This is a genomic window from Prauserella endophytica (assembly GCF_005146945.1).
GTDB lineage: Bacteria > Actinomycetota > Actinomycetes > Mycobacteriales > Pseudonocardiaceae > Prauserella_A > Prauserella_A endophytica.
Window position 1 is genome coordinate 56,463 of the sequence record NZ_SWMS01000015.1, and the last position, 55,722, is coordinate 112,184.

The following is a 55,722-nucleotide window of genomic DNA, read 5'->3' on the forward strand; positions in this document are numbered from 1 at the left end:
GAAGTCGTGCTACACGGGCGGCCCACCCGCGTCGGCGGCTTCGAACAGCCGGTGTTCGCCTGGCGCTGACGCCGGGGGGACGTCACCGGGCCAGGCCAAAGCACTGCCGCCCTGGCGGCGCATCTGCGAGGCTGGGGCCATGACCGATCGGAACGTGCTCGGCGGGAACCTGGAGCCCTGCGGCACCGACCCGCTCACCGGTTTCTACCGCGATGGGTGTTGCAACACCGGGCCCGACGACCTGGGCAACCACACCGTCTGCGCGGTCGTCTCGGCGGAGTTCCTCGCGCACCAGAAGGCGACGGGCAACGACCTCGTCACTCCCCGCCCCGAATACGGCTTCCGGGGGCTCACCCCAGGCGACCGCTGGTGTGTGTGCGCCGCGCGGTGGCTCGAGTCCTACCACGAGGGGCACGCGCCGCCCGTCGTGCTGGCCTCCACACATGAGCGGGCGATCGAGGTGATCCCCCTCGACGCGCTGCAGGAGCACGCCGTCGACGTACCGGCCGACCCCAGCGGGCTGTTGTGACGGAGCCGGCGCCCGGGGTCGCCGTATCTGCCGCGCCCGCGGCCTCGTCGTGCTCACGGGAATGGCCGCGCGCCCGCACCGCGACGCCACGCAGGCCCTCTCCAGGGCGAAGTCAGGCGGACACGATCATGATGAGGTTGCCGCACGTGTCGTCGAAGACGGCGCTGTTCACCTCGCCCGTCAGCGTCGGCTCGCCCTGGAACCGCACCCCGAGTGCGGACAGGCGCTCGTACTCCTCGTGCACGTCGTCGACCGTGAACGTGGTCCACGGGATGCCCGCGTCGTAGAGGGCCTGCTTGTACACCTGCGCGGCGGGCCTGCCATCGATCACCACGGCGGGGTTGGCGTCCGGTTCGAGGAGCAGTTCGACGTCGTCGGGGCCGTCGGGCGAGATCACGGTGAGCCACTTCGCCCCGCCGGCGGGGAACTCGTTCTTCTTCACGAAGCCCAGCACGCCGGTGTAGAAGGCCAGGGCCTTGTCCTGGTCGTCGACGAGCACGCTGGTGAGGCTGATCTTCACGACGGCTCCTTCCCAGGGGCCTTGTCCGGGTTCGGGTACGGATGCACGGCGACCACGATGCGGTGGTCGCGCCCGCCGGGCGCGGCCTCGTCGTGGTACTTCGACACGAGGCCCGCGACGGCGGTGGCGAGCTCGTCGGCGAACGCGGCCCGCTCGGCGGCGGAGGCGAAGCGCACCTTGCCGTCGACGGCGAAGGTGGCCAAGCGCTTGCGCGCCTGCCTGGCGCCGGTGATCAACTCGCCCATCTCGCGCACCATGCGCGACGCGAGCGCCAGCAGCCAGCGGGCCGAAAGGCGGTCCGGCGAGTCGTCGGGGTCCGGCTGCACGTCACCGAGGACGTTCGGCGAGATCACGTACGACGACGCCGTCGCCCGCAGCACCCGCTCGTTGACGTTGCCCTTGCGGCGTTCCTCGACCAGCTCCACGAGCCCGTGCCGCTCCAGCGCGCGCAGGTGGTAGTTCACCTTCTGCCGGGGCAGGCCGATCCGCTGCGCCAGTGAGCTTGCGGAGCCGGGCTCGGCCAGCTCGGCGAGCAGCCGGGCCCGCACCGGGTCGAGGGAGACCTCGGCCGCCCCCGGATCGTCGATCACCGCGACTTCGTGCATGCGCCCACCGTGTCACCGACAATAAGTCTTGTCAAGACACGCTCAGTTGTCGGCTCCCTCGTTTGACCGCCAGCGCGTGAAGCACCAGGGCCGCCTGTCGCGTGTGCACGGTGCCTGCTCCCGCGGCATGGAGACTCTCGGCCAGTTCCTCGGCGCCCAGCAGCACGAGGCCTGCGGGCGAGTCGGTGATGAGCTTGCCGATACGCGTGGTCAGCCTGCCGCGCGGACTCGGCACCATGATCGCGAGCCTGCCGCCCGGCGTGAGCACCCTGACCAGCTCGGCCACCACGTCGAGCGGGCGAGGGATCAGCTGCAGCACGGCCAGGCACGTGACCGCGGCGAACGTGCCGTCGTGGAACGGCAGCCGCGTCGCATCGGCGCGCAGGAACCCGACGTTCGGCGCACCGTGGTCACGCACCGCGCGCTCCAGCATGGACTCCGAGATGTCCACACCGAGGGCCAATCCACGCGGCCCCACAGCACGGCCCAGTTCCGCCGTGATGTCACCAGGGCCGGAGCCGACGTCGAGGGTGAGCCCGCCGTCGGGCACCCGCAGCACCGACATGGGTGGGCGCAGCGAGAGGAAGACCTTGCGGGTGAGCCGTTGCGCGGTGTCGTAGACCGCGGCGCCCGCGGTTGACTCCCACGCCGCCTGGATCGGGCCCGGCGGCTCGCGGTCCACCGGACCGAGCAGGTCGAGGTACCCGCGAGTGGTGTCGGGCACGGCCGGCGCCTCCTTCAGGAGCGGCAGCGTGCGGCTGATGGCTTCCGGCGGTACGTGCTCCAGGCGATCCATGCCAGCAGACAGTAACGTCGGGGGCATGGCCGAGCACAGCGAGGAGAGGCGAGCATGATCGAACGAGAGGCCAAGTTCGAACTGGACCTGGACCTGCCGGTGCCGCGCCTCGACGGTGTGGGCCCGGTGGCCAGGCAGGGCGATCCCGTGAAGTCGGTGCTCGAGGCGACCTACTACGACGCGCGGGACTACCGCCTGCTCGGCTCCGGCGTCACCCTGCGCAGGCGCACCGGCGGAAGCGACGCGGGCTGGCACCTCAAGCTTCCGCGCCCGGACGGGCACCGCGAGGAGGTGGCCGAGCCGCTCGGCGGCCCGGCGGGCGCGGTGCCGCCGTCGCTGGCCGAGCGCGTGCGCGACCGGCTCGGCGACGAGACGCTCGTGCCGGTCGCGCGCATCACCACCACGCGGTACTCCTACTCGCTCCTCGACGCCGACGACCGTCCACTCGCGACCCTCGTGGACGACCACGTGACGGCGGAGGCCGCGGGCACGGGCACGGGCCTGGACAGCTGGCGGGAGCTGGAGGTCGAGCTGGCCGACTCCGCCGAGGAGAGCCTGCTCGGGCTGGTCACCGAGGCGCTGACGAAGGTGGGCGTGCGCCCGTCGCGGTGGCCGTCGAAGCTGCGCCGCGTGCTGGGCGACCGGCTACCGCCCGGCTGACAGGAACTCCGTCAGGGCACCGGTGAGCCGCGCGGGCGCGTCCTCCTGCGCGAGGTGCCCCGCGCCGTCGAGCAGGGTGAGCCGCGCGCCGGGGATCCGGGAGGCCAGATCCTTGCCGCGTTCGAGGGGCAGCCACGAGTCGGCCGTGCCCCAGCACACGAGCACGGGCAGGTCCAGCTCGCCAAGACGCGGTTCGATCTCGTCGGTGTAGCGCTGGTCGGCCTGCGCGATCTGCCGGTAGAACGCCGCTTGCCCTTCCTCGCCGAGCCACGGCTCGACCAGCGCGTCCAGCGTCGCGGGGTGCAGGCCGGGGCCGCTGGCCGTGCCCACGTACTCGCGCACGAGCGCCCGGTGCAGGTTGGGCGGCAACCGCTCGAAGACCGGCGCGTTCCCGGCGACGAGCCGGAAGAATGGCGAGCCCCACGGGGCCAGCGCCACCACGTCGACGAGCGCGAGCCGGGCGTAGGCGGCGCCGTGCAGCAGCCGCGCCCGCAGTGACACGGCACCGCCGAAGTCGTGCGCGACCACGGACGGCTCGCCGAGGTCCCAGTGTTCCAGCAGGGCGGCGAAGATCTCCGCCTGCGCGCGCAGCGAGACGTCCTGACCCGCGCGCATGTCGGAGCGCCCGTAGCCCAGCATGTCCCACACGTAGACCTCGTGGTGCGCGGCGAGAGCGCGGCCGACGTCGCGCCAGACGCAGGACGAGAACGGCGTGCCGTGCAGCAGCACCACCGGCGGCCCCTCGCCGAACCGCGCCCAGCGCACCGTGCCGCCCGGTGTCTCGTACCGCTCCGGCAGTTCCCATCCGGCCATGGCTCCCCCTTGGGTCCGTTACCGCCTTAGCGGTTATGACGGTAACATCACCGGCATGGTCCACGCACGCTCCGGTGCGCCGGGGGAGCTGGGCGCGCTCGAGAACCTCTGCAACTCGGCGCGCCTGCTCCGCACGGAGGACGCACTGATCACCCCCGCCAGCACCGCGGCCTGGCTGCGTGAGCACGGGCTGGAACTCGGGGAGCCGAACCGCGAGGAGCACGAGCTGCTCCTCGCGTTCAGGGAGACCGTGCGCGACCACCTCGCCGGCGCAGATCCGGCCGCGAGCGCCGCGCCGCTGAACCGCTTCGCCGAGTCCACTGTGGCCGGTGTCCGGTGGTCGGACTCCGGTGAACCCGAGGTGCCGCCGAAGAAACCGGGCGGCGTCGAGGGCTATGTCGCATCGCTGCTGGGAATTCTGTTCACGGCGGGGCTGCTGGGCGAGCTGGAGCGGCTGAAGGTGTGCCGCAACCCGGACTGCCGCTACGTGTTCTACGACCGCTCCCCCGGCCGCAACAGCGTGTGGTGCAGCATGGACATCTGCGGTGCCCGGCACAAGATGCGGACCTACCGCTCACGGCACGCGCGCCCCTGAGCCACCCAGCCGCAGTGAAGGCCACCTTCACTGCGTTGGTCAAACACAGCGGCGCGTCAGCGTCTCCGATTGGGCGGTGGTGGGCGACGAGTGGGCGCAGGCATGGTGGCCTTCACTGCGGGCCGGCAGCGGGTCACACGTGGCTGGGTTCCCGTGGCTTCGCCGGGGACGACCTCGCCAGGAATACGCCGATCAGCACCAGCACGGCACCGCCGAGGGTGTTCCAGCCGATACCCTCGCCGAGCAGGGCCACGCCGATCGCCGTCGACCACAACGGGGTCACGTAGGTGACGGTCGAGGCGACCGTGGGCCCCGCCGTGCGGATCACCCTGAGATTGAGCACGTAGGCGACGCCGGTCGCCCCCGCGCCGAGCACCACGAGCGCGAGCGCGGGACCCGCACCCGGCCACACCGGCGCGCCCTCGGCGAGGGGCGTGACGAGCAGCAGCTGCGCCGTGGCGGCACCGATCTGGGTCGCCGACAGCACCGTCGCCGACTCGTGCCGCTGCGAGAAGAACCTTCTGGTGTAGGCGAAACCGGCGCCGTAGCACGTTGTGGCCGCCACGCACGCGAGGCTGCCCGCGAGCACCCCGCCGCTCGCGCCCTGCCACACGCCCAGCAGCACGAGCACCCCGGCGAACCCGGTGAGCAGGCCGGCGACCCGCGCGGGCGTGGGCCGCTCCGATGACACCAGGGCGAGCGCGAACAGCAGCGTCGTCAGCGGAGTCGTCGCGTTGATCACCCCGGCGAGCACCGAGCTGACGTGCGTCTGACCGTACGCGACGAGCGTGAACGGCACCGCGTTGAGCAGCGCTGCGACCACGGCGGCGTGGCCCCAGGTCCGGGGGTCCCTCGGCAGCGGCGTGCGCAGCACGGCGCACAGCACGAGCAGGGTGAGGGCGCCGAACAGGCACCGCCAGAACGCCACCCAGAGCGGCGCGACGCCCGCGTCCACCGCGATCTTGATCAGCGAGAAGCTCGCGCCCCACATGGCCGAGACCAGCACGAAGCCCGGCAGCCAACGGATCATGTCCCCACCTTCCCCCTCTCACCGGCCACGGGTCCGGCGATTTCCGGTCACGACCTTGCCCGCGGGGCGATAATGAGTCCAACAAGTTGTTCCGCCATGACTATGAGAGTTGCTCATGAGCCTGAACCTGGCGCAGCTACGCGCGTTCGTCGCGGTGGCCGATGAGGGTGGCTTCGGTGCGGCGGCGGGCGCGCTGGGGGTCAGCCAGTCCGCGGTCTCGCACGCGGTGGCGGCGCTCGAGAAGGCCGTCGGCCTCCCGGTGCTGTCCCGTGACCGCAGGCCGAGGCCGACGGCGTTCGGAGAGGACATCCTCGTGCACGCGAGGGCGGCGCTCTCGGCGGCGACCGCGATCACCACGCTCGCCGCCGAGCACACGGGGTCGGCGAAGGGCACTGTTCGCCTCGCCGCGCCGCCGAGTGTGTGCCAGGGGCTGCTGCCCGCGTTGCTGGAGCACTGGGCCGCCGAGCTCCCGCACATCTCGGTGCAGCTGTTCGAGGGCGAGGACGACGAGGTGGCCGAATGGCTGGGCAACGGCACGGCCGACGCCGCCGTGCTGGTGGACCCGGAGCGCGACACCGGAACCGTGGTCGGCGAGGACGTCTTCCACGCTGTGGTGCGCCGGGATCACCCGCTCGCCGGCGAGGCCGCGATCTCGGTGGCCGACCTCGCCGACGACCCGCTGCTGCTCTCGGCGGGCGGCTGCGAGCCGCACGTCCGGCGGCTCTTCCGCGCGGCGGGCACTCCGCTCAGGGCGACCCACCACGTGCGCGAGCTGGGGACGCTGCTGGCGATGGTGACGCACGGCGTTGGCGTGTCGGTGGCGCCGGGGCTGGTCTCCGCGTTGCTCGGCCGTGAGCTCGTGCTCGTGCCGCTGCGGGAGACGGTCGGCCGCCGCCTGGTGCTGACCGGACCGCAGCACCAGCCCTGGCAGCCCGCGACCACCGCGCTGGTCGCGTCGGCCCGCCGCCGAACTCGGTGACTAGATCGATTCAGTGGACGCGGGCGCCCGCCGCGATGCCCGCCTCGCTGACGGCGGCGATCGCCTCGCCCAGATCGGGGTAGACCGGCAGCGAGCGGTCGAGCCCCGTCACGGACAGCGGGCGCAGCACCGGCTGGCGTCCCGTCAACGCCCACGGGAGCGCGCGCCGCCCCGCCGCGGTCGACAGCCGCACCAGCAGCGACAACCCCGCCGCGCCGAAGAAACTGGTCTCGGTCAGGTCGAGCACCAGGGAGCGCGCCACCCACAACTGCTCGTCGACACAGTCGCGCAACGCGGGCACGGCGATGATGTCGACCTCGCCCGCGACGTGCGTCACCACGAGCCCGGCCCGGCCGGGCTCGACTCTGATGTCGATGGTCCTGACGTCATCCACTTGGTCGCCGCCTTCCGGTTGCTCGCGGTCTCGCGGAGAGCCGGCTGGGACACGGGTTGCTACAGCTCAACCACCTGCTGCGACCGTACGCGCACCGCGCGTCGGCACGCAAGACCGGTCACCGTTCGTGAATCGTCCATTATGGACTGTTTTGCGCTCGCCGCGGTCCGGGTAACCGGCGGTCGCCACGAAGCGAGTGAAGGAGCTGACGATGTCCGAACCGCGTGCGGAGGGGCCCGCCCTGGTGTGGGCGGGCGAGAGCGGCGCACCCGTCGTGCTCGTCCTGGACCCGTTGGGAGAGGCCAAACACGAGGAGATCCCGCCCACGTGGAACGAGATCGCGGGTGACCGGCACGTCTGCTGGTGCCGGCTGCCCGTTGCGGGAGGGCTCACCGAAGCCGAGGAGCTGATGGCGGATCCCGACGCGCTCGGCTCGCCGGTCGACATCGTGGTGAGCGGGCCGAACGCCTTCGATGGCCTCGACATGGCCGCGCGGCACACCGGCACGGTGCGATCCGTACTCCTCGTCGACCCGGAATCCCACAGCCTCCACGACGGCGAAGACCGAATGTCCACACGGAGGAGTGAACTCGAGGGCGCCGGGATCACGGTCACCGTCGTCGCGCGCACCTTCGAGGGCGACCGCGACCGGATCGGACCGCCGCTGCCGCTGGGACATCCCGACGTCGTGCAGGAAGTTCACAGCACGCTGACCGCATTGGACGCCACAAGCCGTGGCGGTGTGTGACCCGCAGCGGAGCGGGGTAGCCGTTCCCGTGACGTCCGAGCAGCAGCCTCAGCCGGAGGTGCCGGAGCAAGGACGCGGTTACGAGGACGTGGCGCCCCTTCTGACGGAGCTCGCCGCGCTCCCGAGGGAGGATCCTCGGCACACTGCCTTGCGCGAGGAGGTCATCACCCGGTGCCTCCCGCTGGCCGAGCACATCGCTCGCCGGTTCTCCGGCCGCGGCGAGTCCCGCGACGACCTCCTACAGGTGGCCAGGCTCGGGCTGCTCAACGCGATCGACCGGTTCGACACGAGCCGGGGCACGGAGTTCGTCGCGTTCGCCGTGCCGACGATCATGGGCGAGGTGCGCAGGCACTTCCGCGACGCGAGCTGGGCCGTGCGCGTGCCACGCAGGCTGAAGGAACTGCACCTCGCGCTCAGCCAGACCAGCGGCAGGCTCGCCCAGCGGCTCGGCAGGGCGCCGACGCCGAGCGAGCTCGCCGCCGAGCTGGATCTCGACCCCGAGGACGTCTGGGAGGGACTGCTCGCGGGCAACGCCTACCAGTCGGTGTCGATGGACGCGGCACACAACGAGGACGGCACCCTGCCACTGGCGGAGACGGTCGGCGAGGACGACGCCGAGCTGGAGCACGTGGAGTACCACGAGTCCCTGCAACCGCTGCTGGCGCAGCTGCCCGAGCGCGAGCGGCGCGTTCTGATCCTGCGCTTCTACGGCAACATGACCCAGACCCAGATCGCCGAGCGCGTCGGGATCTCGCAGATGCACGTCTCCCGGCTCCTGGCGCGCACGCTCGCGTTTCTGCGGGCCAGGCTCACGGAATAGCCCGTTTGGCCGTCCGGCACGGAGGGTACTAGCGAGAGCATGGTGAGCATCGGCTACGCCTCGGCCTGCGACGAGTTCCGGCCGCACGAGCTCGTGGACCGGGCGAGGCAGGCCGAACAGGCGGGGCTCGAGCGCCGGTGGATCTCCGAGAGCCACCGGCCGTTCGTCCGGTCGGTGATCGGAGCCCACTCTCAGCCGACCTCCCTGCCCGTCACCACAGCCGCGGCCTGTTCGCCGATCCGCGCCCACCCCGCCGTGATCGCGCAGGCCACGGCGACGGCCGCCGTGCAGTGCCACGGTGGGTTCACCCCGGACCCCGACACCGCCGGAGCGCGCCGACCCCCACGCGACCGGCAGTCGGTGGTCAGCGAGTCGGTGGATCTCATCAGGGCGCTGCACGACGGCGAGGAAGTGCTCGTGTCGATCAGCATGAGCGCGCTGAACCCCAAGGGGGCCAGGCCCGCCGGGACGAAGGCCCGCGGCCTGTGCACCGTCGTGCCCGGCATCGACACGGGCCACGACGAGAACGTGCCCCCGAACGTGCCCCTGGACTGACATGGCCGACACCGAGTCCGAGATCACCCTCCTCGTCGACGGCGTGCGCCGCTCGCTGGCGGTCGACAACCGCGTGACGCTGCTCGACGCGCTGCGCGATCGGCTCGGCGTCACCTCGCCCAAGAAGGGCTGTGACCACGGTCAGTGCGGCGCGTGCACGGTGCTGCTCGATGGGCGGCGGGTGACCACGTGCCTCACGTTCGCGGTCGCCTGCGACGGCGCGGAGGTCACCACGAGCGCGGGCCTCGCCACCGACGGGCGGCTGCATCCGCTGCACCAGGCGTTCCTCGACCACGACGGCTTCCAGTGCGGCTACTGCACTCCCGGCCAGATCTGCTCGGCCGCGGGCCTGCTCGACGAGGCCGGGGCCGGCTGGCCGAGCGCGGTCACCGCCGACGTGCGCACCGCACCCGCGCTCGACGAGGAGGAGATCCGCGAGCGGATGAGCGGCAACCTGTGCCGGTGCGGCGCCTACGTCAACATCGTCGCCGCGATCTCCGAGGTGGCCGCGAAGGCGGAGCCCGCGCCGTGATCCCCTTCGACTATCGCCGGGCCGACGACGTGGACAGCGCCGTCGCCACGGTGACGGGCAACCCCCGGGCCGCGTTCCTCGGCGGCGGCACCAACCTCGTCGACCACATGAAGCTCGGAATCGCCGAGCCGGAGCTGCTGGTCGACGTCACCGGGCTGCCGCTGGACCGCGTCGAGGAGCTGCCGGACGGCGGCCTGCGGATCGGGACGAACGTGCGCAACAGCGACCTCGCCGCCCACCCGCTCGTGCGCGAGCGGTACCCGGTGCTGGCGCAGGCCGTGCTCGCGGGCGCGTCCGGGCAGCTGCGCAACCTCGCGACCACCGGCGGGAACCTGTTGCAGCGCACGCGATGCGTGTACTTCCAGGACGTCACCACGCCGTGCAACAAGCGCACCCCCGGTGAGGGCTGCGCCGCACTGCACGGCTACACGCGTTACCACGCCGTGCTCGGCGCCTCACCGCACTGCGTGGCCGTGCACCCCTCCGACCTGGCCGTGGCGCTGACCGCCCTCGACGCGGTGGTGCGGGTGCGCAGGGCCGACGGCGAGCGCACCGTGCGCGCGTCCGCGCTGCACCGCCTTCCCGGCGCCCACGCCGAACGGGACACCGTGCTCGAGCACGGGGAGCTGATCACCGCCGTCGACCTGCCCCCGCTGCGGTTCGCGGCGAACTCGCGGTACCGCAAGGCCAGGGACCGCGCGTCGTACGCCTTCGCGCTCGTGTCGGTGGCCGCGGCACTCGACGTCGCCGACGGCAGGGTCCGCGACGTGCGGCTCGCGCTCGGCGGTGTAGCCCACAAGCCGTGGCACGCCACGCTCGCCGAGCACGCGATGCGAGGTGGACCGGCCACTGTGGACGCCTTCCAGGCCGCGGCCGATGCCGAGCTCGCGGAGGCGGAACCGTTGCCGGACAACGGGTTCAAGCTCAAGCTCGCCCGCAACATGATCGTGTCGGCACTTCGCGGGCTGGCCGGGGAGGACGCGCCGTGACGGGACTGCTGCGACCACGGTCGATCGGCGCCAACCGGCAGCGGGTGGACGGACCCGCGAAGGTCACCGGCACCGCCCCGTACGCCTACGAGCATCCCGTGCCGAACCCCGCGTACCTCCACCCCGTCCAGGCGACCATCGCGCGCGGCGACATCACGGACATGCGCACCGACGAGGCCGTCGGGCTCGATGGCGTGCTGGCCGTGCTCACCCCCTTCGACGCGCCGAGGCTGGAGACCGGGCAGGACGCCGAGCTGGAGATCCTCCAGTCCCCCGAGGTGCACTTCCGGGGCCAGCTGATCGGTGCCGTGGTGGCCGAGACACCCGAGATCGCCAGGCAGGCGGCCGGCCTGGTGCGGGTGAGCTACGCGCGGCGGGACCACGACGTGTCGCTGTCGGCCGACCGTTCCGATCTCTACCGTCCCGACGAGGTCAACGCGGGCGGCGAGACGGACACCCGGCAGGGCGATCCGGACGGCGCGTTCGCCGGTGCGGCCAGGGCCGTCGACGCGACCTACACCACGCCGATGTACCACAACAACCCCATGGAGCCGCACACGACGGTCGCGTCGTGGGACTCGACGGGGCTCACGATCTACGACTCGACGCAGGGCGTGCACACGATGCGGCAGGTGGTCGCCTCGACGTTCGGCATCGAGGAGAGCGACATCCGGGTGGTCGCGCCGTACGTGGGCGGCGGGTTCGGCTCGAAGGGCACGCCGCACGCCAACATCGTGCTCACCGTGCTCGCGGCCAAGCGCATGGCCGGCAGACCGGTGAAGTACGCGCTCACGCGGCAGCAGATGTTCTCGTTCGTCGGCTACCGGACGCCGACCATCCAGCGGGTCCGGCTCGGCGCCGACGAACACGGCAGGCTCGTCTCGCTCAGCAACCACGTCGTCGAGCAGACCTCGCGGATCAAGGAGTACGCCGAGCAGAGCTGCGAGCCGGCCAGGAAAATGTACGCCGCGCCGAACCGCGGGACCAGCCACCGCCTCGCGCCGCTCGACGTGCCGGTGCCGTCGTGGATGCGCGCGCCCGGGGAGTGCCCCGGCATGTTCGCGCCCGAGGTCGCGATGGACGAGCTGGCACAGGCCTGCGACCTGGACCCGATCGAGCTGCGCGTGCGCAACGAACCCGAGACCGACCCCGCCTCGGGGCTGCCGTTCTCCAGCCGCAACCTCGTCGCCTGCCTGCGCGAGGGCGCGCGCCGCTTCGGCTGGGCCGGGCGGCCCGCCCTGGCGCGCTCGACGCTGGAGGGCGGCTGGTGGGTCGGCACGGGCGTGGCGAGCTCGGCCTACCCGGTGCACCAGTCGCCAGGGTCTTCGACGGCCACCGTCCGGTTCACCGCGGACCGGCGCTACGAGGTGCGCATCGGTGCGGTCGACATCGGCACCGGCGCGTGGACGGCCCTGACCCAGATCGCGGCCGACGCGCTCGACGTGCCGTTCGAGGACGTCGACCTGCGCATCGGCGACACCGGCCTGCCGGCCGCGGCCGTGGCGGGCGGGTCGTCGGGGATCACGAACTGGGGCTGGGCGATCGTCGAGGCCGCGAGAGCGTTCCGCGAGAAGTTCGGCGCCGGCCCGAGTCCTGGCGACGAACGGACGGCGACGCAGCCGGAGAACCCGCACACCGAGCGGTTCGCCATGAGCGCCTACGGCGCGCAGTTCGCCGAGGTCCGGGTCGACACCGACACCGGCGAGGTCAGGGTCCCGCGGCTGCTCGGCGTGTTCGCGGCCGGGCGGATCGTCAACCCCCGCACCGCGCGCTCGCAGTTCGTCGGCGGGATGACGATGGGACTGTCGATGGCGCTGCACGAGGAGAGCGTGACCGACGAGCGGTTCGGCTTCGTCGTGAACCACGACCTCGCCGAGTACCACATCGCCGCGTGCGCGGACGTGCGGTCGGTCGAGGCGCACTGGCTCGACGAGCACGATCCGTACGTCAATCCCATGGGCACCAAGGGGATCGGGGAGATCGGCATCGTCGGCACGGCGGCCGCCATCGCCAACGCCGCCTACCACGCGACGGGTGTGCGGGTGCGGGACCTGCCGATCACTGCCGACAAGTTCCTGTGAGCACAGTGAGTCGAGGAGGGGTTCGTTCGTGAGCCAGCCAGCACAGAGCCAGCAGCCGCCGGGCGAGACGGGGCCGATGGAGCCCCGTCCGCGCGACGAGATGACCGACTACGTCGGCCGCGATCTGCTCAAGGGAAGGCGGGCACTGATCACCGGCGGTGACTCCGGGATCGGGCGCGCCGTGGCCGTGGCCTTCGCGAAGGAGGGCGCGGACGTGGCGATCGCCTACCTGAGCGAGGACGCCGACGCCGAGCACACGAAGAAGCTCGTCGAGGAGCAGGGCAGGCGGTGTGTGCTGCTGCGCGGAGATCTCGCCGAGGCCCGGCAGTGCACCCGCGTGGTCGAGGAGACCGTGCGGGAGCTGGGCGGGCTCGACCTGCTCGTCAACAACGTCGCGACGCAGCGGGAGCTGGAGTCGGTCGACGAGCTGACCGACGAACAGTGGACGCACACGTTCGACGTCAACATGCACAGCTACTTCCGGGTCACCGCGGCGGCGCTGAAGCACCTGCCGGAGGGCAGCGCGATCGTCAACACGGGCTCGGTGAACGGCTTGCGCGGCAACAAGAAGCTCATCGACTACTCGGCGACGAAGGGCGCCATCCACGCGTGGACGATGGCGATGGCGCAGGCGCTCGCCCCACGCGGGATCCGGATCAACTGCGTCGCACCGGGTCCGGTGTGGACACCGCTCATCCCGTCGACGATGTCGGAGGAGCACGTCGAGAAGTTCGGAGGGAACGTCCCGCTCGGGCGCCCGGCCGACCCGGACGAGCTGGCGCCGTCGTTCGTCTTCCTGGCGGCCGAGCGGCTGTCGTCGTACTACACCGGCGAGGTCATCGCCGCGCTCGGTGGCGAGACCACGCCGGGCTGACGGAAGGAGGAACCCATGGCGGATCAGCGGACGGACGAGCTGTGGACCGAGTTCCACCGGGTCGTCAACATGACGTCGCGGGAGCTGGCGGAATGGCTGCGCACGGAGGCGGCGTCGCCGGTGGACGAGGAACTGCCGGACCATGCGGGCCCGCACCTGGGCCAGCGGGTGCTGGAGATACTGGGCAAGCGCAAGACGGACCTGGACACCGACGACCGCAAGGTGATGCAGAAGGTGGTCGACAAGGTCCACGCCCAGCGCCGCGACGACCTGGAACCGACGGCGGGCCAGGCCCACTGGAGGCACAGGCTGATGTCACTGGGCCACGACCCGCTCAAGCCGGTCTAGCCGCACCAAGGGTCGCCTCCGGGCGGGGACGGCGATTAGCCTCGCGGCATGGCGACTCTCGTTACCTTTCACGCCCACCCCGACGACGAGTGCATCGGTTGCGGCGGCATCATGCGCAAGGCCCACGAGGAGGGGCACCGGGTCGTGCTCGTCGTGGCCACCCGGGGTGAGCACGGCGAGGTGCCCGACGGGTTCCTCACCGACGGTGAGCCGCTGTGGGAACGCCGTGTCGCCGAGACCCACGCCTCCGCCGGCATCCTCGGCGCCCAGCGCGTCGAGTTCCTCGGCTACGTCGACTCCGGGATGATGGGCACGCCCACCAACGACGCGCCCGGCTCGTTCTGGACGACCCCCGTCGAGGACGCCGCCCAGAAGCTCGCCGCCATTCTGCGCGAGGAGTCCGCCGACGTGCTCACCTGCTACGACGACAACGGCGGCTACGGCCATCCCGACCACATCATGGTCCACCGCGTCGGCATGCGCGCCGCCGAGCTGGCCGGCACCCCGCGCGTCTACCAGGGCACCATCAATCGCGACCACATGCTGCGCGGCAGGCAGGCGCTGGCGAACGTTCCCGAGCTCGCCGGGACCGACATGCAAGAGCCGGACGAGAACTTCGGCAAACCGGAGTCGGTCATCACCGCCGCCGTGGACGTCACCCCCTACCTCGAGCACAAGCGGCACGCCATGCGCGCGCACGCGAGCCAGATCAGCGAGCAGTCGTTCTTCCTCGCCATGCCCGACGAGGCGTTCGCCTACGCCTTCGGCACCGAGTGGTTCATCCGCGAAGGACAGGGCCCCGGCATCACCGAGACCGACCTCCTCGCGGGGCTGTGACCACCGACGATCCCATGCTGCACGCCGCCGCCATGTCCGCCGAGCGCGCGATCCCGCTGTTCGTGCTCGACCGCACCATGACCGGCGGACGGTTCAACAACCGACTCACGGCGCCGGGGCGCCGACCGGGTTCGGGAAGGGCACGACCTCGGTGGCGAGCGTGCGCGCCGCGGGCCGCAGGAACGCCGCAAGCGCCGTCAGTTCCGTCCCCGGCACCACCCCGTACGGCGGCGCGGCGAGCGCGTCGGTGCGCCGCTCGATGTGCTCACGCAGCGCACCACCGCTCTCGCTCAGCGACCCCGCCCCGGTGAGCAGTCCGCGCTCGCGCAGCCGCTCGGCGGCCTCGGCCCATTCCTGCTCCGTCCAGCCGCGGGCGGGCTCGGTGACAGCCCTGCTGCCGTCGGCGGCGTCACGCAGCACGTGGGCCTCCACGCCGTCGATGCCCTCCGAGACGAGCACGGCGACGTGGCCGTCGCCCCGGTGTTCCCGCAGGGTCGTCGCGGCCTGCCAGAGCGCGGCGAGGGGCTCGTCGGGCCAGTCGAGCGCGGCGTTGGCGGCGGCCAGCGGCCGGCCGGACCACGAGACGGCGCCGACGATCCGGTGCAGCACCTCCACGGCCACGGCGAGCCGGGAGTCCTGGCGCAGCGACGGGACGTACGCGTCGAGCGCGGCGACGGCGCCCTCGCTACGCGCGGCAAGCGCCTGCGCCGGGGTGGCCATCTCCCACACGGCGGGGATGGAGCGGGCGAGGAAGGACGGCGCGAAGTTGTGGAAGGCAGCCGTCACCGTGCCGAGGCCCGGCACACCCAGCGGGGCGGCCCGCATCGCGACGTAGCCACGCCAGAACCCGCGCAGGCCCACGGCCTCGTGCGCGGCCCGCGCCTGAGGAGCGAAGTACGTGACGTCGTGCACCGGCTCCAGCAGGATCCACAGCGAACGGGCGGCTTCGGGGCTCACCGGCTCAGTATGCCGGAGCCACGAGCGCCGGCCGTGGGATCATGGCCACGTGCCGAGCACCTCCGAACGCCGCCTGATCGACCCGCCGAGGGTGGAGGCCGCCTTGGCCGGGCTCGGCGACCGCGAGACCGTGCAGGAGTGGGCCGGCCGGTTCTCCGTGCTGGCCGATCCCTCACGGCTGACGCTGCTCGTGTGCATCCACTACGCGCGGGAGATCTGCGTGTCCGATCTCGCCGTGGCCGCCGGCATGAGCGACACGGCGGTCTCCCAGGCGCTGCGGCTGCTGCGCGCGCACGGTCTGGTGACCGCGCACCGCAGCGGGAGGGTCGTCTACTACCGCCTTGCCGACGAGACGCTGCACGAGCTGATCCACCACGTGCGGCCGCACACGACGACGGAATAGCCTCACGCATTGTGTGGCCTCGGCCACAGTTCTACCGTTGAGGCATGAGGCCACGAGTTCTCCTCGCCGGCGTCGGCAACGTGCTGCTCGGCGACGACGGTTTCGGCGTCGAAGTGGTCCAACGGCTCGAGGGCACGGTGCTGCCGAGCTGGGTGCAGATCGCGGACTATGGCATCGGCTGCGGGCGGCTCGACCGCCTGCTCGGCGGGTACGACACCACGATCCTCATCGACGCGACACCGCGCGGGGGCCGCCCCGGCGAGGTGTACGTGATGGAGGCGGAGCTCGACGAGCACCCGTCGTGCATCCCGGCGCTGCTCGACCCGCACGGCATCCGGCCGGAGGGCGCGCTGCGGCTGCTGCAGGTGCTCGGCGGAGACGCGGGCCGGGTGCTCGTGGTGGGCTGCGAGCCGATCAAGCGGACAGGCATCGGGCTCAGCTCCCCCGTGACGGCCGCGGTGGCCGAGGCCGTGCGGGTGGTCACCGACCTCGTGTGGGGCACGGACCCGCGCCGCCCGGTGACCTCAGTCGAGCCGGAAACCCCACGGCAGCTCGAGGCGATGGGCGGCGAGTAGGTCCCGGTCGGCGAGCAGGTCGCGCGTGGGCCGGTCGGCCACCACCACGCCGCGGTCGATCAGCACACTGCGCGGGCACAGCTGCAACGCGTACGGCAGGTCGTGGCTGACCATCAGCATCGTGCGGCCCAGCCCGAGCAGCAGCTCGGCGAGTTCCCTGCGCGCCAAGGGCTCGAGGTTCGACGACGGCTCGTCGAGCACGAGGATGTCGGGGTCGCACGCGAGCACGGTGGCGAGCGCGACGCGACGCCGTTGGCCGCCGGAGAGGTGCATCGGCGAGCGGTCGGCGTGCGCTTCCATGCCCACAGCGGAGAGCGCCTCGCGCACGCGCGCGGGGACGTCCGCCTCGGGCACCCCGAAGTTGCGCGGCCCGAACGCGACGTCCTCGGCGACGGTGGGCATGAACAGCTGGTCGTCGGGGTCCTGGAAGACCACGCCGACGCGGCGCCGGATCTCCTTGAGCGTGCGCTTGCGCACGGGCACGCCCGCCACCTCCACCTGCCCGCGCGTGCCGGTCAGCACGCCGTTGAGGTGCAGCACGAGCGTCGTCTTGCCCGCGCCGTTGGGGCCGAGCACGGCGACGCGCTCCCCCGGCTCGACGCGCAGGTCGACGCCGGCGAGCGCGCGATGCCCGTCGGGGTAGCTGAACTCGAGGTCCTTGACTAGAAGCGCGGCGGTCACGTCGTCCACAGTGCCGTCCCGCACACGAGCGCGGTCACCAGGGCCGGGGTGACGCCGGCGAGCCAGCGCCACGGGCCCGCTCCCGGCGAGGGCGGCACCGGCATGGCACCCGTCCAGCCGCGGGCGAGCATCGCGAGGTGCACGCGCTCGCCGCGTTCGTAGCTGCGCAGGAACAGCACGCCGATGCCGCGGGCCGTGGCGGCGGCCTGCCACAGGAAACGGGGGTCGTGTCCCCGGCAGACGCGGGCGGTGCGCATGCGCCGCGCCTCGGCGGCGATCACCTCGGCGTAACGCAGCATCAGGCTCGCGATGGTGGTGAGCAGCCGGGGCGCGCGCAGCCGTTGCAGGCCGACGACGAGGTCGCGCGGATGGGTCGTGGCCGCCAGGGTCAGCGACACGAGCACGCCGAGGGTGCCCTTGGCGAGGATGTTCCACCCGGCGAGCGCGCCGTCGACCGACACGGACACCCCGAGCACGTCGGTGCGCGGCGCGCCGCCCGTGAACGGCAGCACGAACGCCAGCAGCACGAACGGCACCTCGATGAGCGCCCTGCGCGCGTACCAGCCGAGGGGCACGCGCACCACGGCCCACACGGCGAGCAGCACCACCAGGTGGAGGCCGAAGGCCCAGAACGCCTCGCGCGGCGTCGCGACGACGCACAGCACGGCCGCGAACGCGCCCACCACCTTCACCTCGGGTGGCAGCCGGTGCACCGGCGAGTCGCCGGGCCGGTGCAGCACCGTGGCGCTCACGGCCCTCGCGACGTGTCCCGGCCGGAGCGGGATCGCGTGCGCAGCGACCAGAACAGCCCGCCGGACACCACCAACGTCGCCAGCACCCCCAGTACGCCGGCGAGGCCGGTGAGCCCGTCGTCGCCGCCGACCGTGTAGTCGGCGAGCGGCGAGTCCGCGAGCGCGTGGTCCTCCGCGTGCGCGGCAGGACACGCGCCCTGAAGCCGCCCCTCGATCTCCGTGCAGCCCCGCGTGGTCACATGGTCGAGACCGTCGGGGTCGCCGTCGGCGAAGTACGACACCACCCCGGCCAGCACCAGCGCCACCACGGCGAACGCCGCGAAGAACCACGCTCCGCGCTTCGCCGCGCTCACCGGGCCAGCTCCCTCGCCACCGGCGCCCCGCGCAGCAGATGCACCAGGTCCGGCCGCGCCGAGGCGACGGCACCCACCGTGAGGGCCGTGATGACGCCCTCCCCGATGCCGATCAGCACGTGCACGCCGAGCAGCGCGGCCGCGAACCCGCCGAGCGACACCGCGCCCTGCCCGCCGATGGCGTACTCCACGACGAATCCGCCCGCCGCGACCACGGTGTTCACGAGCGCCGCCGTGAACGCGACCGCGAGCAGCCCCGCCCTCGACCGCGTCGCGAACCGGCGCAGCGCCACCGCGACGAGATACCCGGCGGCGGTGCCGAGCAGCGCCATGTTCGTGATGTTCGCCCCGAGCGCGGTGAGCCCGCCGTCGGCGAACAGCAGCGCCTGCACCACGAGCACCACGCTCACGCACAGCGCGCCGGTCCACGGCCCGACCAGGATCGCGGCGAGTGCCCCGCCGAGCAGGTGACCGCTGACCCCGGGCAGCACGGGGAAGTTGAGCATCTGGACGGCGAAAACGAACGCCGCCACGAGCCCGGCGAGCGGCGCTGTGCGGTCGTCGAGCTCCCGCCGCGCCCTCACCGTCGCGACGGCGAGGCCGGAAACGGCGACAGCCCCGAACAACAGCGACGTCGGCGCGTCGAGCAGTCCGTCGCTGGCGTGCATCGCGAGCGTGCTCATCGACGCCTCCGGGGGTGCTCGCCTCATCATCTTTTCAGCCGCTCAGATGTTAGACGTGGCGGCTGTCGAAAACCACCACTAGCGTGAACCGCATGATCGGGTTACCCAGCACGATCACGGCGTGCCTCTTCGACCTGGACGGCGTGCTGACCAGCACCGCCGTCCTGCATCGGCAGGCATGGAAGCAGACCTTCGACGACTTCCTGAAACGGCGGAACGCGACCGACTTCACACCGTTCACCGAACGTGACTACGCGTCCTACGTGGACGGCAGGCCCCGGCTCGACGGCGTCCGGACCTTCCTCGCGTCCCGGGGGATCGTGCTGCCGGAAGGCGGCCCCGGGGATCCGCCGGACGCCGAGACCGTGCACGCCGTGGGGAACCGGAAGAACGAGCTGGTCCTGCGCGTCATCGAAGAGCAGGGCGTGCGGCCCTACCCCGGCTCGGTCCGCTACCTCGAGGCCGCCGAGCGGGCGGGGCTCGCGATCGGGGTGGTCACGTCGTCGGCCAACGCCGTGAGCGTGCTCGCCGCCGCCGGGCTCGACCGCTTCGTGCGCAGCCGCATCGACGGTGTCGTGATCACCAGGGACCGGCTGCGCGGCAAGCCGGCGCCCGACTCGTTCCTCGCCGGAGCCAGGGAGCTCGGCACCGAGCCGGAGCGGGCCGCCGTGTTCGAGGACGCGCTCGCCGGGGTGGAGGCAGGCAGGGCGGGCGGCTTCGGCTACGTCGTGGGGGTGAACAGGGCCGATCAGGCCGACGCGCTGCGGGAGCGCGGCGCCGACGTCGTGGTGGACGATCTATCCGAACTGCTGGGGGTTTCCGCGTGACCGACGCCGAACGTGGGTACGAATGCTCGCCGTGGGAGCTGCGGTGGCGGGGGCTCGCCGTGGACCAGCTGCAGCGCACGGAGTCCACTTTCGCCCTGTCCAATGGGCACATCGGCATGCGCGGCACGCTCGAGGAGGCGGAGCCGCGCGCCCTGCCCGGCACCTATCTCAACGGGTTCTACGAGGAGCACGGCCTGCCGTACGCCGAGGGCGGCTACGGCTATCCCGAGGCGGGCCAGACCGTCGTGAACGTCACCGACGGCAAGATCATCCGCCTGCTGGTGGAGGACGAGCCGCTCGACATGCGCTACGGCCACGCGACCGCCCACCACCGCGTGCTCGACTTCCGGTCGGGAACCCTGCGCAGGGAGACGGACTGGACGTCGCCCACCGGGCGGCGGGTGCGGGTGCGCACCGAACGGCTCGTGTCGTTCACCCAGCGCGCGGTGGCCGCCATCCGGTACGAGGTCGAGCCGCTCGACGACGAGGTGCAGCTCGTGGCCCAGTCCGACCTGATCGCCAACGAGCCGATCGAGCCGGACACCGGCGATCCGAGGGTCGCGGCCGCGCTGGAGGCGCCGCTGCAGGTGGAGTACATGAAGGCCGAGGACTACCGCGCCGTGCTCGTGCACCGGACGAAACGCTCGGGCCTGCGCATGGCCGCGGCCATGGACCACCAGCTGGAGACCAACGACGGGCTGCGCACCGACATCAACGTCGAGGACGACCTCGCCCGGCTGACGATCGCGGTCGACGTCCCATTGGGACAGAAGCTGTGCCTGACGAAGTTCCTCGCCTACGGCTGGTCGGCACAACGCTCGATCCCCGCGCTGCGCGCGCAGGTCGACGCCGCGCTGGCGGGAGCGCTGCAGACCGGCTGGGAGGGACTGCTCGCCGAGCAGCGCGAGTTCCTGGACCAGTTCTGGACCACCGCCGACGTCGAGCTCGACGGCGACGCCGAGCTGCAGCAGGCGATCCGCTTCGCACTCTTCCACGTGCTGCAGGCCGGGGCCCGCGGTGAGAGCCGCGCGATTCCCGGCAAAGGCCTCACCGGTCCCGGCTACGACGGGCACGCCTTCTGGGACACGGAGAGCTTCGTGCTGCCCGTGCTCACCTACACGCTGCCCGACGCGGCCCGCGACGCGCTGCGCTGGCGACACTCCACACTGGACAAAGCGAAGGACAGGGCAGCGCAGCTCGGGCTGCGGGGCGCCGCGTTCCCCTGGCGCTCCATCAACGGCGCCGAATGCTCCGCGTACTGGCCCGCGGGCACGGCGGCCTTCCACGTCAACGCCGACATCGCCGACGCCGTCGCCCGCTACCTCGCGGCGACCGGCGACACCGAGTTCGAACGGCAGCACGGCACCGAGCTGCTGCTGGAGACCGCGCGGCTGTGGATGTCGCTCGGGCACCACGATCCGCACGGCGGTTTCCGCATCGACGGCGTCACCGGGCCAGACGAGTACTCCGCCGTGGCCGACAACAACGTCTACACGAACCTGATGGCGCAGCGGAACATGCGCGAGGCGGCCGACTCGTGCGAGCGCCATCCGGACATCGCCGAGTACTTCGGCGTCGACGAGGCCGAGATCGCGCGCTGGCGCGACGCGGCGAAGAAGATGCTCGTGCCATACGACGAGCTGCTGTCGGTGCACCCGCAGTCGGAGCGGTTCACCGAGCACGCGCGCTGGGACTTCGCGGCCACGCCCGCCGACAACTACCCGCTGCTGCTCAACTATCCGTACTTCGACCTGTACCGCAAGCAGGTGGTGAAACAGGCCGACCTCGTGCTCGCCATGCACCTGCGTGGCGACGCGTTCTCCGCCGAGCAGAAGCGGCGCAACTTCGCCTACTACGAGGGACTGACGGTGCGCGACTCGTCGCTGTCGGCGGGCACGCAGGCGGTGCTGGCCGCGGAGTGCGGGCACCTCGACCTCGCCTACGACTACCTCGCGGAGGCGGCGCTCACCGATCTGCACGACCTGCACAACAACGTCCGCAACGGGTTGCACATGGCGTCGCTCGCCGGGGCCTGGCTCGCGACCGTCGCCGGGTTCGGCGGGATGCGCGACCACGGCGGGCAGCTGAGCTTCCGGCCGCGCCTACCGTCCGCTGTGGACCGGATCGCGTTCCGGATGAACTTCCGCGGCTCGCAGTTCGCCGTGGAGATCGAGCAGGACAAGACGCGCTACCGCCTGGTGCACGGCGAGCCGCTGACGATCATGCACTACGACACGCCCGTCACGGTCACCGAGCAGACGACGCCGCTGCCGGTGCCCGCGCTGGAGCCCGCCGAGCGGCCGAGCCAGCCGGAGGGCAGGGCCCCCGCGCGCCGGGGCGACGGCCTTCCCCGCGCGGGCGACACCATCCAGCCCTGGTACGCGCGCGCTCTCCGCTGAATCCCTCGCCCAGTCCCGTGGTTCCAACTGCAGTGAAGGCCACCATCACTGCGTTCAGCGCAGTGATGGTGGCCTTCACTGCAGGAGCGCGTGCCGGGCTCAGTCCGGGGGTTCTGTGGTGCCCGCGTCAGGGGTGACGTCGTCGTCGGGGCGGACCTCGTCCTTGTTGGGCGGTTCCGGCACGTCCTCGGTGCCGTGGTCGAAGTCGTGATGGGGCGGAGCCGGGACGTCCGGCGACAGCGGCCGCTCCGGTTCCCTGGGGTTCACCTGGTCGTTCCGCATACCTCGATCTCTACTCTCCTCCGCGCCGCTTGTCATTCCGGCTGGCACCTGGGGCACCACACCGTGCCCCTGCCGTCGACGCGGCCGTGGCGCAGCGTCGTGCCGCAGCGCGGGCAGCTGCCGGACGGCTCGTCCCTGCGCCCCGTGAGCCACGACGGCCTCGGCGGCACGCGGCCCGCCTTGACCGACTGCCGCAGCACGGTGCCCATGCGCGCGTGCAGGCGCGCGACGTCGGCACTCGACAGGTCCGTCGTCGAGCGTCGCGGGTGCAGCCGGGCGCGCCACAGGATCTCGTCGGCGAGCAGGTTGCCAAGGCCTGCGAGCACGGACTGGTCGGTGAGCGCGGGCTTGAGGCGGCGGCGCAGGCCGCCGAGCAGCTCGCCCAGCTCGGCCTTGGAGACGCTCAGCGCGTCGGGGCCGAGCCCGGCCAGCATCGCCTCGCGGTCGGACTCGTCGCGGGCAAGCCGCAGGCCGGTGAGCTTGCGCATGTCGCGGTAGCGCAGCTCGCCCGAGGAGAACGTGAAGACCACCCGGTCGTGCCGGTGCCTCGGCTCGCCGTCGCCCGCCCATTCGAGCGAGCCCGTCATGCCGAAGTGCAGCAGCACGGCCTGCCCGGTTCCGCTCACCTCGGTGACGAGCCACTTGCCGTGGCGCACCGGGTCGCCGAGCCGGTGTCCCCGCACGGCGTCGCGGAACGTCGCCGCCCCGACGCCTTTCAGCGCACCGGTGTCGAGCACCGCGACGTCGCGGACGGGCCTGCCCGCGGCATGCCCGGCGAACACGCGCCTGAAGCCTTCCACGTCGGGCAGTTCCGGCATCGCCTCACGCCACCGATCGGCACGGCCCCCGCCGCTCCGGCCGGTCGAGCAGGGTCAGCAGCAGCCCCTGCGTCGTCGACCAGGGGCAGACGACGAGCGACCCGCCCAGCACGGTCAGCAGCGCCTCCGCGACCACGGCCCCGCCCAGCGCCTGGTGGGCGCGCGAGCGCGAGATGCCGGGGAGGTCGGCCCTGCGGGACGCCGGCATCACGGCGAGCCGGGGAATCCACGTGCGCAGGTCGTCGACGTGCAGTTCCGGCGAGGAGGAGTCCCGGCCGGGCCGCGCGCCCGCGAGGCGGGCCAGCTGCCGCAGCACCTTCGAGCAGCCGACCGTGCGATAGCCACGTAGCGTCGGCTCGGCTTCGGCCAGCACGTCGCGGGCCCGTTCGAGCGCGAAGCCGCGCAGTGCGGCGATGCGTTCCTTCGGCGGCACGTCGGTCTTCAGCCAGTTCCGCGTGGTCTCACGGGCGCCGAGCCGCAGTGACCGGGCGAACGACGCGTGCTCGCCCTCCCCCGCGGCGAGCTCCACCGTGCCACCGCCGATGTCGAGCACGGCCAGCGGTCCCGCCGCCGCGCCGAACCAGCGGCGCGCCGCGAGGTAGGAGAGCTCGGCCTCGCGCTGGCCGGAGAGGAACCGCAGCTCGGTGCCGGTCTCCCGGCGAACCCGCTCCACCACCTCGGCCGCGTTGGCCGCGTCCCGGATCGACGACGTGGCCAGCGGGAACACGGAGTCGACACCACGGCGGGCCGCTAGCTCACGGGCCTTGCCGACAGCGGCGACGATCGAGGCGACGCCCTCGGGGCCGATGCGTCCCTCGCGGTCGAGCGCGCGGTCGAGGCGCAACCGCGTCTTGTGGCTGAACACGGGGTCGAGCAGCGACCCACCCCGCTCGACCACCAGGAGCCTCGCACTGAAGCACCCGACGTCGAGCACACCCACCGCTGTCGCCGTTCTCACCCTCGACCTCCATGTCCGCCACCGAATCGGACATTCCCACTAACTGAGGCGGATAACGACTGTATAACCCGAATGAGTGACATTTAACCGTGTGACGGTCTTGTCCGTAACGACACATACCGGTAACCGCGATCAGCAGGCATCGACGCACTGACGGGGGAACACCGTGCGTGCAGGGTGGGAAACTCCTGGTAGAGGGGGCGGCCATGGGCCGAACGCGGGCCGTGGGCCGAGGGGGCGGCGGATTCCGGTGGATGTGACCGTCAACACTCGGGGGGACGGCGCCGGCAGACTCGGCGCGGTTGCCGCCGCCGTGGTCGTGACACTGGCCGCCGTGCTGACCACGGTGACGCTGGTGCGCGCTCAGCCCGGCGACGCGCTCGACCACACCACCCCACTCGGTCCCGGCGCACTGACCGACGCGGGCAGGGTGCTGACCGGTCCGGTGCCCGACGCACACGACCCGCTGCCCGCCTCGGCGCCCGAGTCTCTGCACGTGCCCGCGATCGGCCTCCGCACCGAGTCGCTCGCGGAGCTCGGCCGCACCCCGACCGGCGTGGTCGAGGTGCCCGGCAACGCCGCGACCGTGGGCTGGCTGGCCGAGACCGGCAGCCCTGGTGAACGCGGCGCCGCCGTGCTCACCGGCTACGTCGACTTCGCCTACGAGCGCGGCGCGTTCTTCCCGCTGGACGACGTTCGGCCCGGAGCCGAGGTGACCGTCGGCAGGGCCGACGGCAGCACCGCCGTCTTCACTGTCTACCGCGTGCAAACGCTGCCGAGGGGCGCGGCGCTCGCCCAGGCCACCGCCCACAGCGAGCACCCCGACCTGCGGCTGCTCAGCGTCTCGGGTGAGTTCGACTCGGCCGGAGCCGAGCCCAATGCCGTCGTGGTGTTCGCCAGGCTCACCGGAGCCGGGCGCTAGTCCAGTCGGCTACGACGTCCGCGAGCACCGACATCGGCAGCGCGCCGCTGCCCAGCACGAGGTCGTGGAACGCCTTGACGTCGAAGCGGTCGCCGAGCACCCGCTCCGCCTCGCCGCGCAGCCGCTGGATCTCCAGCCTGCCCACCATGTACGACAGCGCCTGCCCCGGGTACGCGATGTAGCGGTCGACCTCGGCGACGATCTCCGTCTCGGTCATGGGGGTGTGCTCCAGCAGGAAGTCGATCGCCTGCTGCCTCGTCCAGCCCTTCGCGTGCAGACCGGTGTCGACCACGAGCCTGCCCGCGCGCGTGGAGTCGAGGCTGAGCATCCCGAGCAGCGACACGTCGTCGGAGTACAGCCCCATCTGCTGGGCGAGCCGCTCCGAGTACAGCCCCCACCCCTCGGCGTAGGCGTTGAAGTCGCCGAGCCTGCGCAGCAGCGGCAGGTCGGTGAGCCCGAGCGCGATGCTGAGCTGGAAGTGGTGGCCGGGCACGGCCTCGTGGAAGGCGGTCACCTCGGCGGTGTGCCTCAGTCGCTCGGTGACCTGGTAGGTGTTGGCGAAGTAGGTGCCCTGGCGGGACCCGTCCGCCGAAGGCATCAGGTAGTAGGCGGCGACCGTGCCGGGCGCCTCCGCGGGCGGCACGGGCTCGACGGCGCACGACTGCTCCGGGATCCGGCCGAACCACTGCGGCGCGACCGCCTCGGCACGGGTGATGGCGGCGCGGGCGGTGTCGAGCAGCTCGTCGGCGTCCTTCCAGCGCAGCGCGGGATCGGTGCGCAGCCGCCGGAAGATCTCCGGCACGTCGCTGGTGCCGAACACCCGGCCGCCGATTTCGGCGTACTCGCGCGCGAGCCGCTCGATGAGGCCGAGCCCGGTGGCGTGCAGGTCGTCGGGGCCGCGGTCGGTCGTGGTGTGGACGCGGGCCAGTGCGGCGTACAGCACGTCGCCGTCCGGCAGATGGCACACGCCGGGGCGCTCGTCGGGCCGCCCATGGCGAAGGATCTCGCGTTCGAGCACGTCGCGGTACGCGGCGAACGCCGGGCGCACCGTTTCCCGCAGCAACGCGGCCCTGCGCTCGGCGAAGTTCTCGTCCGGCGGCTCCTGTCGCAGCAGCGGGTCGGCGCCGGGCTCGGCGAGGTAGCGGTCGACGTGCTCGATGGAGGCCCGCACGAGCCGCGCCACGGGCACACGCCCGCTCGCGACTCCGGCACGGTGCCGCTGCGCCACCTGTTCCAGGTAGGCCGGGATCGCGGCGAGGCGGTCGAGGTGTGCCGCGCCCTGCGCGCTGTCGGCGACCGGCACCATCGGCAGGATCGTCAGCAGCATCGACGCCGGCGCCACGAACATCGGGCTGATGGTGAACTCCACGAGCCGGGCGTCGATCTGTTCGACCCGCGCCCTCGCCGAGGCGAGCAGCACGTCGCGCGTGATCCGGTCCTGGGGCTCCAGGTCCGCGGTGTCGATCGCCTCGGCGCGCCCGATGACCTCCAGCAGTGCCCGCCGGTGCCGCTGCTCCGCCTCTTCGCTGAGCTCTTCCAGCCCCGCCCTCGGCGGCTCGAAGCCGAGCATCGCGGGCCACAGGGGGTCCGCGTCGAAGAGCAGGTCCACGTACTCGTCCGCGAGGGAGGCGACAGCGGTCATGGCCGCAGCATACTGACGCCGGGACCGCCGACTACGCTTCTCGGCGTGGCTGTGACCGACCCTCTCGACGCCCGCCTGCTCGCCGCGCTCGCCGAGCTGGGCAAGGCGGCGGTGCACGAGGTCGCGGCCAAGGTCGGCATGGATCCGCGCGACGTCGCCTACCGGCTCGTGAACCTCTCCGCGAGCGGCCTGCCCCTGCTCGTCGGTGTCGAGAGCGACCCGAACGGGCTGCGGGCCGCGCTCGCGGGCGCGTGGGGCGGGCCTCAGCAGCCGCCCCAGCCGCCCCCGCCGCCACAGCCGCCTCAGCCGCAGGGCGGGCCCGGCGGCCCGCAGGGCGCCCAGGGCGTGCCGAGCGGGGCCTATCCGGTGCAGGGCGTCCCGAGCGGCGCGTACCCCGTCCACGGCGCTCCCAGCGGCGCCTACCCCGTGCGGGGCGCGCCGAGCGGCGCGTATCCCGTGCAGGGCACCCCGTCCGGCCGGTACCAGCCCCCGCCGCCGCCCCAGCAGCAGCGGCCGCCCCAGCCACCGCCACCACCGGACCCGGTGATGAGCACGTGGGGACCGCCGCAGAGCGCCCTGTGGGCACGCGGCGACCAGCCCCCTTCGGCCGCGCAGCCTCCCGCTACGCCGAAGACGGGGCGCGCCGGCGACGTGCTGGAGACGCAGGGCCTTGAGGGCGAGCAGCTCGCGGTGCAGCTGCTGGAGGTGCAGGACCCGGCCGACTATCTCTTCGGCGCCGCGGGCTACCGGCTCGACGAGGGCGAGCGCGCCGTGGTGGTGCACACCGAGATCACCAACCGGGGCCGCGTCCCGTTCGCGTCGCTGCCCGACAACTACCTGGAGCTGATCACCAGCGACGGCGCCGCCATCGCCAAGGCCCCCGTGTCGCTGACCTCCCGGCCGCCGCACAAGATCGGCGTGCAGCCCGGGGAGACCACGGGCGGGCACACGGTGTACGTGCTGCCGGAAGCCACGCGGATCGCGTCGGTGCGCTGGAGCCCGAGGCCGGAGCCCGACGAGCGCTCGCTGCTCTGGTCGATCGAAGACTGAGCGGAGCTACGACTCGGCGCGCAGCACGTCGAGCGCCGACGCGAGGTCCGAGGGGTACTCGCTGGTGAACTCCACGTGGCGGCCGTCGGCGGGGTGGGCGAACCCGAGCGTGCGGGCGTGCAGCCACTGCCGGGAGAGGCTCAGCTTGCGCGCGAGCACCGGGTCGGCCCCGTAGGTCAGGTCGCCGACGCAGGGGTGCCGCAGCGCCGAGAAGTGCACGCGGATCTGGTGGGTCCGGCCGGTCTCCAGCTTCACGTCCACGAGCGACGCGGCGCGGAAGGCCTCGATCACCTCGTAATGCGTCACCGAGGGCCGCCCGCCCGCGACGACGGCGAACTTGTAGTCGTGGCGGGGATGCCGGTCGATCGGGGCGTCGATCGTGCCGCGCGTCGGGTCGGGATGGCCCTGCACGAGCGCGTGGTAGCCCTTGTCCACGGTGCGCTCCTTGAACGCACGCTTGAGCACCGTGTAGGCGTGCTCACTCTTCGCGACCACCATCACGCCGGTGGTGCCCGCGTCGAGCCGGTGCACCACGCCCTGCCGCTCGGCGGCGCCGGAGGTGGAAATCCGCAGGCCCATCGCGGCGAGCCCAGCGACCACTGTGGGCCCGGTCCAGCCGGGACTGGGGTGCACGGCCACGCCGACGGGCTTGTCGACCACCACGATGTCGTCGTCGTCGTGGAGCACCTTCAGCCCCTCGACCGGCTCGGCGATCACCTCCAGCGGCGCATCCGGCTCGGGCAGGGTCACCTCGAGCAGGCCGCCCGCGGTGAGGCGGTCGGACTTGCCCGCGGGCTTGCCGTCGAGCAGCACCTCGCCGGACGCGGCCAGCTCGGCGACCACGGTGCGCGACAGGCCCAGCAGCTTCGCGAGACCGGCGTCGACCCGCATGCCGTCGAGCCCTTCGGGCACCGGCAGCATCCGCGCGCTCACGCCTTGTCCTCCCCGGCTTTCCCGGCCTCTTCGGCCCTCTCTGTCCTCTTGGTCTTGGTGCTGGTGCCGTCGTAGTCCTTGCCGAGCAGCGAGAGCAACACGATCAGCACGGCGCCGATGCTGATGGCGGAGTCGGCGGCGTTGAAGACGGGGAAGAAGTCGCCGTTGGGCTGGAACGCGGAGATGAAGTCGACGACGTGGCCGTGCAGCGGGCCGGGGGCGCGGAAGATGCGGTCGGTCAGATTGCCGAGCGCGCCGGCGAGGATGAGGCCGAGCCCCACCGCCCAGCCCGTGGAGCGCAGGCGCCGCGAGAACCAGATGATCGCGCCGACCACGAGCATGGCGACGATCGCGAGGATCCAGGTGCCGCCGAAGTCCATGCCGAACGCCGCGTACGGGTTGCGGACGAGCTGCAGGTACACCGCCCCGCCGAGGATGCGGATGGGCTCCTCGCCCTCCAGCGTCGCCGTGACGATGATCTTGGTGACCAGGTCGACGGCGTACGCGAGCCCCGCGACCACGGCCAGCAGCCAGATCCGGCGCTTCGGAGGCGCGGCGGCGGGCGGCTCCGCTTCACCGGTGGTCTGCTCGGGTTCCTGCTCGGTGCTCACCGCTCCATTGTCCACGGCTACGCCGAGGGCCTCGCACGCAGCACCAGCGCCACCATCGCGCCGAGCAGCGACACCGCCGCCGGAACCACCAGCGCGGCCGGGTCGGCGGCCGACCCCGCACCCCCGGTCAGCAGGAACAGCGCCGCCACCCCGCCGAGCAGCACGCTGCGGTGCAGCCACGCCAGCAGGAACAGCGCGGCGCTCAGGACGATCACGGCGGCGGCCTCGTCGGCCGAAGGCAGCACGACCGCGCCGACCGCGACTCCCAGCAGCACGACGGCCAGCACGCCCGTGACCCGGCGCCACGTGCCCCTCAGGAAGTAGGCCCCGGCCAGGGAGACCAGGCCGAGCAGCGCCAGCGGCAGGCTCAGCGCCGCGGCTGACGCGCCGTCGGTGAGGACCTTCGGAACGTGCGTCAGTCCGAGGTAGGCGCCCTCGACGGCGAGCGCGCCCCCGGCCGCGACGGCCACGATCCGCGTCGTGGGCCACGGCGTGCCCGCCTTCCGGGCACGTGCCGCGTACCAGCCGACCGTCGCCAGGAACAGCCCGGCGATCGCCACGTGCACCTGCCAGCCATCGGTGCTCCATCGGGCGACGTGGAACCCGGCCTCGACATCGGCGGGCTCCGCGTAGCTGACGCTCGTCAGGTACCGCCGTTCGTTCCCGGGCTGGTAGGCGAACCAGCCGAAGCCGGCGGCCGGCCGCACGGTGATCGCACCAAGTAGCCCGAACCCCAGTAGCGCCAGCGGAAACCAGTAGTCGTACCTCTCCGCACGCACGGCGGTCAGTCTCCCAGCTCGCCCTTCCACTTCGCGAGCGGGCCCGCGCGGTCCACGGCCCTGATCCGGCGTTCCGCCGCGGACCTGGCGGCCTGCGTGGTGACCACCAGCAACTGGTCCAGTTCCTGCAGGCGCGTGGTGTCGGCGGGGGTGAACCCCTTGCCCTGCCGCACCACCAGGCTCACGCCGGAGCCGCTCGGCAACCGCAGCTCCGCGAGGTACACGCCATGCAACCGCGAGCCACGCTGGATGCGGACCTGCAGCAGCACCGCGCCGAGCTCGTCGAGCGGGGCCGCGTCGACCTGGACCTCCTCCGGTTCGGAGTCCCTGGTGAGCCCCAGCCACCTCGCCAGCGGGCCGAGCAGCGCGGCCTGCAGCAGCGTGAAGACGATCACGAGCACGAACACCGCGTCGAGCAGCCGTTCGGCGCCGGGCAGCCCCTCGGCGAGCGGGATGGTGGCGAGCACGATGGGCACGGCTCCGCGCAGACCAGCCCACGACAGGAACGCCTGTTCTCGCCATGGCACGCGGAACGGCGCCGCCGACAGCACCACCGAGACCGGCCGGGCGAGCAGCAGCACGACTGCCCCGGCGACGAGACCCGGCACCACGCTGTCCACCAGCCGCTCCGGGGAGGCGAACAACCCGAGCAGCACGAACAGTCCGATCTGCGCGATCCAGCCGAGCCCCTCTGCGAAGGAAAGCGTGTCGGCGCGGTGCGGGAGCCGGGAGTTGCCGAGCACCACGCCGGCCACGTAGGTGGCCAGCAACCCCGAAGCTTGCCCGAACTGGGCCGACGAGTAGGCCACCACGCACACGGCGACCGTGGCGAGCGGGTAGAGGCCGGTGGCGGGCAGGGCGGCCTTGCGCAGGGCCACCGCCCCCACCCAGCCCAGCAGGAACCCGATGAGAGCGCCCGCCAGAAGCTGGTACAGCACCAGCAGCGGCAGGCTCCAGGTCAGGGTCGCCCCCGTCGCGAACAGCACCACCGCGATGTAGGCGGGCGCGTCGTTGAGTCCGGACTCCAGCTCGAGGGTTCCGGTGATCCTCCTGCCGATCCCGGACGAGCGCAGCACCGAGAACACCGCCGCCGCGTCGGTCGAGGACAGCACGGCGCCCCACAGCAGAGCCGTCCGCCAGTCGAGGCCGAGCAGGAGGTGCAGCGCCGAGCCGGTGACGAGGATGGTCACCAGAACGGACACTGTGGACAGTGCGATGCCGGGGCCGAGCGAGGGCCGCACGGTGGACCAGCGGGTGGTGAGCCCGCCCTCGGTGAGGATCATCACGAGCGCGGCGAGGCCGAGGCTCTGGGTCAGCTGCGGGTTGTCGAACTCGACCCCGAATCCGGCCTCGCCGATCAGGACGCCGATCCCGAGGTAGATCAGCAGCGAGGGCAGGCCGAGCCGGATCGAGAAGCGGACGGCGAGCACCGAGGCGAGCAGGACGATCGCGCCCGATCCGAGGATGACCGGAAGATCGCCCATGTCACCTCCCGTTCAGCCCGGTCGTGGAGTTTGTGGGTCCTCCACAATAGATCCACGCAGGGCGGCCAGCCGCCGCGCGGTGTCCGGCGGGGCGTCTTCGAGCTTCATCAGCTTGTCGCGGGAGCGTTGTCCCCGCGAGACAACGAGATCGCGGGCGCGCACGGACAGCGCATTCGCGACCACGCGGCACACCGCCTCGTTGGCCTTGCCGTCCACGGCGGGTGCGCGCACCGACACGACGAGTGCCTCGCCGAGCGTGCCGTCCCACCGGCCCCCGACGGCGTCGCGCTTGGCTCCCGGTTTCACGCGGACGGCGAACGTCACGGCAGGCATGGGCCCCACCGTATCGGGTTCAGTCCGGCAGCCCGCTCAGGAACGTCCCCGCCGCACGCACCGAAGGCTCGGCGGTCCCCGCATGCTCGACCAGCACCGCGAACGCGACGTCGCCCCGGTACCCGGCGAACCAGCCGTGGGCCCTGGCCGGGCCGGCGAGCTGGGCGGTGCCGGTCTTGCCGCGGACGTCGCCGAGCCCGGCGAGCGCGGTCGCGGTGCCGCCGGTCACCGCCTCGCGCATCATCCCGCGCACGTCGGCCAGCACCCCCGCGGGTGGTGGTTCGTACCCCGAGACGACCGTGGTGTCAAGGTCGCGCCACAGCCGCGGCGTGACGGCCTGCCCGCTCGCGACGGTCGCCGCCATGAGCGCGAGACCGAACGGGCTCGCCTGCACCCGGCCCTGCCCGATGCCGTCCTCGAGCCGCTGCACCGGGTCGGCCGCCGGGCCGACCCGACCGGCCTCGGTGGTGAGGCCGGGGATCTCGAAATCGGCGTTGAGGCCGAGGCTGGTGGCCGCGTCCGCGAGCGCCTCCGGCGGCAGGTCGGCGGCGAGCCGGGCGAAGGTGGTGTTGCAGGAGTGGGCGAACGCCGTGTGCAGCGGCACCGCACCGAGGTCGAACTCCCCGTCGTTGGGGATGGTCCTGGTGCCGATGCGGTCGCGGCCGGGACAGGGCAGCACCGTCTCCGCGCCCGCCGCGCCGCTGCCGAGCACGGCCGTGGCGGTGGCGATCTTGAACGTCGAGCCGGGCGCGGAGAGACCGGTCAGTGCGGTCGGCGCGTCCCCCGCGGACGCGTTCTGCGCGACCGCGAGGATCGCGCCGGTGGACGGCCGGATCGCCACGAGCGACGCGGGCGCGTCCACCTCGTCGACCGCCGTCTGCGCGGCCCGCTGCGTCGCGCCGCTGAGCGTCGAGACGAGCGGGCCCGCCTCGGCGCCCGCCGGCGCGTGCACGGTGCTCACCTCGGCGCCCCGGGCATCGACGATCACCACGGACCACGCTGCGGCAAGGCGCTCGGCCGCGAGCCGCGACATCGAGGGCAGCAGGATTCGCGCACCCGCCTTCTCCGCCGGTTCGAGGCCGCCCGCGCGCCGGTCGAGCAGCGGCCGCCCGTCACGGTCGACCACGCCCGGGGCCCCGTCCCCGGTCCGCAGCTCCAGTGCTTGCCCGTCCCTCAGCCGGGGGTGGACGAGGGCGGGCGTCCAGTCCACGCGACGGCCTTCAACCGTCCGCACGACGTGCACGCGGTTGTCATAGGCCCACGTGCGGCCCGCGCCGAGGGTCCACGTGACGCGGAAGTCACGGAAACTCTCGTCGCCCTTCGGCGGCACGGCCCTCGTCTCGACACCGGTGACGCCGAGCCGCGCGGTGGCGCGGGACAGCGTCGCCTCGGCAGCGGCGGGGTCGTCGGTCAGCGCCGCGGCCGCCGCGACGTCTCCGGCGGCGAAGGCGTCGAGGAAGTCCAGCGCGACCTCGCCGGCATCGGCGTCGTCCCGCGGTCCCTGCGCGGTGCCCTGGCTCGGCTCGCCGTACAGCACGAGCACTCCCGCCGTGACGATCGCGACCACAGCCGCCGCCGCACCGCCCAGCACCCAGCGTCTCTGCCGAGCCTCCACGCGGCTCCCCCAGTCTGTTCAGTTCTCAGTGTTCACCTGGAACTCTAGCCGCGGTGGCTAGCGCCGAGCCGACGAGCACGAGCCGCAGCGCGCGCTCGGTGGCGTCGGCGACCAGGTCCTCCGCGTGCTCGATGGCCTCCGCGAGCGGAACCGGCGCGGCGAGGATGCCCGCGTAGGCGTCGATCCCGGCGTCGTGCGTGGTGCGGGCTCCGCGGCCGATCGTGCCTGCCAGCGCGATCACGGGCTTGCCGAACAGCTTGGCGCGCCTGGCGACCTCGGCGGGCACCTTGCCGCGCGGGGTCTGGAAGTCGATCGCCCCCTCGGCGGTGATCACGAGGTCGGCCTCGGCGAGCCGGTCGTCAAGGCCGGTGTGGTCGAGCAGCACGTCGAACCGGGAGTGCAGCTGCGCGCCGAGCGCCCCGGCCAGCCCGGCGCCGAGGCCGCCGGACGCGCCGCCACCGGGCACGAGCCGCAGATCGGTCCCGCAGCGGTGTTCGATGAGCTTCGCCCACCGCGTCATGGCCGCCTCGAGCACCGCGACCTGCTCGGCGCTCGCTCCCTTCTGTGGCCCGAAGACGCTGGCGACGCCGGAGGGGCCGGTGAGGAGGTTGTGCGGGTTGCAGGCCACGAGCACGTCCGTTCCCGCGAGCCTCTGGTCCAGAGTGGACAGATCCAGTTCCACGGCTCCGGCGAGCGCGTACCCGCCGGGCGCCACCTCCTCACCCGAGGGACCGAGCACGCGGGCGCCGAGCGCCGTGAGCGCCCCGGCTCCGCCGTCGCACGTGCCCGAATCGCCGCAGCCGACCACGATCCGGCGGCAGCCCTCGTCGAGGGCCGCGCGGATCAGCTCGCCGACGCCGCGCGTTGTCGTCAGGCCGGGGTCGCGCGCGCCGCGCGGCACGAGCCGCAGCCCCGCGGCGGCGGCCATCTCGACGAACGCCGTCCTGGGCCCGTCGCCACCGAGCACGGCGAAATGCGCTGCGACCGGGTCGCCGACAGGACCCGTGACGGTGACCGGCACGAGCCTGCCCTCGGTCGCGGCGGCGAGGGTGCGCGCGGAACCCTCACCGCCGTCGACCAGCGGCACGGTGTCGATGACGGCGCCGGGCACCACGCGGCGCAGCCCGGCGGCGATCGCCCCAGCCACGACCTCGGCGGTGAGCGACTCCTTGAACCCACTCGGCGCGACGACGAAACGCAACGGCGTGATGGCGGTCATCTTCTTTTCTCCCTTGGGTTTGTCAGCGCAACGGCAGGCCGAGCACGGGCCAGACGGCCAGTGCGAAAGCGAGGACGAGCAGGATCGTGAGCGGGCCGAGCACGGCGGAGAGCCGGAGCAGGTCGGTGCGCCGGTACGTCGGTGCGCCCTCCACCGAGGCGAACAGCGCGACGGGTTTGGCCGACGAGGGCAGCGTGTGGCAGAAGCCGGCCGCCGCGGTGGAGGCGAACGCGACGGCCGCCGGGTCGAGTCCCGCCGCCGTCGCGAGCGGGATCAGCAGCGGCACCAGCACCGACGAGCGGGCCGAGCGCGACTGCAGCACGAGGTGTGCGGCGGCGCTGAGGCCGACCACGACGGCGAGAAAGGTCAGCTCGTCGCCGGTGCCTCCGGGGAGCGCGCCGCCGAGCCATGCGGCCGCGCCCGACGACGTGAGGGCGACCCCGAGCACCGCCGTGGTGACCATGAACAGCAGCAGCGACCACGGCACGGAGGCGAGCGCGGCCCCGAACTCGGCGGTGCCGAGCTTCGGTGTGGTGATCAGCGCGGCGCCGACGAGCGCGACCAACGCGGGCGAGGCGCCGTGCAGGGCTTCCGTGCACCACGCCGTCACCACGAGTACCAGCACCCCGAGCGCGCGGCGCTGCCGCGGCGTGAGCGGACCGGTCACGGTGGTCCCGGCGAGGCGGGCGACGTGCGCCGGGTCGAGGAGGAGCAGCTGTCGCCGGTCGGCGCGGCGGGTCATCAGCAGGAGCACGACCTCGGCGGCGAGGTGGGAGCTCAGCACGGCGAAAGGGAACCCGAGCAGCAGCCAGTGCGCGTAGCCGATGCCGGAGCCGGTCGCGTCGGCGAGCAGCTGGCTGGTGATCACGTGGGCGCCGGCGCCGGTCAGCGTGGCGACGGCCGAGAGCAGGACGACGGTGGGGAACAGCAGCGCGAGCGCGCGGACGACCCTTTCGCGGCCGGCGAGCGTCGTCGCCAGGGCGAGGAACACGGGCAGTGCGAGCGCCGCACGTCCCGACGTGGCCGGGATGGCGAGCGCGGTCAGTACCAGTGCGGCGGTGACGCGGTGGGCGAGGCCGCGAACGGTGCGGGCGCGCCCGCACACCGCGAGCGCGACGCGCGTGGGCAACCCGGTGGCGGTGAGCCCGGCGGCGAGCACGAACGCCGCGATGAGGAGCCAGATCGCCTCGCCGCCGAGCGCGCTGAAGAGGTCCCCTTCAGTGAGAACGCCCGCGCCGACGAGCACGAGCACAGCCGAGAGCCCGACGAACGTGTCGTCGAGCCGGGTGACCATCCACAGGAGAACGGCGACGCCGAACACTCCGAGGGTGACCCAGCCGTGCACGGAAAGTCCAGCCATGGAAACCAGAATCCGTCGCAGCGCTGAACCAAGGGTGAAACCCACATGAGGCGATCTTCATGCGCCGCGGGTCGTACGGTCCCAGGCGCGAGTCCCCCACTCCGGACCGCGAGTCCCCCACTCCCGACCGCGAGTCCCCCGCTCCGGACCGCGAGTTGCCCACTCGGGACCGCGAGTTGCCCACTCGGGACGACGCAAGGCACCCCAGGTCGCCTGAACCCGAACGCAGTGAAGGCCACCTTCACTGCGTTGAACAGGCACAGCGGCGCGCAGCGCCTCCGCTTGGGTGGTGGGGGAGACGGGCGGGCGCAGGGAGGGTGGCCCTCACTGCAGCCAGCGCGTCCCGGCAGACCCCGGCCCCCAACGGGGAACTCGCGCGCCCCAACGGGGGAACTCGCGCGCCCGAACGGGGGGCTCGCGCGCCCGGGCGGGGAACTCGCGGTTCAGCCCAGGCGGTAGCCCATGCCGCGCACGGTCACGATGTGGTCCTGGCCGATCTTGCGGCGCAGGGTCCGCACGTAGACGTCCACGACGTTCGAGCCGGGATCGAAGTCGTACCCCCACACGTGCGAGAGGATCTGCTCGCGCGAGAGCACCTGCCCCGGATGCCGGAGGAACAGCTCCAGCAGAGAGAACTCCCGCGCCGTGAGGTCCACCACGCCGTGAGGGGTCTCCGCGCGGCGCGTACGGAGGTCCAGCGACACCGGCCCGTTGCGAAGCACCGTCACCTCGGGCGTGCGATCGGCAGGCCGCAGCCGGAGACGTACCCGCGCGAGCAGCTCCTCGAACCGGAACGGCTTGGTCATGTAGTCGTCGGCGCCGCCCTCCAGGCCGGCGACCGTGTCGTTCACCGAGCCACGCGCCGTCAGGATGATCACCGGCGTGCTGACCCGCGCCTGTCGCATCGCCTGCAGCACCGCGAAACCGTCCCGCCTCGGCAGCCCGAGGTCGAGCACGACGAGGTCGTACCCGCCCGCCACGACATGGGCGAGCGCGGCGTCGCCGTCACCACCACCGTGGTCACGAAACCGTTGGCTCGCAAGCCCTTCTCGACGAACGAGGCGATGCGCTGCTCGTCCTCGGCGATCAGGATCCGGCTCATCCGCGTGCTCCCCCCGCTGGTAGTTCGATCCCGAACGTCGCCCCCTGCCCCGGCTGCGACACGACCCTGGCCTGGCCGTGATGCGCCTCGGCGATGGCCTTGACGATCGCCAGGCCGAGCCCGGCCCCACTGCCGTCTCGCGCGCCGGTGGCACCGCGCACGAATCGGTCGAAGATCCGCGGAGCGTCCTCCTGCGACACACCGGGGCCGGTGTCGGTTACCCAGAAAGACACCGATCCGTTGTGGACGGCCGAGCCGATCCGGATCACCGCGCCATCCTGCGTGTGCTGCACGGCATTCTGCGCCAGCTGCACCACCGCCTGCGTGACCCGCTGACCGTCGATCCAGACCTCACCCTCGCCGAGCGACTCCAGTATCCACGACCTCGGGGCGATGGCCCTGACCTTCGCGTCGATATCGCTCGTCAGCTCCGGCACGGACGTCCACTCGGGACGCAGGAAGTCCGGCTGCTCCGCCTTCGCCAGCAGCAACAGGTCGTCGACGATGCGCGCCATCCGGTCGAGCTCGTCGGTGCACAGCCGCACGACCTCGGCTCGCTCGGCAGGATCGTCACCCATCACCTCCAGGTGCCCCCGGATGATCGTGATGGGGGTGCGCAGCTCGTGGCCCGCGTCGTCGAGGAACTGCCTGCGCGTGGCGAACGCGCTCTCCAGCCGGTCGAGCATCGCGTTGAACTGCTCGGCGAGCGCGGCGATGTCGTCGCGGCCGTGCACAGGGATCCGGTGGGTGAGGTCCTGCTCGGTCAGTTCCGCAGCCGCGCGGCGCACCGTGTTGACCGGGGCAAGGATCTGCCCGGCGACCACCCACGACACCCCGGCGGCCAGCACGAGCGCGACCGCGCTGATCGCCAGCAGCGTGCGCACGGTGTCGTTGGCGTCGGCCTTCGCGATGTCGACGACGTAGCCACTGACGAACCACGCCCGCGGCTGGCCCGAGCCGGACGGCGGCAGCACGTCGACCCGCAGCCAGCGCAGCTCGCCGCCCTCGGTCTGCACGGTTCCGGTCGCCTGCGGCGCGTTCACGATCTCCCGCAGCAGGGCGTCGTCGAACGCGACGTGGTCGAGCCCCTGGTCGCTCTGCCGCACGGTGTTGAGACCGTTGCCCTCGGCCACAACACCCAGCAGCACCTCGGCCCGGTCCGGGTACTGGCCGGCGAGATGCCGTTCGAACAGCTGGTACGGGTCGGTCAGCTGCTGGTCCGTCGCCGGGTCCCGGCCCATCTGGGCGACCCGGCGGAACTCCTCGACGTCCTGCTCGAGACCGCTGTTGACCCTGCGGTCGATGGCCCGGTACTCGAACTCGGCGACGAGCAGCACGACGGTGGCGAGCCCGGCGGTCATCACCAGCACGAGCCAGCCCATGATCTGCACCCTCGCCGGCACTCGCGTGCCGCGCGCCGACGCCGGTTTGCCCGCGATCGGCTGGTACACGGTCGGCCGGTCGCTCAGCGGAGCGCCCGGCTGCCGACCCGAGCCGTCAGCCATCGTCGCCGTCGTCGTCGCGGTCGTCGTCGTCGCGGTCGTCGTCATCATCGTCGTCGTCCACCGGCGGTGGGGGTGGCAGCTTCGTGTCGCTCGGTGTGGTCGTCGGCTCGCTGGACGACGGGGTCGGCGTGGCGGCCGAGGTTCCCGCCGGTGCGGACTCCCCGATACGCACGACCTGGGAGGTCTCCTTCGGCGGGCTCGGCTCCGACAGCAGCAGCGTGGCCAGCACGGCCGCGACGGGCAGGGCGAGCACCGCCACCAGCGCGACGATTCGCGGTGTTCGACTCATACCCTCACCCTCTCGCCCGGAGGCGAAAGCCCGATGAGCCGAAGATGAGGAAATCTTCATCGACGGCTCACCCGGCCATCGTCCCTAGCTTTTCGCGACGGCGACGCTGACCTTGTCGCCGTCACCCACCGAACCGGAGAATCCGGAGGGCACCGGGCCGTACTCGACCGCGGTGGCGAGGGTCTCGGCGGCGACGAACCGCTCGTGCGCCCTCGCGGCGGCGAGCACGTCCTCCGGCGCGTCGACGGTCAGCGTGATCCGGTCGGCCACGTCGAGCCCGGCGTCGCGGCGGGCCTGCTGCACCACGCGCACCAGGTCCCTGGCAACGCCCTCGGCCGCGAGGTCCGGCGTGACGTCGGTGTCGAGCAGGACGAGGCCGGAGCCTCCGGGCAGCTCGGCCGCCGCGCCGGAGTCCTTCGCGACGAGCCTGCGCTCGTACTCGCCCTCGACCAGCTCGATCCCGGCAGCCACGACGGCGCCCTCCGGTGTGGTGCTCCACTCCCCGGCCTTGACCGCCTTGATGACGCGCTGCACGTCCTTGCCGAGCCGTGGCCCCGCCGCCCGCGCGTTCACCCCGACCTCGAAGCCGCCATGCGCGGCGACGTCGGTGGTCAGCCCAACCGACTTGACGTTCACCTCGTCGCGGATGATGTCGGCGAACGGCCGGAGCAGCTCGGAGTCCTCCGCCGCCACCAGCAGCTTCGCCAGCGGCAGCCGCACGCGGAGTTTGTTGGCCTTCCGCAGCGACAGCGCCGACGAGCACACCTGGCGCACCCGGTCCATGGCCGTGACGAGCGCGGCGTCGGCGGGCAGCTCGGACACGCTCGGCCAGTCCGTGAGGTGCACGGACCGGCCGCCGGTGAGCCCGCGCCACACCGCCTCGGTGGTCAGTGGCAGGAGCGGCGCCGCCGTCCGGCAGACCACCTCGAGCACGGTGTGCAGGGTGTCGATGGCGTCCTGCTCCCCGGCCCAGAACCGGTCGCGCGAGCGCCGCACGTACCAGTTCGTCAGCACCTCGAGGAAGTCCCGCAGGGTCGCGCACGCGCCCGCGACGTCGTAGTGGTCGAGCGCGTACTCGACGTCGGTGACGAGCTCGTGGGTCTTGGCCAGCACGTAGCGGTCGAGCACGTGCTGGGAATCGGTGCGGACCTTGCCCTCCACGCCCTCGGCGCCCGCGTACAGCGCGAGGAAGTAGTACGAGTTCCACAGCGGCAGCACGGCCTGGCGCACGGCGTCGCGGATGCCCTTGTCGGTGACGATCAGGTTCCCGCCGCGCAGGATCGGGCTGGCCATGAGGTACCAGCGCATCGCGTCGGAGCCGTCGCGATCGAACACCTCGGTGACGTCCGGGTAGTTGCGCAGCGACTTCGACATCTTCTGCCCGTCGGAGCCGAGCACGATGCCGTGCGAGACGCAGGTCCGGAACGACGGCCGGTCGAACAGCGCCGTCGCCAGCACGTGCAGCGTGTAGAACCAGCCGCGGGTCTGGCCGATGTACTCGACGATGAAGTCGCCAGGGTAGTGGTGCTCGAACCAGTCGGCGTTCTCGAACGGGTAGTGCACCTGGGCGTACGGCATCGAGCCCGAGTCGAACCACACGTCGAGCACGTCCGGCACGCGGCGCATCGTCGACTTCCCCGTCGGGTCGTCCGGGTTGGGCCTGGTCAGCTCGTCGATGTAGGGCCGGTGCAGGTCGGTCGGCCGCACCCCGAAGTCGCGCTCCAGCTCGTCGAGAGAGCCGTAGACGTCCACGCGAGGGTAGTTCGGGTCGTCCGAGGTCCACACCGGGATCGGCGTGCCCCAGTACCGGTTGCGCGAGATGGACCAGTCGCGGGCGTTCTCCAGCCACTTGCCGAACTGGCCGTCCTTGACGTGCTCCGGGTACCACGTGATCTGCTGGTTCAGCTCGACCATGCGGTCCTTGAACTCGGTGACCGCCACGAACCACGACGACACCGCGCGGTAGATCAGCGGGTTGCGGCAGCGCCAGCAGTGCGGGTACGAGTGCTCGTAGGTCTCGTGCCGCAGCAGGATGGCGCCCTGCCGCGCCGCGGACCCCGTGCCGTTCTTGAGGTCGCGGATGATGTCGGCGTTGGCTTCGAAGACGTTCTGGCCCTCGTAGTCGGGCACCTGCGCGTCGAAGCGGCCCTTGGAGTCGACCGGCGTCACCGGGGTGATCCCCGCCGCGTCGGTGACGACCTTGTCCTCCTCACCGTAGGCCGGTGCGATGTGGACGATGCCCGTGCCGTCGTCGGTGGTCACGTAGTCGGCGGCGAGCACCCGGTGGGCGTTCTCGTGGCCGGCGAAGTACGGGAACGGTGGCGCGTAGCGGGTGCCGAGCAGGTCGGTCCCCTTGTACCTGGCGACCACCGACGGCTCCTCGCCGAGCTCCTTCGCGTAGGCGCTGACGCGGGCCTCCGCGAGCACGAACCGCCTGCCCTCGGCGTCGGCGACCTGGACGTAGTCGACGTCGGGATGCACGGCGGTGGCCAGGTTGGACGGGACAGTCCACGGTGTGGTGGTCCAGATGAGCAGGTACGCGCCGTCGAGGTCGCTGTCGTTGCCCTCGACGCGGTAGCCGATGGTCACCGCGGGGTCCTGGCGGCTCTGGTAGACGTCGTCGTCCATCCGCAGCTCGTGGTTGGACAGCGGCGTCTCGTCGCGCCAGCAGTACGGCAGCACCCGGTAGCCCTCGTACACGAGGCCCTTGTCCCAGAGCTGCTTGAACGCCCAGATCACCGACTCCATGTAGGTGACGTCGAGCGTCTTGTAGTCGTGGTCGAAGTCCACCCACCGGGCCTGGCGGGTGACGTACTCCTGCCACTCCTTGGTGTAGCGCAGCACTGACTCGCGGCAGGCGCGGTTGAACTCCGCGATGCCCATCTCGTCGATCTGCGACTTGTCGGTGATGCCCAGCTGGCGCTCGGCCTCCAGCTCGGCGGGCAGCCCGTGGGTGTCCCAGCCGAAGCGGCGCTCGACGCGCTTGCCGCGCATGGTCTGGTAGCGGGGGACGATGTCCTTGACGTAGCCCGTCAGCAGGTGGCCGTAGTGCGGGAGACCGTTGGCGAAGGGCGGGCCGTCGTAGAAGACGTACTCGTTGGCGCCGTCGGTGCCGGGCTCGCGGGCTTCCACGGTCGCCGCGAACGTGCGGTCCGACTCCCAGTAGGCCAGCACGTCCTTCTCCAGCGCGGGGAACGACGGCTGGGAGGGGACCTGGTCGGCGGGCTGCCCGCCGACGGAAGCCTTGGGGTACATCCGGGGTGCTCCTCGCGGTTCGTCTGCTCTCGTACGGGCTCGGCGAGCCCACACGGGGACGACACGGCGCACTGGGCGCACGTTCCGCGGTACCACCCCGCTTGCCCGCGCCGCTGGGGCGAGGGCCTCTCGTTCGGCGGCTGTGACGGGCCGCGACCGTCCGGTTCTACTGGGGCGCGCACCGCGCCCGTTCTTCCGGAGGCTCCCCGGTGATGGCCGGATCGACGCCTGTGCCTACCAGATTAACGGGTCCCGGCAAACCCTTTGTGCTCGGCTCCTGGACCTCAGTAGCTCACTTGCGCGATTCGCGCTTCTCGCGGTGCTCTGCGGCGAGGGTCGCGTCCGGGGTGCACAGCGCGCACGGCGTGAAGCCGAGGTCGCGGGCCTCCTTGACGGGCAGCGGGATGGTGTCCTTGCTCTCCAGCCACGTGCACCCGCCGAGGTGGTAGCGCGGGTACTCGTCCACCACGAGCACCTCGGTCTCGAGCGCCGAGACCACGAGCAGGTCGGCCGCGTCGGTCTGCTCCTCGGCCGGCTCTCCGGCGACGGTCTTGAGTTCGCCGGTCGCGGGAAGCAACGCCGTCTGGCCCTCCTCGGTGGGCTCGTCCGTCGTCTCCCGCTCGGCGTCCTTCTCCCCCGGCTCGTCCCCTTCGGCATCCGGTTCGGCGTCGGCGGGGCTCTGCGCCCTTGCCGCCGCGCGCCTGCGCAGCCAGTCGACGACCAGCAGGAGTCCGGCGAGCACGGAGAGACCGATGGAGATCCAGGCCCACAGCGAGTTGGCGGTGATGAGCGCCGTGACCACCAGTCCGAGGGCGGCCAGCACCAGGATGAGGACGAAGTAGAGCACGGTGAATTACAGCACGGAGGAGACAGAAAAACGGTTCCGACCCTCCCACAAGGAGTGTCGGAACCGTTTCTGAGCGCTATGTGCGGGCGTCAGCCCGCTTCAGCACGGGGACCGAACGAGTAACCCTGCCCACTGCCGCCGCCCGCGCTGCCGCTGCCGGACTGACCGGAGCCGGACGAGGACGCCGAAGCAGGTGCGGCGGAGCCGCGGTCGTCGAGTTCGCGCAGCTGGGACTCGAGGAACCCGCGCAGGCGCGTGCGGTATTCGCGCTCGATGGTGCGCAGCTCCTCGATCTTCTTGTTCAGCGAGCTCTTCTCGGCGTTCAGGTTGTTCATCGTCTCGGTGTACTTGCGCTGCGCCTCGCGATCCAGGGTGGTCGCCTTGTCGCGCGCCTGGCGTTCGAGGGTCTCGGTCCTCGTCCGCGCGTCGTTCAGCATGGTCTCGGCACGGGTGCGTGCCTCGTTGACCATCGAGTCCGCCTTCGAGCGGGCGTCGGAGAGCAGCTGCTCGGACTTGGTCCGCGCCTCGGCCAGCATCCCGTCGGACTCGGTCTTGGCCTCGGCCGTCAGCCGGTCGGCCATCTCCTGCGCGAGCCCCAGGACCTTCGCGGCCTGCACGTTCGGCTCACCGCTGTCCCCCATGAAGCCGTGGGCCTGCGTCTGCTCCATCGACGACGGCGGGGGCACCGGCGCCAGCCTGCGGGACGGGGTCTCGTCGCGGGGCGGAGCCTGCGATGGGGCGCCGACACCTGCCTTCGCGGACTCCAGCTCGCTACGAGTCGATTCCAACTCGGCATCGAGCTGCTCGACCTGCTGCCGCAGCTCGTTATTGTCCTCGATCAACCGGGCAAGTTCGGTCTCCACCAGGTCGAGGAACGCATCAACCTCGTCCTCGTTGTAGCCCCGCTTGCCGATTGGAGGCTTGCTGAACGCGACGTTATGCACGTCAGCAGGGGTCAACGACATCTGATCACCTCACGCACTCCATGGCCTGCCGGACAACCCGGGTTCCCCGTTACCCGGGATACGCCAGTTGCATCAGTATGAACACAACCAACAGCAGCACCATAATCGATAAGTCCAGCCCCACGCCGCCGATCCGCACGATCGGAATAATCCGGCGGACGAGTCGAACCGGTGGGTCCGTCACTGTGTAGATGGTCTCGAGCGTGACCGCAACCCCGCCCGCGGGCCGCCAATCACGGGCGAACGCTCGAACCAGCTCCACCACGATCCGTGCCGTGAGCAGGAGCCAGAAGGCAAAGAGCAGCCAATAAAGGATCAACCGGACCGCATCCACGTCACCACTCTGCCACACCCCGGACGTCCGCCTAATGGCGGAGGAACAAGCCGCCCTCGGCGATGCGCCTGCGGTCCTCGGCGGTCACGTCGACATCCGGCGGTGAGAGCAAGAACACCTTGTTGGTGACCTTGTCCATGGACCCCCGGAGCGCGAACGCGAGCCCCGCCGCGAAGTCGACAAGTCGCTTCGCGTCGGCGTTCTCCATCTGGGTGAGATTGATGATCACGGGGGCGCCGTCGCGATACGCCTCGCCGATCTCGCGCGCCTCGTGGTAGCTCTTCGGGTGCAGCGTGGTGATCCGGCTCAGCGGGTCACGGCCGGCCGCCGACGACGCCGCCGCGCGCACCGGCTCGGGCGCCGGCCGCAGGCGCGCGACCGGGTCGGGCTGCCGGTCCACCGCGAGCGCTCCGTGTGTCGCGGGCTCACCCGGCGTGACCGGACGGCGAGTGCGCACCGGCTCGACCTCGTCGAACTCGTCCATCACGTGGTAGCGCGGCCTCGATCGCCGCGGCTGCGCTTCGCGGGGCTCGTCGTAGGCGTCGTAGTCGTCCTCGTCGGAGTAACCGCGCCGGTAGTCGTCGTCGAAGTCGTACTCGTCCTCGGCTGGGACCATCCCGAAGTAGGCCTTCAGCTTCTGCAGCGCGCTCATGCCCCTCCTTCGCCCTTCACGGCCGCCCCCACCCTGACGCTGAGTCACGCGCACGGACGCCGCTGTGGGTGAACCTCTCTATGGCGAGGCTAGACCGCGACCGCCGAGCAACGCAGTTCCGACACGCACACACGTTGACCCGTGCGCGATGGCTTGCTCCAGATCGCCGCTCATACCAGCGGAAATCTCGGTCGCCTCGGGATGATCACGACGAAGCGACCCGGCCGCCTCCGCGAGCCGCGCGAACGCGGGCGCCGGATCGGCACCCAGCGGAGCGACGGCCATGAGCCCCCGCAAGTGGAAAATGTCACTCTTCTCAGCGATCCGTTCCGCGAGGGCCGGTAACTCTCCGAGCGGGCAGCCGCCCCTGGCCGGATCGTCGTCGAGGCTCGCCTGCACCAGCACGTCGAGCGGGCGCTCGCGCTCGCCGGCGTCGAGCGCGGCGGCGACCGACTTGGCCAGCGCGTCGGCGAGCCGGGGCGAGTCGACCGTCTGCACCTCGGCCGCCCACCGGGCGACCGAGCGCGCCTTGTTGCGCTGGAGCCTGCCGACCATGTGCCAGCGGACCGCCGCGTCCGGGCGCAGCCGCGCGACCTCACCGGTCTTCGCCGCCGCCTCCTGGTCCCGGTTCTCCGCGAGGTCGGCCACGCCGAGGTCGGTCAGCAGCGCGGCGTCGTCGGCCGGGAACGTCTTGGTGACGGCCAGGAGGCGGACCTCGCTCTCGGAGCGGCCCGCGGCCTCGCACGCGGCGGCGATCCTGGCGCGGACTGCCGCGAGGTTCTCGGCGAGCTCGGCGCGGCGGTCCATGCTCAGGCCTCGATCCACGTGATGCCGGCCAGCCGGCCGGTCGGGGCCTGCCTGCGGTGGCTGAACAGCGTGTCGTCCTCGAAGGTGCATCGGGGGTCGACGCCGATCTTGCCCACACCCGCGTCGGCGAGCTGCCGCCACAGCCCGGCGCGCAGGTCGAGGGCCGCGGTGCCCTTGCGGCTGCGACACCTGCTGCCCGGCAGGTGGGCCTCGACGTCGGCGGCCATCTCGGGCGGCACCTCGTAGCACTCGCCGCACACCGAGGGCCCGAGCAGTGCCTCGATGCGATGAGGCTGCGCGCCGAGCGAGCGCATGGCCTCCAGCGCCGCGGGCACCACGCCGACCCTGGCGCCGACGCGGCCGGCGTGGACGGCGGCGGCAACCCCGGCCTCGGCGTCGCCGAGCAGCACGGGCACGCAGTCGGCGACGAGCACGACCAGCGCGAGGCCCGGCCGCGCGGTCACGAGCGCGTCGGTGGCCTCGGCCGGCGCGCGCTCGGTGCCGTCGACGATCGTGGCGGTGCGGCCGTGGACCTGCTCCATCCAGGCGATGCGGTCCAGGCCCAGCTCGGAGGTGAGCCGCTCGCGGTTGGCGGCGACGGCGGCCGGGTCGTCGCCGACGTGGTCGCCGAGGTTGAACGAGTCGTACGGCGGCTTGGACGCACCGCCCGCCCTGGTCGTGACCACCCGCCGGATGCGCAACACGCCACCCTTTCCGTCAGTGCGAAGTCTTCCCGGAGAGCCTAATAAAAGCCCCCAAGGCCACGGTGATCAGCACAGCGACGCGCAGCGTCTCCGCTCGGGTGGTGGCGGGAGACGGGCGGGCGCGCTGAACGCACCAAAGGTGGCCTTGGGGGCAGTCGTCAGTGGGTCAGCGGCGCATGAAAGGCGGGACGTCGACGTCGTCGTCGGACGGGTCGTCGGTCACCGGGAAGGCGCGGCTGGGCAGGCTGCCCTGCGAGCGCTGTGCCGACGAGGTCGGCTGGTAGCCGCCGCGCGCGCCCGTGCCGGCCTGCGGGGGCAGCGACCCCGACTGGGAGCCGTGCCCGTTGCCCGCCGAGGGCGGCTGGGTGCGGGACACCGGCGGCGTCGGGTGCCCGTTGCCGCCGTTGCCCGCGGGCGGCGGGGTGCTTGGCGCGGACGCCTGCGCGGAACCACCGCCGCCGACCTGGCCGGCCTCGGCGGTCGCGGTGGAGCCGCGCGAGCCGAACGTGCCGGGGTCGAGCTTCTTGTGTGTGGGCGCGCCCGCGTCGAACCCGGCCGCGATCACGGTGACCCGCACCTCGTCGCCGAGCGAGTCGTCGATGATCGTGCCGAAGATGATGTTCGCTTCGGGGTGGGCGGACTCCTGCACCAGCGAGGCCGCCTCGTTGATCTCGAAGAGTCCCAGGTCGGAGCCACCCGCGATCGAGAGCAGCGCGCCGTGCGCACCGTCCATCGACGCCTCGAGCAGCGGCGAGTTGATCGCCTTCTCCGCGGCCTGCACGGCGCGACCCTCGCCACGCGCCGAGCCGATGCCCATCAGAGCGCTGCCCGCACCCGACATCACGCTCTTGACGTCGGCGAAGTCCAGGTTGATCAGTCCGGGCGTGGTGATCAGGTCCGTGATGCCCTGCACACCGGAGAGCAGCACCTCGTCGGCCGAGCGGAACGCGTCCATGAGCGAGACGCCGATGTCGCCGAGCTGCAGGAGCCGGTCGTTGGGGATCACGATCAGCGTGTCGCACTCGTTGCGCAGCGCCTGGATGCCCTCCTCGGCCTGGCGGCCGCGGCGCTTGCCCTCGAACGAGAACGGACGCGTGACGACACCGATCGTGAGCGCACCGAGCTTGCGCGCGATCTGCGCGACGACGGGCGCGCCACCGGTGCCGGTGCCACCGCCCTCGCCCGCGGTCACGAACACCATGTCGGCGCCCTTGAGGACCTCCTCGATCTCCTCGCGGTGGTCCTCCGCGGCCTTCTGCCCGACCTCGGGGGCGGCGCCGGCGCCGAGCCCGCGGGTCAGCTCCCGGCCGATGTCCAGCTTGACGTCGGCGTCGGACATCAGCAGCGCCTGCGCGTCGGTGTTCACCGCGATGAACTCGACACCCTTGAGGCCGACCTCGATCATCCGGTTCACGGCGTTCACGCCGCCGCCGCCGATACCGACGACCTTGATCACCGCGAGGTAATTGTGCGGGGGCGTCATCGGATTCGCCTTCCTGATCGTGGTGCTGTTCCTGCCTCCGCCGGAGGTCGACGACTTGGGTGGTGTGGTCCCCGAGAAACTCTCAACCTCTAGTCGAGGTTTAGAGTTATGTCAACTCCAACGTTGCTGTAGGACGGTAGGCATCGGGCAGGCTCGAATCCAGGAGCCACGCCGTGTGTCGCGGACGTCATTCGCCACAACGTGTTCCCGCGTTCGGCTCACGCCGTCAGGCTGGAGCAGGCGCAGCTCGTTGTCGCCGGGCCCCGATCGTCAACGGCGCATCGGTTCGCGCGGTGCGCCACAGCCCGGTAAGCACCACGTCGCCCATGGGTCCTCGCCGGTGGACTCGCCCTGGCCGGGCACAGGCCCAGCCGTCGTCGCCGGCCAGGCCTCACGACACCGTCGGCAGCTCCGGACTCGAAACGTCGTAGATCTTGCCCTTGCGGGTCATGAGCGCGGCGAGCACCTTGCCCTTGCGGTCGGCCTGCTCGGCGTCGCCCCAGCGCACCACCTTGCCGTCGGCCAGCGTGAACTCCACGCTGCCCGGCGACTCCGCGCGCAGGACTGTGACGCGCTCCCGCAGCTGGCCGGGCAGCGAGGCGAGCACCTCGGTCACCGCGCGCGTCGCCGGGTCGCGAGGGCCCACCTCGGCGAGCTTCAGCTCGGGGAAACCCTTGGGCGGTTCGGGAATCTCCTTGTACACCACGCCACCGGTGTCCACGAGGAACAGCGCCTCACCCGTGTTGTAAAAGCCGATCGGGGTCCGCTCGGTCACCGCGATCTCGATCGTCGAGGGCCACGAGCGCGACACGTCGACCGTCGCCACGCCCGGCAGCGTCGCGACGCGCGCGGCGATGTCGTCGGTGTCCACGCGCAGCATCGCGCGCCGGTCAGGCACCTGCGCGACCTCCCGCACCTGCTCGGCCGGGATGCTCTCCGCGCCGACCACCTCCACCGAGCGCACGCCCAGCAGCGAGGTGAAGAACAGCACGTAGACCAGTCCCGCCACCGTGAGCACGCTCAGCAGCGCCACCCAGCGACGCCGCAGCGCCTTGCGCCGCGTCACTCCCGTGCCCGTGCGTGCCCTCGCCGACTCGGGCCTGCGGCCACGGCGGCTGCGCAGCTCCTCGGTGGTCCGCCGTCGCGACCGCGTCCGCCGCCGCTCCGGACGCTGACCCGCGCGCTGCCTCGTGGTGGTCATGGGCAGCGCCGCCTTTCGCCTGTCCCAGCAGCGGCGAAGCCGCATGGTGTGGCCGACAGCCGGCACCGCAGCGGGTTCTCAGCCGCCTCCTCGCGAGGACGGCGACCACATGGTGAATCGGCGTTCATGAGGAGGCGATCCCACAGCGAGGAGGAGGCTGAGGTTCCGCCGCCCGCGCCGCCACGCAAACCACTTCGCAACACTCCCTAGGCGCCGCGGCGGTCGAGTTCGGCGAGGATCTCGGGCCCGAGCTGCGTGACGTCCCCAGCGCCCATGGTGACCAGCAGGTCGCCCGGCTTGACCAGGTCGGCGGCGAGCGCGGCCGCCCGGTCGAACGCGGGCTCGTAGTGCACGGTCGCGCCGGTGATCCGTTCGGCGATCAGCTCACCGGTGACGCCGGGCTCCGGCTCCTCCCGCGCGCCGTAGACGTCGAGCAGGATCACCTCGTCGGCGAGCCCGAGCGCCGCGGCGAACTCGTTCGCGAAGGTCCTGGTGCGCGAGTACAGGTGTGGCTGGAAGACCACCACGACACGGCCGAGCCCCGCCGCGTGCCGCACGGCGCGCAGCTGCGCCGCGACCTCCGTCGGGTGGTGGGCGTAGTCGTCGTAGACGCGCACGTCGGCGGCGCGGCCCTTGAACTCGAAGCGCCTGCGCACCCCGCCGAACGCGGCGAGGCCCTCGGCGAGCCCGTCGGCGGGCGCGCCCAATTCCAGCCCGGCCAGCAGCGCGGCGACGGCGTTGAGCGCCATGTGCTCACCCGGCACCGCCACCCGCACGTCGAGCTCCTCGCCTGCCAGCGCGATCCGCACGATCCCGCCGTCCTCGTGCGGCGTGTAGCCCAGCACGCGGGCGTCCTGCTCGCCGGTGGCCGAGCGGCCGTAACGGCGCACGCGCACGCCGTCGGCCTCGGCGCGCGCGGCCAGTTCGGCCGCCGGGGCGTCGTCGGCGCAGACGATGAGCACCCCGCCCGGCTCGACGCGCTTGACGAACTCCGCGAACACCGCGACGTAGGCCTCCGCCGTGCCGTGGTGGTCGAGGTGGTCCGGCTCGACGTTGGTCACCACGGCGACCGACGGCGTGTAGGTCAGGAACGAGCCGTCGCTCTCGTCGGCCTCGGCGACGAACATGCCGCCCTCGCCGTGGTGGGCGTTGGCCCCGGACTCGTTGAGGTCGCCGCCGATCGCGAACGACGGGTCGAGCCTGCAGTGCTGCAGCGCGACCGTGAGCATCGACGTGGTCGACGTCTTGCCGTGGGTACCCGCGATGCACGCGGTGCGGTGGCCCGCCATGAGCGCCGCGAGCGCCTGCGCCCGGTGCAGCACCGGCACGCCGCGCTCCCTGGCGGCGGCCAGCTCGGGGTTCGTGTCCTTGATCGCGGTCGACACGATCACGGCCGACGGCCCGCCCTCGAACGCGTCGAGGTTCTCCGCTCGCTGGCCCACTTCGATGCGGGCGCCCTGCGCGCGCAGCGTGAGGAACGCGCGGGAGTCCTTCGCGTCGGAGCCGGACACCTCCGCGCCGCGGGCGAGCAGGATGCGGGCGATCCCGCTCATCCCGGCGCCGCCGATGCCGATCAGATGGGCGCGTCGCAGCTCATCGGGAAGTTCCATGTCCCCCAGCCTCCAGAACCAGTTTGGCCAGCACCTCGTCGGCCTCGCGGTGCCCCAGTGCCACCGCGGCCGCGCTCATCTTCGCGAGCCGCTCCGGGTCGGTCACGAGGGGGAGCACCAGCTCGGCCACCTTTTCCGGCGTCAGCTCGGCGTCGGGCACGAGCAGGGCCGCACCGGCGTCGACGGCGGGCTCGGCGTTGAGCGCCTGCTCGCCGTTGCCATGCGGCAGCGGCACGAACACCGACGGCAGGCCGACGGCCGACACCTCGGCCACGGTCATCGCCCCGGACCGGCACAGCACCATGTCGGCGGCGGCGTAGGCGAGGTCCATGCGCTCCAGGTACGGCACGGGCACGTACGCGGGGCGGCCGGGGTACTCGCGCACCGCCACCGTGTTCTTCGGCCCGTGCGCGTGCAGCACGCCGACCCCGGCGTCGGCGAACTCCTTCGCCGCGCCGGACACGGCGTTGTTGATCGAGCGGGCGCCCTGTGACCCGCCGAAGACGAGCAGCGTGGGCGCGTCCGGGTGGAGCCCGAAGTGCTCACGCGCCTCGGCACGCAGCGCGGGCCGGTCTAGCGCGGTGATGGAGCGGCGCAGCGGGATGCCGATGACGTCGGCGCCGGGCAGCGTCGTGCCGGGCACCGCGACCGCGACCTTCTTCGCGAACCGGGCACCGACCTTGTTCGCGAGGCCCGCGTGCTTGTTCGCCTCGTGCACGACGATCGGCACGCGGCCGCGCGCGGCCAGGTAGGCGGGCAGCGCGACGTAGCCCCCGAAGCCGACCACCACGTCGGCGCCGACGCGGTCGAGCACCTCGCGGGTGCGGCGCACGGCGTCGCGGACCTTCAGCGGGAGCCGCAGCAGCTCCGCGGTGGGCTTGCGCGGCAGCGGCACGGGCGGGATGAGCTCGAGGGGGTAGCCCCTGGCCGGGACGAGCCGGTTCTCCAGGCCGCGCTCGGTGCCCAGCGCGACCACCTTCGCGTCCGGCCGCAGCCGCTTCACGGCGTCGGCCAGCGCTAGCGCCGGTTCGATGTGGCCCGCCGTTCCCCCACCGGCAACGACCACCGTCGGTGCCGCCGCCGAAGCGGCCTTCTCGCCCCCAGGTACGGGCTGGCTCACCTGTGTCCTCTCCGCGTCGAACTTCCTCGCCGGGTGCCGCCTCTCGGCGTGCTCCGTCGACCGTACTCCGGGGCCGCCCGCCTGCGGTCCGGCGCCGCGGCGGACCGCGCGCTGCGGGGGGCCGGTCTGCCGCCCTTGGCCTGGCCGCTCCGGCCGCTGCCCCTGCGCTTCGAGGGGGGCCGGTACGGGTCCGGCGCGGGCAGCCGCATCAGGCGCCCGAACTTACCGGGTCCCTGGGTGCGAAGTGCCGCCACCGCCTCGGGCTCGTGCCGGGCGCAGTTGGCGAGGATGCCGAACAGCAGCATCGTCACGAGCAGCGACGTTCCGCCGTAGGAGATCATCGGCAGGGTCACGCCGGTGACCGGCAGCAGGCCCACGACGTAGCCGATGTTGATGGCCGCCTGGGCCACGAGCCACACCGTGAGCGTGCCGGCGACGATGCGGATCCACGGGTCGAGATTGCGCACGGCGATCCGCAGCCCGACGAACGCCAGCAGCCCGAACAAGCCGATCACCACCAGGCAGCCGACGAAGCCGAGCTCCTCTCCGATGAGCGCGAAGATGAAGTCGTGTTGCACGTTCGGCAGGTACATCCACTTCGACTGGCCCTGCCCGAGCCCCTTGCCGAACAGCCCGCCGTCGGCGAGCGCGTAGAGCGCCTGGTTGGCCTGCAGCCCCTTGCCCAACGGGTCGGCGTCGGGGTTGAGGAACGACATGATGCGGTCGAGCCGGTATTCGGCGATCAGCGCGAGCAGGACGGCCCCCGCGACACCACCCGCGAAGATCACCGCGAACAGCCGCTTCGGCGCGCCCGCGAACCACAGCAGGGCAACGAGCACCACGCCGAGGGTGATCGTGCCGCCCAGGTCGGGCTGCGCCATGACCAGCGCGAACATCAGCAGCGCCACCGGCACCAGCGGTACGAGCAGGTGCCGCCACTGGTGCAGCACCTGGTACTTCACCACGAGGATGTGGGCGCCCCACAGAGCCAGCGCGACCTTGGCGACCTCCACCGGCTGCAGCGACAGCGGGCCGATCACGAACCAGCCCTGCGAGCCGTTGATCTTGCTGCCGAGCGGGGTGAGCACGAGCGCCAGCAGCCCGAGACACACGACGACACCGGTGGACGAGAGCGCGCGGATGCGTTTCAGCGGCACGCGCACGCCGAGCCAGAACACCACCGCGCCGAGCACGCAGAACAGCAGGTGGCGCTGGAAGAGCGCGTAGACGCTGGAGTCGCTGCCCGGGCTGTACGACGAGACCGACGACGCCGACAGCACCATCACGATGCCGATGGCGCCGAGCGTGCCGCACGTGGCGAGGATCAGGTGGAAGTCGGCCAGCGGGCGGGAAAGCCACGCCGTGAGCGCCGTGCGCACCGCGGTGAAGCCGCGTTCGGCCCGCTCCCTCCTGCGGCGGGGACCCCGCTCGCCGGTGCTGTCCCGGACCTCGTCAACCGCCGTCACGCTGGTGCTGCCCTCTCAGCGCGTCCACGGCCGCGGCGAACGCGTCGCCCCGTGCCGCGTAGTCGCGGAACATGTCCAGCGACGCGGCAGCAGGCGCGAGCAGCACCGCGTCACCGGGTTGCGCCAGGGCACGGGCCGCGCTCACCGCCGAAGTCATGGGTTCATCGTCACCCGGACCCAGCCGCTTCACCGGGACATCCGGCGCGTGTCGCGCAACAGCGGCGGCGATCACGTCGGCGTCGGTGCCCAGCAGCACGACCCCGCGGAGCCGTCCCGCGACCGTCGCGACCAGTTCCTCCACGGACGCGCCCTTGAGCAGGCCGCCCGCGATCCACACCACGGAGGAGTGCGCGAGCAGGGAGCCCACGGCGGCGTGCGGGTTCGTGGCCTTCGAGTCGTTGATGTAGCGGACGCCGTCGAGCTCGGCGACCTCGACGGCCCGGTGCGCTCCGGGCCGGAAGGAGCGCAGCCCCTTCGCGACGGCGTCGGCGCCGACGCCGTATGCCCTGGCCAGCGCCGCGGCGGCCAGCGCGTTGGCCACGTTGTGCGGGCCGGCGGGCCGCACGTCGGCGAGGGTGGCCAGCTCCTCGGCATTGCGCACCGGATCGGCGACGAACGCCCGGTCGACCAGCAGGTCCTCCACCACGCCCAGCTCGCCGGGCCGGGGGGTGTCGAGCCGGAAGCCGACGTGCGCGGCGCCCTCCGGCGCGTGCTCCCCGGCCAGCCGCACCGACGTCGCGTCGGCGACGTTCCGCACCACCGTGGCCGAGCGCGCGTGGATCGTGCCCTTGGCGTCGGCGTAGGCGTCGAAGCCACCGTGCCAGTCGAGGTGGTCCTCGGCGACGTTCAGCACCACGGATGCCTTCGGCGCGAGCGTGCTCGACCAGTGCAGCTGGAAGCTCGACAGCTCGACGGCCAGCGCCTCGTGCCCCGCGAGCACGGCGTCGAGCACGGCGAAGCCGACGTTGCCGCAGGCCACGGCGTCCACCCCGGCCGCGCGCAGCACCGACTCCAGCATGCCGACCGTGGTGGTCTTGCCGTTGGTGCCGGTGACGGCGAGCCACGCGGGCGGGTGGTCCCTTTCCTGGGAGATCCGCCAGGCCAGCTCGACGTCGCCGATCACTTCGACGCCCCGCGCGACCGCCGCCGCGAGCAGCGGGGCGCCCGGCCGCCAGCCGGGGCTGGTCACGACCAGCGCCGTGCCATCGGGGGGCTCGGTGAGGCCCGGGACGAGCGTGGCGCCGAGCCCTTCGAGCTCGGCGAGCCGCTCCGCGTTGCCGTCGGTGACGGTGACCTCGGCGCCCAGCCCGGTCAACGCGGTGGTCACCGACCTGCCGGTCACCCCGGCGCCCGCGACGAGCACCCGCATCCCGGCTGTGTCCACGCGGTCCACGCCGTCCATGCCGCCTAGCCTCCTCCGAGCCCGAGCTGCTCGCTGTAGAACAGGCCGAGCCCGAACATGCAGCAGATCGCCGCCAGCAGCCAGAACCGGATGATCACCGTGGTCTCGGCCCAGCCGGCCAGCTCGAAGTGATGATGGAACGGCGCCATTCGGAAGAGCCTGCGCCGCGTCGTCCGGAACACCGCGATCTGCAGCACCACCGAGACCATCTCGACCACGAACAGGCCGCCGATCACGATCGCGAGCAGCTCGGTGCGGGTGGTCATCGACAGACCCGCCACCAGGCCACCGAGCGCGAGCGAACCGGTGTCGCCCATGAAGATCTTCGCGGGCGCGGCGTTCCACCACAGGAACCCGACGCACGCACCGGCCCCGGCCGCGGCCACCACCGCGAGGTCGAGCGGGTCGCGCACGTCGTAGCAAGCGGCCTGCGGCGACTCGACACAGCTGAGCCGCGCCTGCCAGAACGCGATGACGACGTAGGTGCACAGCACCATCGCGGCGGCGCCGCCCGCGAGCCCGTCGAGGCCGTCGGTGAAGTTCACCGCGTTCGACCACGCCGAGATCAGCAGGTAGCAGAAGAGGATGAACACCGGCACCGGGAAGAAGATCAGTGCCAGATCACGCACGTAGGAGAGG

At 72.3% G+C, this 55,722-nt stretch carries 59 protein-coding genes and 1 pseudogene (2 of these 60 running past the window's edge); 20 read left to right on the forward strand and 40 right to left on the reverse strand.

Going from position 1 to position 55,722, the window contains the following annotated elements; translation table 11 throughout:
• Together FCN18_RS24665 and FCN18_RS24670 are read left to right on the forward strand one after the other, a co-directional pair.
• On the forward strand, window positions 1–69 hold the final stretch of the coding sequence (locus FCN18_RS24665) for an NUDIX hydrolase (RefSeq protein ID WP_112272409.1). 534 nt of this gene lie to the left of the window's left edge; 69 of the gene's 603 nt are visible here — the last part of the coding sequence; its start codon lies beyond the left edge, outside the window; the stop codon is at window positions 67–69.
• A 70-nt stretch (window positions 70–139) separates the two neighbouring features.
• Complete coding sequence (locus FCN18_RS24670; RefSeq protein ID WP_113643610.1) at window positions 140–529, forward strand: DUF2237 family protein; 390 nt, start codon at window positions 140–142, stop codon at window positions 527–529.
• 112 nt (window positions 530–641) lie between these two features.
• Here FCN18_RS24670 and FCN18_RS24675 read toward each other — a convergent pair whose 3' ends face one another.
• From FCN18_RS24675 to FCN18_RS24685, 3 genes are read right to left on the reverse strand one after another with little or no spacing between them, the layout of a single operon-like run.
• Window positions 642–1,049 carry a VOC family protein gene (locus FCN18_RS24675; RefSeq protein ID WP_112272413.1) on the reverse strand — a complete coding sequence of 136 codons (408 nt, stop codon included), beginning with the start codon at window positions 1,047–1,049 and terminating at the stop codon, window positions 642–644.
• Window positions 1,046–1,654, reverse strand: a complete 609-nt coding sequence (locus FCN18_RS24680) for an ArsR/SmtB family transcription factor (RefSeq protein ID WP_137096217.1) — start codon at window positions 1,652–1,654, stop codon at window positions 1,046–1,048. The genes FCN18_RS24675 and FCN18_RS24680 overlap by 4 nt, the downstream gene beginning before the upstream one ends.
• Before the next feature lie 31 nt (window positions 1,655–1,685).
• On the reverse strand, window positions 1,686–2,450 hold the full coding sequence (locus FCN18_RS24685; protein WP_137096218.1) for a class I SAM-dependent methyltransferase: 765 nt from the start codon (window positions 2,448–2,450) through the stop codon (window positions 1,686–1,688).
• Window positions 2,451–2,504: 54 nt separating this feature from the next.
• On the opposite strand from FCN18_RS24685, the gene FCN18_RS24690 reads away from it, so the two are divergent.
• Window positions 2,505–3,110 carry a CYTH domain-containing protein gene (locus FCN18_RS24690; protein ID WP_113643609.1) on the forward strand — a complete coding sequence of 202 codons (606 nt, stop codon included), beginning with the start codon at window positions 2,505–2,507 and terminating at the stop codon, window positions 3,108–3,110.
• Here FCN18_RS24690 and FCN18_RS24695 read toward each other — a convergent pair.
• Complete coding sequence (locus FCN18_RS24695) at window positions 3,096–3,923, reverse strand: alpha/beta fold hydrolase (RefSeq protein WP_137096219.1); 828 nt, start codon at window positions 3,921–3,923, stop codon at window positions 3,096–3,098. The two genes, FCN18_RS24690 and FCN18_RS24695, sit on opposite strands and share 15 nt — an antisense overlap.
• A gap of 55 nt (window positions 3,924–3,978) precedes the next feature.
• On the opposite strand from FCN18_RS24695, the gene FCN18_RS24700 reads away from it, so the two are divergent.
• Window positions 3,979–4,518 (forward strand): CGNR zinc finger domain-containing protein, encoded by a 540-nt coding sequence (locus FCN18_RS24700; protein WP_137096220.1) that lies wholly within the window; start codon window positions 3,979–3,981, stop codon window positions 4,516–4,518.
• 133 nt (window positions 4,519–4,651) lie between these two features.
• On the opposite strand, the gene FCN18_RS24705 is transcribed toward FCN18_RS24700, so the two are convergent.
• Window positions 4,652–5,548, reverse strand: a complete 897-nt coding sequence (locus tag FCN18_RS24705; RefSeq protein ID WP_112272425.1) for a DMT family transporter — start codon at window positions 5,546–5,548, stop codon at window positions 4,652–4,654.
• Between the two features lie 115 nt (window positions 5,549–5,663).
• Between FCN18_RS24705 and FCN18_RS24710 the strand changes: the two genes are divergently transcribed.
• The gene (locus FCN18_RS24710) at window positions 5,664–6,527 is read left to right on the forward strand and encodes a LysR family transcriptional regulator (RefSeq protein ID WP_137096221.1); all 864 of its coding nucleotides are present in this window, start codon (window positions 5,664–5,666) and stop codon (window positions 6,525–6,527) included.
• 10 nt (window positions 6,528–6,537) lie between these two features.
• On the opposite strand, the gene FCN18_RS24715 is transcribed toward FCN18_RS24710, so the two are convergent.
• Window positions 6,538–6,921, reverse strand: coding sequence for an STAS domain-containing protein (locus tag FCN18_RS24715; protein WP_137096222.1), 384 nt, complete (start codon window positions 6,919–6,921; stop codon window positions 6,538–6,540).
• Window positions 6,922–7,132: 211 nt separating this feature from the next.
• Here FCN18_RS24715 and FCN18_RS24720 point away from each other — a divergent pair, with 211 nt between their 5' ends.
• Genes FCN18_RS24720 through FCN18_RS24760 form a run of 9 tightly spaced genes read left to right on the forward strand, consistent with a single transcriptional unit; the run spans window position 7,133 to window position 14,705 of the window.
• Window positions 7,133–7,669, forward strand: a complete 537-nt coding sequence (locus FCN18_RS24720; RefSeq protein ID WP_112273184.1) for a hypothetical protein — start codon at window positions 7,133–7,135, stop codon at window positions 7,667–7,669.
• A 28-nt stretch (window positions 7,670–7,697) separates the two neighbouring features.
• A complete protein-coding gene (locus FCN18_RS24725) occupies window positions 7,698–8,489 on the forward strand; it encodes a SigB/SigF/SigG family RNA polymerase sigma factor (protein ID WP_112272431.1) in 792 nt (263 codons plus the stop codon).
• A gap of 39 nt (window positions 8,490–8,528) precedes the next feature.
• Window positions 8,529–9,044, forward strand: coding sequence for an LLM class flavin-dependent oxidoreductase (locus tag FCN18_RS24730; protein ID WP_137096223.1), 516 nt, complete (start codon window positions 8,529–8,531; stop codon window positions 9,042–9,044).
• A gap of 1 nt (window position 9,045) precedes the next feature.
• The gene (locus tag FCN18_RS24735; RefSeq protein WP_137096224.1) at window positions 9,046–9,576 is read left to right on the forward strand and encodes a 2Fe-2S iron-sulfur cluster-binding protein; all 531 of its coding nucleotides are present in this window, start codon (window positions 9,046–9,048) and stop codon (window positions 9,574–9,576) included.
• Entirely contained in the window at window positions 9,573–10,565 is a 993-nt protein-coding gene (locus FCN18_RS24740) for an FAD binding domain-containing protein (RefSeq protein ID WP_112272437.1), read from the forward strand. The genes FCN18_RS24735 and FCN18_RS24740 overlap by 4 nt, the downstream gene beginning before the upstream one ends.
• Complete coding sequence (locus tag FCN18_RS24745; protein WP_137096225.1) at window positions 10,562–12,646, forward strand: xanthine dehydrogenase family protein molybdopterin-binding subunit; 2,085 nt, start codon at window positions 10,562–10,564, stop codon at window positions 12,644–12,646. Before FCN18_RS24740 ends, FCN18_RS24745 begins: the two co-directional genes overlap by 4 nt.
• 28 nt (window positions 12,647–12,674) lie before the next feature.
• Window positions 12,675–13,520, forward strand: coding sequence for an SDR family oxidoreductase (locus tag FCN18_RS24750; RefSeq protein WP_112272441.1), 846 nt, complete (start codon window positions 12,675–12,677; stop codon window positions 13,518–13,520).
• Window positions 13,521–13,535: 15 nt separating this feature from the next.
• Entirely contained in the window at window positions 13,536–13,868 is a 333-nt protein-coding gene (locus tag FCN18_RS24755) for a DUF3140 domain-containing protein (RefSeq protein ID WP_112272443.1), read from the forward strand.
• A gap of 48 nt (window positions 13,869–13,916) precedes the next feature.
• Complete coding sequence (locus FCN18_RS24760) at window positions 13,917–14,705, forward strand: PIG-L family deacetylase (RefSeq protein WP_112272446.1); 789 nt, start codon at window positions 13,917–13,919, stop codon at window positions 14,703–14,705.
• Between the two features lie 105 nt (window positions 14,706–14,810).
• Here the strand turns inward: FCN18_RS24760 and FCN18_RS24765 are convergent, their stop codons facing one another.
• On the reverse strand, window positions 14,811–15,662 hold the full coding sequence (locus tag FCN18_RS24765) for an SCO6745 family protein (RefSeq protein ID WP_113643601.1): 852 nt from the start codon (window positions 15,660–15,662) through the stop codon (window positions 14,811–14,813).
• A gap of 49 nt (window positions 15,663–15,711) precedes the next feature.
• Here FCN18_RS24765 and FCN18_RS24770 point away from each other — a divergent pair, with 49 nt between their 5' ends.
• A complete protein-coding gene (locus tag FCN18_RS24770; protein ID WP_112272450.1) occupies window positions 15,712–16,065 on the forward strand; it encodes an ArsR/SmtB family transcription factor in 354 nt (117 codons plus the stop codon).
• Between the two features lie 44 nt (window positions 16,066–16,109).
• The gene (locus FCN18_RS24775; RefSeq protein ID WP_112272452.1) at window positions 16,110–16,640 is read left to right on the forward strand and encodes a hydrogenase maturation protease; all 531 of its coding nucleotides are present in this window, start codon (window positions 16,110–16,112) and stop codon (window positions 16,638–16,640) included.
• Here FCN18_RS24775 and FCN18_RS24780 read toward each other — a convergent pair.
• From FCN18_RS24780 to FCN18_RS24795, 4 genes are read right to left on the reverse strand one after another with little or no spacing between them, the layout of a single operon-like run.
• Entirely contained in the window at window positions 16,590–17,321 is a 732-nt protein-coding gene (locus tag FCN18_RS24780; RefSeq protein ID WP_112273185.1) for an energy-coupling factor ABC transporter ATP-binding protein, read from the reverse strand. The two genes, FCN18_RS24775 and FCN18_RS24780, sit on opposite strands and share 51 nt — an antisense overlap.
• A complete protein-coding gene (cbiQ, locus tag FCN18_RS24785) occupies window positions 17,318–18,073 on the reverse strand; it encodes a cobalt ECF transporter T component CbiQ (protein WP_112272454.1) in 756 nt (251 codons plus the stop codon). Before cbiQ ends, FCN18_RS24780 begins: the two co-directional genes overlap by 4 nt.
• Window positions 18,070–18,426, reverse strand: coding sequence for a PDGLE domain-containing protein (locus FCN18_RS24790; protein WP_112272456.1), 357 nt, complete (start codon window positions 18,424–18,426; stop codon window positions 18,070–18,072). Before FCN18_RS24790 ends, cbiQ begins: the two co-directional genes overlap by 4 nt.
• On the reverse strand, window positions 18,423–19,109 hold the full coding sequence (locus FCN18_RS24795; protein WP_137096226.1) for an energy-coupling factor ABC transporter permease: 687 nt from the start codon (window positions 19,107–19,109) through the stop codon (window positions 18,423–18,425). The genes FCN18_RS24790 and FCN18_RS24795 overlap by 4 nt, the downstream gene beginning before the upstream one ends.
• A 92-nt stretch (window positions 19,110–19,201) precedes the next feature.
• Here FCN18_RS24795 and FCN18_RS24800 point away from each other — a divergent pair, with 92 nt between their 5' ends.
• Both FCN18_RS24800 and FCN18_RS24805 read left to right on the forward strand, forming a co-directional pair.
• Complete coding sequence (locus FCN18_RS24800) at window positions 19,202–19,936, forward strand: beta-phosphoglucomutase family hydrolase (RefSeq protein ID WP_137096227.1); 735 nt, start codon at window positions 19,202–19,204, stop codon at window positions 19,934–19,936.
• Window positions 19,933–22,335: a glycoside hydrolase family 65 protein gene (locus FCN18_RS24805; RefSeq protein ID WP_112272462.1), complete on the forward strand. Its 2,403-nt coding sequence runs from the start codon at window positions 19,933–19,935 to the stop codon at window positions 22,333–22,335. Before FCN18_RS24800 ends, FCN18_RS24805 begins: the two co-directional genes overlap by 4 nt.
• Before the next feature lie 99 nt (window positions 22,336–22,434).
• Here FCN18_RS24805 and FCN18_RS24810 read toward each other — a convergent pair whose 3' ends face one another.
• The 3 genes from FCN18_RS24810 to FCN18_RS24820 are packed head-to-tail and all read right to left on the reverse strand — an operon-like array spanning window position 22,435 to window position 24,393.
• A complete protein-coding gene (locus tag FCN18_RS24810) occupies window positions 22,435–22,617 on the reverse strand; it encodes a hypothetical protein (RefSeq protein WP_112272464.1) in 183 nt (60 codons plus the stop codon).
• A 32-nt stretch (window positions 22,618–22,649) separates the two neighbouring features.
• A complete protein-coding gene (locus FCN18_RS24815; RefSeq protein WP_112272466.1) occupies window positions 22,650–23,435 on the reverse strand; it encodes an Fpg/Nei family DNA glycosylase in 786 nt (261 codons plus the stop codon).
• A gap of 4 nt (window positions 23,436–23,439) precedes the next feature.
• Window positions 23,440–24,393, reverse strand: a complete 954-nt coding sequence (locus FCN18_RS24820) for a Ppx/GppA phosphatase family protein (RefSeq protein WP_228714114.1) — start codon at window positions 24,391–24,393, stop codon at window positions 23,440–23,442.
• A gap of 256 nt (window positions 24,394–24,649) precedes the next feature.
• On the opposite strand from FCN18_RS24820, the gene FCN18_RS24825 reads away from it, so the two are divergent.
• Window positions 24,650–25,315 (forward strand): sortase domain-containing protein, encoded by a 666-nt coding sequence (locus tag FCN18_RS24825; RefSeq protein WP_158303177.1) that lies wholly within the window; start codon window positions 24,650–24,652, stop codon window positions 25,313–25,315.
• Here FCN18_RS24825 and FCN18_RS24830 read toward each other — a convergent pair.
• Window positions 25,296–26,957 (reverse strand): DUF885 domain-containing protein, encoded by a 1,662-nt coding sequence (locus FCN18_RS24830; protein WP_137096229.1) that lies wholly within the window; start codon window positions 26,955–26,957, stop codon window positions 25,296–25,298. The genes FCN18_RS24825 and FCN18_RS24830 overlap by 20 nt on opposite strands.
• Window positions 26,958–27,002: 45 nt before the next feature.
• On the opposite strand from FCN18_RS24830, the gene FCN18_RS24835 reads away from it, so the two are divergent.
• Entirely contained in the window at window positions 27,003–28,007 is a 1,005-nt protein-coding gene (locus FCN18_RS24835; RefSeq protein ID WP_137096230.1) for an AsnC family protein, read from the forward strand.
• A 6-nt stretch (window positions 28,008–28,013) separates the two neighbouring features.
• Here FCN18_RS24835 and FCN18_RS24840 read toward each other — a convergent pair whose 3' ends face one another.
• The 25 genes and pseudogenes from FCN18_RS24840 to mraY all read right to left on the reverse strand — a co-directional run.
• On the reverse strand, window positions 28,014–28,940 hold the full coding sequence (locus FCN18_RS24840) for an RluA family pseudouridine synthase (protein ID WP_112272475.1): 927 nt from the start codon (window positions 28,938–28,940) through the stop codon (window positions 28,014–28,016).
• Entirely contained in the window at window positions 28,937–29,551 is a 615-nt protein-coding gene (lspA, locus tag FCN18_RS24845) for a signal peptidase II (protein ID WP_137096231.1), read from the reverse strand. The genes FCN18_RS24840 and lspA overlap by 4 nt, the downstream gene beginning before the upstream one ends.
• Window positions 29,552–29,568: 17 nt before the next feature.
• Complete coding sequence (locus FCN18_RS24850) at window positions 29,569–30,330, reverse strand: hypothetical protein (RefSeq protein WP_137096232.1); 762 nt, start codon at window positions 30,328–30,330, stop codon at window positions 29,569–29,571.
• 5 nt (window positions 30,331–30,335) lie between these two features.
• On the reverse strand, window positions 30,336–31,814 hold the full coding sequence (locus tag FCN18_RS24855) for a potassium/proton antiporter (RefSeq protein ID WP_112272481.1): 1,479 nt from the start codon (window positions 31,812–31,814) through the stop codon (window positions 30,336–30,338).
• 12 nt (window positions 31,815–31,826) lie between these two features.
• The gene (locus tag FCN18_RS24860; RefSeq protein ID WP_456107168.1) at window positions 31,827–32,147 is read right to left on the reverse strand and encodes a DUF167 domain-containing protein; all 321 of its coding nucleotides are present in this window, start codon (window positions 32,145–32,147) and stop codon (window positions 31,827–31,829) included.
• Between the two features lie 19 nt (window positions 32,148–32,166).
• Window positions 32,167–33,762 carry a penicillin-binding transpeptidase domain-containing protein gene (locus tag FCN18_RS24865; protein WP_228714115.1) on the reverse strand — a complete coding sequence of 532 codons (1,596 nt, stop codon included), beginning with the start codon at window positions 33,760–33,762 and terminating at the stop codon, window positions 32,167–32,169.
• Between the two features lie 25 nt (window positions 33,763–33,787).
• Complete coding sequence (locus FCN18_RS24870) at window positions 33,788–34,981, reverse strand: glycerate kinase (RefSeq protein WP_113643593.1); 1,194 nt, start codon at window positions 34,979–34,981, stop codon at window positions 33,788–33,790.
• 22 nt (window positions 34,982–35,003) lie between these two features.
• Window positions 35,004–36,341 (reverse strand): SLC13 family permease, encoded by a 1,338-nt coding sequence (locus tag FCN18_RS24875; protein WP_137096233.1) that lies wholly within the window; start codon window positions 36,339–36,341, stop codon window positions 35,004–35,006.
• A gap of 443 nt (window positions 36,342–36,784) precedes the next feature.
• Window positions 36,785–37,443: pseudogene (locus FCN18_RS24880) on the reverse strand (response regulator transcription factor).
• Entirely contained in the window at window positions 37,440–38,996 is a 1,557-nt protein-coding gene (locus tag FCN18_RS24885; protein ID WP_228714116.1) for a sensor histidine kinase, read from the reverse strand. The pseudogene FCN18_RS24880 and the gene FCN18_RS24885 overlap by 4 nt, the downstream one beginning before the upstream one ends.
• Window positions 38,941–39,237 (reverse strand): hypothetical protein, encoded by a 297-nt coding sequence (locus tag FCN18_RS24890; protein WP_137096234.1) that lies wholly within the window; start codon window positions 39,235–39,237, stop codon window positions 38,941–38,943. The genes FCN18_RS24885 and FCN18_RS24890 overlap by 56 nt, the downstream gene beginning before the upstream one ends.
• A gap of 84 nt (window positions 39,238–39,321) precedes the next feature.
• The gene (ileS, locus tag FCN18_RS24895) at window positions 39,322–42,492 is read right to left on the reverse strand and encodes an isoleucine--tRNA ligase (protein WP_137096235.1); all 3,171 of its coding nucleotides are present in this window, start codon (window positions 42,490–42,492) and stop codon (window positions 39,322–39,324) included.
• A 292-nt stretch (window positions 42,493–42,784) separates the two neighbouring features.
• Entirely contained in the window at window positions 42,785–43,339 is a 555-nt protein-coding gene (locus tag FCN18_RS24900; protein ID WP_113642259.1) for a hypothetical protein, read from the reverse strand.
• Window positions 43,340–43,428: 89 nt separating this feature from the next.
• The gene (gene wag31, locus FCN18_RS24905; protein WP_112272497.1) at window positions 43,429–44,304 is read right to left on the reverse strand and encodes a DivIVA-like cell division protein Wag31; all 876 of its coding nucleotides are present in this window, start codon (window positions 44,302–44,304) and stop codon (window positions 43,429–43,431) included.
• A 49-nt stretch (window positions 44,305–44,353) separates the two neighbouring features.
• Window positions 44,354–44,638, reverse strand: coding sequence for a YggT family protein (locus FCN18_RS24910; protein ID WP_110340495.1), 285 nt, complete (start codon window positions 44,636–44,638; stop codon window positions 44,354–44,356).
• Between the two features lie 31 nt (window positions 44,639–44,669).
• Entirely contained in the window at window positions 44,670–45,290 is a 621-nt protein-coding gene (locus tag FCN18_RS24915) for a cell division protein SepF (RefSeq protein ID WP_112272499.1), read from the reverse strand.
• 78 nt (window positions 45,291–45,368) lie between these two features.
• On the reverse strand, window positions 45,369–46,097 hold the full coding sequence (locus FCN18_RS24920) for a YggS family pyridoxal phosphate-dependent enzyme (RefSeq protein ID WP_137096236.1): 729 nt from the start codon (window positions 46,095–46,097) through the stop codon (window positions 45,369–45,371).
• Window positions 46,098–46,099: 2 nt separating this feature from the next.
• On the reverse strand, window positions 46,100–46,798 hold the full coding sequence (gene pgeF, locus FCN18_RS24925; protein WP_137096237.1) for a peptidoglycan editing factor PgeF: 699 nt from the start codon (window positions 46,796–46,798) through the stop codon (window positions 46,100–46,102).
• Window positions 46,799–46,967: 169 nt separating this feature from the next.
• Entirely contained in the window at window positions 46,968–48,284 is a 1,317-nt protein-coding gene (gene ftsZ, locus FCN18_RS24930; RefSeq protein WP_112272503.1) for a cell division protein FtsZ, read from the reverse strand.
• A gap of 391 nt (window positions 48,285–48,675) precedes the next feature.
• Entirely contained in the window at window positions 48,676–49,485 is an 810-nt protein-coding gene (locus FCN18_RS24935) for a cell division protein FtsQ/DivIB (protein WP_112273192.1), read from the reverse strand.
• A 206-nt stretch (window positions 49,486–49,691) separates the two neighbouring features.
• Window positions 49,692–51,095: a UDP-N-acetylmuramate--L-alanine ligase gene (murC, locus tag FCN18_RS24940; protein WP_137096238.1), complete on the reverse strand. Its 1,404-nt coding sequence runs from the start codon at window positions 51,093–51,095 to the stop codon at window positions 49,692–49,694.
• Window positions 51,079–52,215 carry an undecaprenyldiphospho-muramoylpentapeptide beta-N-acetylglucosaminyltransferase gene (murG, locus tag FCN18_RS24945; protein ID WP_112272507.1) on the reverse strand — a complete coding sequence of 379 codons (1,137 nt, stop codon included), beginning with the start codon at window positions 52,213–52,215 and terminating at the stop codon, window positions 51,079–51,081. Before murG ends, murC begins: the two co-directional genes overlap by 17 nt.
• A complete protein-coding gene (gene ftsW, locus FCN18_RS24950; protein ID WP_112272508.1) occupies window positions 52,212–53,681 on the reverse strand; it encodes a putative lipid II flippase FtsW in 1,470 nt (489 codons plus the stop codon). Before ftsW ends, murG begins: the two co-directional genes overlap by 4 nt.
• Window positions 53,668–55,083 (reverse strand): UDP-N-acetylmuramoyl-L-alanine--D-glutamate ligase, encoded by a 1,416-nt coding sequence (gene murD, locus FCN18_RS24955; protein WP_112272510.1) that lies wholly within the window; start codon window positions 55,081–55,083, stop codon window positions 53,668–53,670. The genes ftsW and murD overlap by 14 nt, the downstream gene beginning before the upstream one ends.
• A gap of 5 nt (window positions 55,084–55,088) precedes the next feature.
• Window positions 55,089–55,722: the 3' portion of a phospho-N-acetylmuramoyl-pentapeptide-transferase gene (mraY, locus tag FCN18_RS24960; protein WP_112272512.1), read on the reverse strand. It continues 452 nt past the right edge of the window; only the last 634 of its 1,086 coding nucleotides appear in the window; its start codon lies off the right edge, out of view; its stop codon occupies window positions 55,089–55,091.

Excerpts from the sequence above, each read along its gene's own strand:
- FCN18_RS24670 (WP_113643610.1), top strand. The coding sequence starts at position 140 with ATGACCGATCGGAACGTGCTCGGCGGGAACCTGGAGCCCTGCGGCACC.
- FCN18_RS24680 (WP_137096217.1), bottom strand. The coding sequence starts at position 1,654 with ATGCACGAAGTCGCGGTGATCGACGATCCGGGGGCGGCCGAGGTCTCC.
- FCN18_RS24685 (WP_137096218.1), bottom strand. The coding sequence starts at position 2,450 with ATGGATCGCCTGGAGCACGTACCGCCGGAAGCCATCAGCCGCACGCTG.
- FCN18_RS24690 (WP_113643609.1), top strand. The coding sequence starts at position 2,505 with ATGATCGAACGAGAGGCCAAGTTCGAACTGGACCTGGACCTGCCGGTG.
- FCN18_RS24695 (WP_137096219.1), bottom strand. The coding sequence starts at position 3,923 with ATGGCCGGATGGGAACTGCCGGAGCGGTACGAGACACCGGGCGGCACG.
- FCN18_RS24700 (WP_137096220.1), top strand. The coding sequence starts at position 3,979 with ATGGTCCACGCACGCTCCGGTGCGCCGGGGGAGCTGGGCGCGCTCGAG.
- FCN18_RS24705 (WP_112272425.1), bottom strand. The coding sequence starts at position 5,548 with ATGATCCGTTGGCTGCCGGGCTTCGTGCTGGTCTCGGCCATGTGGGGC.
- FCN18_RS24710 (WP_137096221.1), top strand. The coding sequence starts at position 5,664 with ATGAGCCTGAACCTGGCGCAGCTACGCGCGTTCGTCGCGGTGGCCGAT.
- FCN18_RS24720 (WP_112273184.1), top strand. The coding sequence starts at position 7,133 with ATGTCCGAACCGCGTGCGGAGGGGCCCGCCCTGGTGTGGGCGGGCGAG.
- FCN18_RS24730 (WP_137096223.1), top strand. The coding sequence starts at position 8,529 with ATGGTGAGCATCGGCTACGCCTCGGCCTGCGACGAGTTCCGGCCGCAC.
- FCN18_RS24735 (WP_137096224.1), top strand. The coding sequence starts at position 9,046 with ATGGCCGACACCGAGTCCGAGATCACCCTCCTCGTCGACGGCGTGCGC.
- FCN18_RS24755 (WP_112272443.1), top strand. The coding sequence starts at position 13,536 with ATGGCGGATCAGCGGACGGACGAGCTGTGGACCGAGTTCCACCGGGTC.
- FCN18_RS24760 (WP_112272446.1), top strand. The coding sequence starts at position 13,917 with ATGGCGACTCTCGTTACCTTTCACGCCCACCCCGACGACGAGTGCATC.
- FCN18_RS24775 (WP_112272452.1), top strand. The coding sequence starts at position 16,110 with ATGAGGCCACGAGTTCTCCTCGCCGGCGTCGGCAACGTGCTGCTCGGC.
- FCN18_RS24795 (WP_137096226.1), bottom strand. The coding sequence starts at position 19,109 with ATGAGCACGCTCGCGATGCACGCCAGCGACGGACTGCTCGACGCGCCG.
- FCN18_RS24800 (WP_137096227.1), top strand. The coding sequence starts at position 19,202 with ATGATCGGGTTACCCAGCACGATCACGGCGTGCCTCTTCGACCTGGAC.
- FCN18_RS24810 (WP_112272464.1), bottom strand. The coding sequence starts at position 22,617 with ATGCGGAACGACCAGGTGAACCCCAGGGAACCGGAGCGGCCGCTGTCG.
- FCN18_RS24815 (WP_112272466.1), bottom strand. The coding sequence starts at position 23,435 with ATGCCGGAACTGCCCGACGTGGAAGGCTTCAGGCGCGTGTTCGCCGGG.
- FCN18_RS24830 (WP_137096229.1), bottom strand. The coding sequence starts at position 26,957 with ATGACCGCTGTCGCCTCCCTCGCGGACGAGTACGTGGACCTGCTCTTC.
- FCN18_RS24855 (WP_112272481.1), bottom strand. The coding sequence starts at position 31,814 with ATGGGCGATCTTCCGGTCATCCTCGGATCGGGCGCGATCGTCCTGCTC.
- FCN18_RS24860 (WP_456107168.1), bottom strand. The coding sequence starts at position 32,147 with ATGCCTGCCGTGACGTTCGCCGTCCGCGTGAAACCGGGAGCCAAGCGC.
- FCN18_RS24870 (WP_113643593.1), bottom strand. The coding sequence starts at position 34,981 with ATGACCGCCATCACGCCGTTGCGTTTCGTCGTCGCGCCGAGTGGGTTC.
- FCN18_RS24875 (WP_137096233.1), bottom strand. The coding sequence starts at position 36,341 with ATGGCTGGACTTTCCGTGCACGGCTGGGTCACCCTCGGAGTGTTCGGC.
- FCN18_RS24885 (WP_228714116.1), bottom strand. The coding sequence starts at position 38,996 with ATGATGACGACGACCGCGACGACGACGACCGCGACGACGACGGCGACG.
- FCN18_RS24890 (WP_137096234.1), bottom strand. The coding sequence starts at position 39,237 with ATGAGTCGAACACCGCGAATCGTCGCGCTGGTGGCGGTGCTCGCCCTG.
- ileS (WP_137096235.1), bottom strand. The coding sequence starts at position 42,492 with ATGTACCCCAAGGCTTCCGTCGGCGGGCAGCCCGCCGACCAGGTCCCC.
- wag31 (WP_112272497.1), bottom strand. The coding sequence starts at position 44,304 with ATGTCGTTGACCCCTGCTGACGTGCATAACGTCGCGTTCAGCAAGCCT.
- FCN18_RS24915 (WP_112272499.1), bottom strand. The coding sequence starts at position 45,290 with ATGAGCGCGCTGCAGAAGCTGAAGGCCTACTTCGGGATGGTCCCAGCC.
- FCN18_RS24920 (WP_137096236.1), bottom strand. The coding sequence starts at position 46,097 with ATGGACCGCCGCGCCGAGCTCGCCGAGAACCTCGCGGCAGTCCGCGCC.
- ftsZ (WP_112272503.1), bottom strand. The coding sequence starts at position 48,284 with ATGACGCCCCCGCACAATTACCTCGCGGTGATCAAGGTCGTCGGTATC.
- FCN18_RS24935 (WP_112273192.1), bottom strand. The coding sequence starts at position 49,485 with ATGACCACCACGAGGCAGCGCGCGGGTCAGCGTCCGGAGCGGCGGCGG.
- murC (WP_137096238.1), bottom strand. The coding sequence starts at position 51,095 with ATGGAACTTCCCGATGAGCTGCGACGCGCCCATCTGATCGGCATCGGC.
- murD (WP_112272510.1), bottom strand. The coding sequence starts at position 55,083 with ATGGACGGCGTGGACCGCGTGGACACAGCCGGGATGCGGGTGCTCGTC.